This is a genomic window from Euryhalocaulis caribicus (assembly GCF_000412185.1).
Lineage (GTDB): Bacteria > Pseudomonadota > Alphaproteobacteria > Caulobacterales > Maricaulaceae > Euryhalocaulis > Euryhalocaulis caribicus.
This window is the reverse complement of sequence record NZ_ASJA01000003.1, coordinates 1-55897: the sequence shown is the minus strand read 5'-3', so window position 1 is coordinate 55897 and position 55897 is coordinate 1. Positions and strand designations below refer to the sequence as shown.

Sequence of the window (55897 nt, the reverse complement as noted above, 5' to 3'; positions counted from 1 at the left end):
TTATATTGCAAGCGTTAGCAACCTCAACGGATTGAGCGCGCTCCATCGCTATAACATATGTTGCTTTGGAGCTGGTTCGATTAAACAACCTATACGCGATTTATTTTTCGAAACCGGGAAACAAGGGCGTCCTGACCGCCGAAATGGCCCCGCCACAGCCCGCGCATTGCTCAAACCCGCGCTTCGCGCTAGGTGAACCCTCGCGTGAGGAAACGCCCATAATTCAAAAAGAGGGCGCGGCGCGGATGACAACGCGCGGCGCCCCATAGCAACAATGGACGCGCATGCGCCGAACAAACGCACCCTTCCACGTGCCCGCCCCCGTGGCGCGGCCCGGTGAAACGCCTGACTTCTCCCATCTGAAGTTCCCCGAGCCGGGGGCGCACAAGCGCCCCGCCCCGGATGTGAACGCCACCGAGACGATGGAACTGGCCTTCGGCCTGATCCGCGTGCTGGACGACGATCACAAGGCGGTCGGCGAATGGGATCCGAAGCTGGACGCCGAGACCCTGCGCACGGGCCTCAAGCACATGCTGATGACCCGGGCCTATGACGACCGGCTTCTGAAGATGCAGCGCACCAAGCGCCTTTCCTTCTACATGAAGTCGCTGGGCGAGGAGGCGGTGGCCGTCGCCGCGGCCATGGCGCTGCGGTTTGAGGACATGGTGTTCCCGTCCTACCGCCAGCAGGGCATCCTGTTCACGCGCGGCCGGGACATGGTGGACATGATGTGCCACTGCATCTCCAACGCCCGCGACAATCTGAAGGGCCGCCAGCTGCCGGTTCACTATACGTGGCGGGAGGGGAATTTCTTTTCCATCTCCGGCAACCTGACCACGCAATTCCCGCAGGCGGTCGGCTGGGGCATGGCGGAGGCCTATAAGGGCTCGGACAATATCGCCGCCTCCTGGATCGGCGACGGATCGACGGCCGAGGGCGACTTTCATTCCGCCCTGACGCTGGCCGGTGTCTACAAGGCGCCGGTCGTCCTGAATGTCGTGAACAATCAGTGGGCGATCTCGATGACGCAGTCGCTGTCGGGCGGCGAGCGCACGACATTCGCCTCCAAGGCCATCGGCTACGCCATGCCGGGGCTGCGCGTTGACGGCAATGACTTCCTGGCCGTTTACGCCGCCACGCAATGGGCCGCCGAGCGCGCCCGCGCCGGCCATGGCGCGACGCTGCTGGAAATCTACACCTACCGGGCCGAGGCGCACTCCACCTCCGACGATCCCTCCAAGTATCGCCCGAAGGAGGAATGGAATGACTGGCCGCTGGGCGATCCGGTGGAGCGGTTGAAGAACCATCTCATCGCGCTGGGCGAGTGGTCACAGGACCAGCATGACGCCTATTGGGACGAGTGCGTGGAGAAGGTCGCCGCGGCATGGAAAGAGTCCGTCGGACACGGCACGCTGGAAGAGGGACCGCTTTCCCCCACCCAGACGATTTTCGAGGATGTCTATGAACAGCCTGACTGGCGCCAGCGGCGCCAGCGGCAGGATCTGGGGGTCTAGAGATGGCGGACATGACCCGCAGCGACACTGAAACCAAACCCATGAGCATGATCGCCGCGCTCAACTCGGCGATCGACACGCTTCTGGAAAAAGACGAACGCGTCGTGCATTTCGGCGAGGACGCCGGCTATTTCGGCGGCGTGTTCGGCGTGACCGCGAAACTGCAGGAAAAATACGGCCTGCACCGCGTGTTCGACGCGCCGATCAATGAAGGCGCCATCATGGGCATGGCCATCGGCATGGCGACGAACGGCCTGAAGCCGATCGCGGAGATCCAGTTCGCCGACTATATCTTCCCCGGCTTCGACCAGATCATCTCCGAGATGTCGCGCATCCGCTATCGCTCGGCGAACCAGTACACCGCGCCGGTCGTGGTGCGCAGCCCGTGCGGCGGCGGCATCTATGGCGGCCAGACCCACTCGATGAGCCCGGAAGCCTTCTTCACCCATATTCCGGGCATCAAGATCTGCATGCCGTCCAACCCGTATGACGCGAAAGGCATGCTGATCGCGGCCAGCGAGGGCGAGGATCCGGTGATCTTCTTCGAGCCCAAGCGCCTTTATAACGGCCCGTTCGACGGCGACCCCAACAAGCCGCTGACGCCTTGGACCAAGCATGAGCGCGGCCAGGTGCCGACCGGTCATTACCGGGTGGAGCTGGGCAAGGCGGAAATCCGCCGCGAAGGCGCGGACGTCACCGTGCTGGGTTACGGCACCATGGTTCATGTCGGTCTCGCCGCCGCGGAAGCGGCCGGAGTCGACGCCGAGGTGATCGACCTGAAAACCCTGACTCCGTACGACATCGAGACCATCGCGGCCTCGGTGAACAAGACGGGCCGCTGCGTGATCCTGCACGAAGCGCCGCGAACCTCCGGCTTCGGCGCGGAGCTGTCGGCGCAGATCCAGGAAGAATGTTTCTATGCGCTAGAAGCGCCCATCAAACGCGTCACGGGTTGGGATACGCCCTACCCGCACGCGCATGAATGGGCCTATTTCCCGGGACAGAAACGGGTTGTCCGGGCGCTGAAAGAGGTAATGGAAGAATAATGGGCGTTTTCAAGTTCAAGCTTCCCGATGTCGGCGAGGGCGTGACCGAGGCCGAGATCGTCGAATGGCGCATCAAGGCCGGCGACGATATCGCCGAAGACGACAACATGGTCGACGTGATGACCGACAAGGCCACCGTCGAACTGCCCTCTCCGGTTTCCGGCAAGGTAAAGGCCCTGAATGGCGAGCCCGGCGACATCATCGCCACCGGCACCGTGATCGTGGAGATCGAGGTCGAGGGCGACGTTCCCAACCAGGAAGAAGAAGCCGCGCCCGAGCCCGAGCCGAAACAGCCCGAGAAGGTGGCCGAGGAAGCCAAGGCCAGCGAAGCGCCGAAAGAGGAACCGGAAGAAAAGTCGGAACCCAAACCCGAACCCGCGCCCAAGCCGGCCGCCTCCGCGCCGAAAGCCGCCGCGCGCGAAGACGGCGAGCGGCCGCTGGCCAGCCCCGCCGTGCGCAAGCGCGCGCTGGACAGCGATATCGATCTGGGCGCCGTTCCGGGCACCGGCCCGGCGGGCCGCATCACGCACCAAGACATGGATGATTTCATCGCCAGCGGCGGCCGCCTGGCCGCGGCGGCGGGCGGCGGGAGCTCCCGCGGGCTCGCCAAGCGCACCGGCGAGGAGACCTCCAAGATCATCGGCCTGCGCCGCAAGATCGCGGAGAACATGGCGAAGTCGAAGCGGACCATCCCGCATTTTGCCTATGTCGAGGAAATCGACGTCACGGACCTTGAGTCCCTGCGCCAGCACCTGAACGCGACCCGCAAGGACGGCCAGCCCAAGCTGACCATCCTGCCTTTCCTGATGACCGCGCTCTGCCGCGCCCTTCCCGATTTCCCGGCGGCCAACGCCAATTACGACGAAGAGTCTAATGAGCTGACGCGGTTCGAGCCGGTTCATTGCGGCATCGCCACGGCCACCCAGAACGGCCTGATGGTGCCGGTGGTGCGCCATGCCGAGGCGCTCTCCATCTGGGACCAGGCCGCCGAAATCTCGCGCCTGGCCGAGGCCGCGCGCACCGGCAAGGCGACGAAGGACGAGCTGACCGGCTCCACCATCACCATCACCTCGCTGGGCGCAATGGGGGGCGTCGCCTCCACCCCGGTCATCAATGCGCCGGAGACGGCCATCATCGGCGTCAACAAGATGCAGGAACTGCCGCGCTACGACGCAAAGGGCCGTGTCGCGCCGCGCCTGATGATGAACCTCTCCTCCAGCTTCGACCACCGCATGGTCGACGGCTACGACGCCGCCTCCCTGATCCAGGCCCTTAAGGCCATGCTGGAGAACCCGGCGACGATCTTCATGGAGTGAGCGGACGCCTGGACCTCCGCGCGCTTGACGAGTCGCAGTTCGACGAGCTCGAGCGCTGGTTCAGCTCGGAGCGGGACATCCTCGTCTGGGCAGGTCCTGGAGGCGTACATGGTGTCCGCCATTGCCTGCAGGCCACTCTGGACGGAACGCAGTCGGACCCAGCGCAGTTTTGCGGATGGTCGTTGTTTGACGGCGATGCGCTGGCGGCCCATTTCCAGCTGCGGCTTGACCGGCTGACAGACACGATCCGGCTGGGGCGCATCGCAGTTGCGCCGGCGCGGCGCGGCGAAGGGCTTGGCGCTGAAGTGACGCGGGCCGCGATCGAGACCGCCTTCGCGTTCAACTGGGCGTATCGGCTGGAACTGAATGTCTATGCCTTTAATGACGCGGCCATCGCGTTATACCGGCGGGCAGGATTTGAGATTGAAGGCGTAAACCGGGCCGCGGCGAAGTGCGGCGAGGAGCGCTGGGATAATGTGATGATGAGCCTGCTGCGCCCTGACTGGCGGCAGGGGCGCACAGGGCAGGATCGAAGGACCAGAGCAGTATGAAAACCCGCAAATGCAAAGTTCTCGTCGTAGGCGGCGGACCCGGTGGTTATCCGGCCGCGATCCGCGCCGGCCAGCTGGGCCTGGACACGGTCATTGTCGAGGGCGACCGGCTGGGCGGGACCTGCCTGATCCGGGGCTGCATCCCCTCCAAGGCCGTGATCCACGCCGCGACCGAGTTCAAGCACGCCAAGGATTACGCCGCCAACCAGACCATGGGCATTTCGGTGAAAGATCCCGAGATCGACATGGAGAAGATGATCGGCTGGAAGTCCAAGATCGTCGACCGGCTCTCCGGCGGGGTGCAGATGCTGCTCAAGAAGGCGGGCGTCGAGGCGGTCGCCGGCTGGGCGACGTTCGAGGACGCCAAGACCTGCGTGGTCGAGCGCGAGGGCGAGGAGAAGCTGAAGATCACCGCCGAGCACGTGATCCTGGCCAATGGCTCCACCGAGACCGAGCTGCCCTTCATGCCGTTCGACGGCGACATCGTGATCAGCTCCACCCACGCGCTGGAGCTGAAAGAGGTGCCCAAACATCTCGTCGTGATCGGCGCGGGCTATATCGGGCTGGAGCTTGGCATCGCCTACGCCAAGCTCGGCTCCAAGGTGACCTTCGTCGAGGCGCTGGACCGCATCATGCCGCTGTTCGACGCCGAAATGACCAAGCCGGTCATGCAATGGCTGAAGAAGCACGACGTTGATGTGCGTCTGTCCTGCAAGGCCAAGGGCCTGACCGAGAAAGACGGCAAGACGCATCTGGAATTCGAGACCGCCGAAGGCGAGACGGATTCGGTGCGCGCCAGCAAGGTTCTGGTGGCGGTCGGCCGCAAGCCCTGCACGCAAAACTGGGGTCTGGAGAATATGGGCGTCGACATGGACGGCGCCTTCGTGAAGGCGGACCAGCAATGCCGCACCGCCATGCGCGATGTCTGGGCCATCGGCGACCTGATCGGCGAGCCGATGCTGGCCCACAAGGCGACCGCCCAGGGCGAGATGGTGGCCGAGATCATCGCCGGCCATCGCCGCGTGCATGACCCCGTCTCCATCGCCGCGGTCTGCTTTACCGAACCGGAAGTCGTCGGCGTCGGCCTGACGCCGGACGAGGCGAAAGAGGCCGGGCACGAGACGGTCATCGGCCGCTTCCCGCTTTCCGCGTCGGGCCGGGCGCTGGCGGTGAACGCCGGGGATTCAGGCTTTGTCCGCGTGACTGCGCGCAAGTCCGATCATGTCATTCTGGGCATCCACGCCGTGGGCGCGCATATCGCCGAGATGTCGGGCGAGTTCGCGCTGGCGGTCGAGATGGGCGCCCGGCTGGAGGACATCGCCGGCACGATTCACGTCCACCCGACCATGACCGAAGCCTTCGCCGAGTCGGCCTTGGCGGCGCTCGGCCACCCGATCCATATTCCGGCGTAGAAGGGCTGGCGCGGCGCGTCAGTCCTTGAAGGGGAACAGCAGCTTGGCGGCCTTCTCCACGCGCGCCCACTGGACCTCGTCCTTGCCGTGGCGGACGCTGCGCAGCGCGTCATTGAAGACGGCGACCAGCACCGAAATGCGGTCATGCACGTCGGGATCGTACTTGCCGATATCCAGCGCCGCGCCGTCTTCCAGAAGGTCGAGATAGATTTTCAGCGTCCGCACCTGGCGCTTGTGATACTCGCTCTCATCTTCCCGGTCCCAGACCCATGAATAGGAGAAATAGGCCTGGATCAGGCGATGCTGGGCGCTGTCATAATCCCAGTGTGCGCGCAGCGCCTCCAGGAAAAGCTCGGAACGCGACAGCCCCTTCTTGCGGCCTTTCTTGACCACCTTGCGGATAATTTCGATGCGCTCGCAGAGAATGCTTTCGAGAATTCCCGTGATCAGCCCGACCTTGGAGCCATACTCGGAGAATACCGTCCCGTGGGCCACGCCCGCCGCCTTGGCGATGTCGCTGGCGCGGGTTCCGAAGAATCCCTTTTCAGAGAACAGTTCGCGCGCCGCGTTAATGACGCGCGCCTGGGTCTTTTCTTTCTGCTCGGCGCGGGTAATGGACCGCCGCCTCGGGGCCTGCTTGATTTGCATTTTAAGTACTCCCCGCCCGCCTGACGGGCCCTTGGCCGCATCATTCAAAAATTCCGCCGCGTGTCCAGCTGACTACGCCCAGTGACTGTGGTCATCACTCATTGACTTCAGTCAGTGAGTGTGCTTTACCCCAGTTCTCGGAGCTGCACCCATGAAAAAACTGAATGATGAAACGCGCCTTTCGCTGGCGCTTGAGCTTTGGCGTGATCTCATGTCCGGGACGGACCAGGCGGATATTCTCTCGGCGCTCGTATCCCGTCTCAACGGCGCCCGGCCCGGCATTCTCGCCCATATCTTTTTCGGTTGCCGCGAAGATGGCGCGGCGCGTTTCACCTTCATAGGGACAGACGCGGCCGAAGCGCTGAAGGTGGATAACCGGCATGGCGAGACGGCGCTGGGCCATCATCTGGATATTCTGGACAGCGTTATTCTGGAATCACACCGCCGGTGCAACGCAGCCTGCCTTCGCGGGCAAGGCGATAATGGCGGCCTTTCCATCCTGATCCTTCCCACCGGTCCCGACACGAGCGGCGCGCCCGGCTTTCTGGGCGTATGCGCGCCGGGTGCGCCCGCCTCCGCAGGCGGGACCGCGCGGGCCGAATATTTCGCGCCGTCCATCGGCGGCCAGACGTGCGAAAATGGCAATGTGAAGCCGCTTCGCGCCGCCAGCTGACGCCGCCGCCCGAAATAATCGCACATGTCTGTTATAGCGTAGCAAGACAAACCGCGTTCGAGTCGTCTATGCACTGGGACCGACATGGGACACGGCCACGCACATCACCATCACGCGCATAACGAGGCGCGCACGCTGATCGCCGCCGGGCTGACCGGCTCTTTCATGCTGGCCGAAGTGGTGGGCGGCGTGCTGTTCGGCAGCCTGGCCCTGCTGGCCGATGCCGGTCACATGCTGACCGATTTTGTTTCCCTGAGCCTTGCCTTCTTCGCCTTCCGCCTGTCGCGCCGCCCGGCCGACTGGAAGCGCACTTACGGTTATGACCGGTTCCAGGTGCTGGCCGCCTTCGTCAATGGCGTCGCCCTGCTTGTTATCGTCGCCTGGATTGTGGTGGAGGCCATTCGCCGCTTTGCCGAGCCTGTGGAAGTTGCGGGGCTGGGCCTGATGGCCGTGGCCGGGCTGGGCCTGCTGGTCAATATCGCCGCCTTCCTGGCGCTGCACGGGGCGGACCGGGATAATCTGAACATCCGCGGCGCCACCCTGCATGTTCTGGGCGATCTTCTGGGCTCGGTCGCCGCGCTGATCGCGGGAATGGTCATCTGGATGACCGGCTGGACGCCGATCGACCCCCTGCTCTCGCTTCTGGTCGCCGTGCTGATCCTGCGTTCGGCCTGGGGCCTGACGAAGGATTCCGCCCGCATCCTGCTGGAGGCCGCGCCCAAGGATCTGGACGTGCGCCATATCGCGCCGGACCTGATGGAAGCGATCCCGGAAGTCGAAGACGTGCATCACGTCCATGCCTGGTCGATCACGGAAGGCAAGGCGATGATCACCCTGCACGCCCGCGTTCCGGTCGGATCGATGCCGGACCCCATCGCGGCGGCGATCAAGGCGCGGCTGGCCGAACGCTTCCACATCACCCACGCGACGGTGGAAATCGAATGTGAAGGCTGCGCCGACTCCTGAGCGCGCAAAGAAAAAGCGGGCGTCCGCAATGCGGAGCCCGCTTTCTCCCTGAAATCAGATACGGCCCTTCAGGGCCGCATGATTACGACCAGAACGGACGGCGCGCCGGGGCGTCCTCTTCTTCGTCGCTGTCGTCGTCATTGGCGCTGGACGCCGCGCCATTGGACGCAGCCGGGCGCTCGATGGCGAACTCTTCGAGATCGTCACCGCCGTCCTGGCCCTCATCCATGCCGGCCTGCGGCGCTTGCGGGGCCAGTTCCGGCTCTTCCGCCTCGGCCTGCTGGACCGGGGCCGCCGCGGTTTCGGTCTGAACCGGAGTCGCCGCCGGGGCGGACGCTCCGCCGGACGCCTTGTCGTCCAGCATCGTCAGTATCTTGTCGAACGCCGCTTCGGCGGAGCCGGCGGAGCGGCGCGCCAGGCGCCAGACCTTGTCGCACAGCTCGGCATAGTTGCGTCCGTCGCCGGCGGTGTGCGTTTCCAGCTCGGCGCGCTCGACCGCTTCCAGCTCCTCGCCGTTCTGGTCGAAGATCGCCAGCTGCGGATCATTGTCCTTGGAAACGGTGATGGCGTAGCTGCCAATGCTCAAGATATAGGACTTGCCCGGCCCCTCGCGCCATTCCACGCCGGCCTTCTCGGAGGCGGCGCGGAGTTTCTCCACGAGTTGCTGAATGCGCTGTTCCATATTCGACGTGGCCATGTTGGTCCTCCAAAAATCCTTTTGAGCGCCCTGCCTGCAATCGTACCAAAGCAGTCCGCTTATCCCTGCTCCAGAAAGCTCTGCACCCTCTCCAGCAAGTTCGGCGCCGGAATTTCGCACTCCCATATGACAAGTCTTTTCCAGCCAAGCGAATCAAAAGCAGCAGCAACCTTTTTGTCGCGTTCTACATTGCGGCCGATCTTGGCTTTCCAGTAATCGGAATTGCTCTTGGGGGCGCGGGCGCCGCGGGGGCAGTCATGACCGTGCCAGAAACAGCCATGAACGAAGATCGCCTTCTTCCGGCCCGCAAAGACAAGGTCCGGCTTTCCCGGCAATTCGGCGCGGTGCAGGCGGTAACGGTATCCGGCGGCGTGCAGCATCCGGCGCACCGCCATTTCAGGTTTCGTGTCCTTGCTCTTCACCGCCCGCATGACGGCGGAGCGTTTTTCGGGGCTGAAGACATCGCCGCCTGACATCGGAACCTTTTAATCCTTGATTTCCATTAACCGTTTTACCCGCCGTTAACCCTAGAGCGCCTTAGGTGTTAACGGAATTGCGTCCTCTGTGATTCGCGAGTGAATTCTCAACATCTGGTGTGGGTTGCTCGCGTTTACACAAAAGGCGCCGGGGCGTAGCGTCCTGTTAACGGTTTGGTGAGGTGATTCGCATGGCTGCCGGGGGGCCGTGGAGCGTTAAGGGGATCGATCCCAAGGCCAGGGAAACCGCCCGCGAGGCGGCCCGGCGCGAGGGCAAGACGCTCGGCGAATGGTTAAACGCGATAATCCTGGAGGGGGATGACGAGCCGGGCGCATCGGATGCGCCGCGCCGGCCCGAACGCTTCTCCACGGATGGTCCGCCCGAACCCGATTTCGGCGCCTTCGCCGATGAGCTGGACGAAGATGACAGCCTGAACCAGAAGCTGCGGGCGCTGGCCAAACGCATCGAGTCCGCCGAGCACCGCTCGACGCTGGCCATCACCGGAATGGACCAGTCGATTCTGGGCCTGATCTCCCGCCTCGACAAAGCCGAAGACAATTATGACGACGCCGCCCACCGCGCCGATGACGCGACGGGCGAACTGCGCGAGGCGCACCAGTCCCTGGCCCAGCGCCTTAAAACACTGGAAGAGGACGACCGCCCGGCCGAAAGCGTCAAAGCGGTGCAGGGGCTGGAAGACGCCGTCGCCACCGTGGCCGGACATGTCCATCAACGGGACAAGAAGGCCGGACAGCGTTTCGGCGAGGTCGAGGACCGGCTCGAGGCGCTGGCCGGCAAGCTGGAAAAGTCCGGCGAGGAACTGGCCAAGCGCATCGACGCCACGTCCGACCACGCCGCCATGCAGGCGCGGCGTGAGACCGAGTCCCTGCGCCAGGCGTTCGAGACGCATCGCGACGCCAGCGAATCCACGCTTGAAGAGCTGAAATCCTCCGTCGACCGCATAAATGAGCGGCTGGGCAAGGCCGAGCGCCTGACCGACAACGCGGTGCGCGCGCTGGAAGCCAGCTTCGCCAATCTGGACGACCGGCTGCGCGGGGCTGAAACCTCGATCAAGGAAAATTCCGAGACCGGCGTCGGCGACCGGCTGGAAAAACGCTTCACCGATCTCTCCGGCGATCTGCGCTCGATGATCGAGGCCTCACGCGCCGACATGGCCAACCAGCTGGAGAAGGCGGCTTCCGCCCCGCGCCTGCAACGGCTGGAACAGTCCCTGTCGCAGAGCGAGCAGCGCCATTCCGACACGCTGGCGAAAATCGGCGAACAGATTTCCCTGCTCGGCCAGACCGTCGAAAAGCGCATGGATTCGGCCGAGCGCCGCATGCGGGACGAGGCCAATCAGGAGCGCGGACTGGAAACGCGCCTGCGCGAAGTCGAGACCAACTCCACCAACGCCATCCGCCGCATCGGCGACGAGGTGGCGCAGATTTCCGAGCGCCTGTCAGAGCGTCTCGAAGCGTCCGAAGCGCGCAATGCTGAATCGATTTCCGCGCTCGGCGACCGGCTGGAGCGGCTGCGCGAGGAAGAAGACGAGACGGGCGGCGGCACGCTGGAAGATCGCCTGCGGGACAGCGAAAAGCGCACCCAGCAGATGATCCGCGAAGCGATGGCCGGCGTCGGCGCCAAGCTGGACGCGGTGCGGGACGAAAGCGAGGACGCGCTGTCCCCCGTGCAATCGGCGCTGGCCGATCTGGCGCGGCGTCTGGATTCCATCGAGGGCACGGAACGCGACACCTTCACCGAGGATTACGGCTCCGCGAAGCCCCGGCGCGCCGATGAGGCGGCAGAGGCCGCCGCCATGCCGCGCGCCGAGGACGCCCTGGCCGAGGAAGACGAGGAAGACGCCTTCTTCGTGGACGAGCCCGCCGCGCCGGCCGCGGAAGAGAAAGAGGCGCGTCCCAACCCTTTCGCTTCGCTGGCTCCGGAAACGGACTCGGAGTCGGTCTACGCTGAGACGGACCGCGCCGAAGACGAAGAAACCCTGGATTTCGATTCGGACTTCGACCCGGAAGACGATCTTCTGTTCGTGGACGAACCGGCGCAGGCCGACGCTGCGGCCAAGAAACCGGACCAGCCTGAAAAGGAATCCGTCAAGGCCCCGCCGCGCCCCGCGCCGCTGGGCGCCACGGCCGATCCCGGCTTCCTGAGCGCGGCGCGCAACGCCATGCGCCAGAGCGAGAGCGGCAATGCCCGCGACCGCGGATCGCCGATACTGGGCCGCCGCGAGGAGCCGTCGAAAGGCCGCACGGCCCGCGTCATCCTTATGGGCGCCGGCGCGCTGGCCACCCTGACCCTGATCGGCGCGGCCGCGATGCTGTTCCTTACCGGCAATGAGCAGGATGGCGGCGCGCGCGTGGCCGATCCGCTGACCGGCCCCACGGTCGGCGACGTGCTGAACGGCGAAAGCGATGACGCCGCCCCGGATTCGGCGCAAACCGCCGCCAATGACGGCGTCCCCGCTTCCATGGACGAGCTGTCCTCCCTGCTTGAAGAACCGGCCGACGCGCCCGCGGATGCGGCCGCGGATACAGAGACCGCCAGCGCTGAAGACACGCCGGATGTACCGGCGCAGGCCGATGCCGGGCCGCAGCCCGCCGACCCTGAACCCGCGCCCGAAACGCAGACCGCAGAGGCCGAAGCCCGGCCCGCCGAGGCGGGCGGCGAGGACCCGGTCGGCGCGGCGATTTCCGCCCTGCCCGCCTCCGACCAGTTCCAGCTGGGCATGGCCGAGCTGCAGAATGGCGAGCAGGACGCCGGGGTTCGTCTGGTTCGCGCGGCCGCCGATAGCGGATACGCCCCGGCGCAATACCGCCTCGGCAAGCTGTTCGAGACCGGGCTTGGCGTGCCGCAGGACCCGCTGCGCGCCCGCCAGTGGACCGAGCGCGCGGCCAATAACGGCAACCGCAAGGCGATGCACAATCTGGGCGTGATGTACGCCGAGGGGCGCGGCGCCTCGCAGGACATGAACGCCGCCGCGCAATGGTTTGAACGCGCCGCCCTGCTGGGCGCCCCGGACTCACAGTTCAACTTGGCAGTCCTTTATGAGCAGGGCCGCGGCCGGCCGCGCAGCCTGCCCGACGCCTATGCCTGGTACACGATCGCCGCGCAGAGCGGCGACGAGGAAGCCGGATCCCGCGCTGCCCGGATCGCCGGCGAACTTCCGGAAGAAGCCGCCGCCGAGGCGCGCCAGATGACGCAGTCTTTCGAGCCGCGCCCGCTGGACGTCGCCGCCAACAGCGCCGCCGAAGACGGCGCGGCGGCGCTGACCGGCCCGGCTGCTGTCGCCCGCGCCCAGACCATCCTGGCCGAGCTGGGCTATGATATCGGTCAGGCGGACGGCAATTCGGGCCCCCAGACACAAGCTGCGATTATCCTGTATCAGCGCGAAAACGGCCTGGCCCAGACGGGCGAAGTGTCGCCCCGCTTGCTGGAACGGCTGGAAGTCTCGCGCAGGCGCTAGTATGCCAGTGACGACGGCGCGTTTGCGCGCCGCCGGACGGCTTCAAAGACGAGCCAGCGGAAGGCGCGGGTGCAGATCTACCTCCCCATCGCCGAGATTTCGGTCAATGTCCTGCTTCTGCTGGGGCTGGGTGCCGGAGTCGGTTTCCTGTCCGGCATGTTCGGGGTGGGCGGCGGCTTCCTGATGACGCCGCTGCTGATTTTTATCGGCGTGCCGCCCGCGGTCGCCGTTTCCACACAGGCCAACCAGATTGCCGCGACCTCTGTCTCCGGCGCGCTGGCGCACTGGCGGCGCGGCGCGGTGGACGTGCGCATGGGGTTATATCTGCTGGCCGGCGGCATCGCGGGGTCGGTCGCGGGCGTGCAGCTGTTCGCCTGGCTGAAAAGCCTCGGCCAGATCGATATTGCGATTGCGCTGTCCTATGTCGTGTTCCTGGGAGGCATCGGCGCCCTGATGGCGTTCGAGAGCATCCAGGCGCTGCGACGCGACCGCCGGGGAGGCCAAGTGGCCCGGCCCCGCCGGCGGCGGCCGCGCCCGCTGGCCCAGCGCCTGCCCATGCGCGCCCGGTTTCCGCGCTCTCACCTCTATGTCAGCATCATTCCCCCGATTGTCATTGGCGCGGTGGTGGGCGTTCTGGTCGCCATCATGGGCGTGGGCGGCGGATTCATCATGGTGCCGGCGATGATCTATCTGCTGCGCATGCCGACCAATGTCGTGGTCGGCACATCGCTGTTCCAGATCATCTTCGTGACCGCGCTGGTGACCGTGCTGCAGGCGACGCAGAACCACACGGTCGATATCATTCTGGCGCTGCTGCTGATCCTTGGCGGGGTCATCGGCGCCCAGATCGGGGTGCGCGCGGCGATGAAGGTGAAGGCGGAGGCGCTGCGCGCCCTGCTGGCGGGGCTGGTGCTGGCCGTCTGCCTGAAACTGGCCTGGGACCTGATTGCCACGCCGTCCGAAATGTACACGCTGATCCCGGGAGGGCTGTGAGCGGTGATCGCCCTTGTTTCCGCGCTCTTCCTGCTGGCCGCGCAAAACCCGCCCGGCCCGTCCGGGGATACGGTCCCGGCCGGTCCGCCGGATGTGGCGATCGCCCTGACCGACGAGGAAGTGCGCGTGACGTCCGGTTTCACCGGCGCGCGGCTGCTGATCTATGGCGTCGCGCCCGGCTATCGGGAGGGCGACGACCTGGTGGTTATCCTGCGCGGCCCGTCCCAGCCCCTGACCGTGATGCGCAAGGAACGCATCGCCGGATTGTGGCTGAACACCGAGCCGGCCTCGTTTGCCGGGGCGCCGTCCTATTACGCCGCGGCCAGCACCCGGCCGCTGCACGAGATCGCCCCGCCCGACGTGCTGCGGCGGCTGGGCGCCAGCGCTGAGTATGTGCCGCTGCGCACGGCGGGGGTGCAGTCCTCCGACGCCGCGCCGATGATCAGCGATTACCGGCGCGCCATTATCCGCCTGAAGGCCGACAAGGGGCTTTACCGGAACGAGGCGGGCGAGGTGACGTTGCAGGAGGCCAATCTGTTCCGCGCCGAAGTCCGCCTGCCCGCCCAGGCGCCGGTGGGCGATTACGAGGCGCAAGTCATCCTGTTCCGCGACGGCGGGGCCGCGGCCCAGACCGCCACGACCCTGACCGTGCACAAGGCGGGGCTTGGCGAGGCGGTCTATAATCTCGCCCAGAACCAGCCCTTCCTGTACGGCCTGCTGGCTGTGGCGGCCGCATTGCTGGCCGGATGGCTCGCGGCTGCTATATTCGCCAGACGATGACCGATACACAGACGCCTCCTCCTCCGCCGCCCGAACCGCAGCGCGAACCCGCCGGCCACCGGCCCGAATCCTGGTTCCAGCGGCCGTTTTCCGGCGCGCCGAAACCGGCGATGTTCCTGACGCTGGCGGGCATCCTGCCCTTCCTGATCACCGCGCTGGTGGTGATCGTCACCCCGGAAGGCAAGCTGTTCAACGCCACCGCCTATAACGCCCTGCTGACCTATGCCGCCGTCATTCTCGGCTTTCTGGGCGGCACGCGATGGGGGGTGGAAATGGTGGAGCGGCCCGAAACGACGCGCTGGGCCGTGCTGGTGCTGGCGATCATCCCCCCGCTTCTGGCCTGGGCCGTGATCCTGATCGGGCTTCAGCCGCGGGCGACCATGGCGATCTTCATCGCCGGCTTCCTCGCCATGCTGTTCTGGGATCTGTGGTCGATCACGCGGGGAACCCTGCCTGGCTGGTACGCCTCGCTGCGCATGATCGCCTCGTCCGGGGCGATCCTGTCGCTGCTGCTGGTGTTCTGGACGCGTGACGTGCCGGTCACCCAGGCGCCGCCCGCCTAGTCGCCGCAGAGCTTGCCCGCGGTTACGGGCCAGACGCGCGACTCCCCCATGATCCACGCATCGGGCCGTCCGCCGAAAACGCGGGCGAACGCCGCATCACAGACATTCAGCCCGCCCGCATATGCGCCGAAGGCCGGCAGAACGGCGTGATCGCCATTGGTCGCGAAACACCGCCGCCGCATGGCCCGGCCCCGCGCCCGCACCCTGGCGACAGGGTGGAGATGGCCCGCCAGCTCCCCCGGCGCGCCGCCCTCTGTCGGGATGTGACGAAGCACCAGCGGCCCGAGCGCCAACTCCGCCACCGTGCGTCCGCCCAGCTCCACAGGCGGGGCAGGGTCATGATTGCCCTCCACCCAGATCCAGTCATCCACCGCGCCGGTGAGGCGGCCGATCTCCGCCCGGTCGGCGTCATCGAGGCGCAGCGCCGCCTGACCGTCATGGAAGGAATCGCCAAGGCAGGCGACGGCGCGCGGGGCGTAGCGGCGGATCAGCCGGTCCAGCCGCGCCAGCGTTTCCCGCGTGTCGAAGGGGGGCAACATGCGCGCCCGCTGGGCGAAGGCCGAACCCTTCTCCAGATGCAGGTCGGCGACGATCAGCATCTGCGCGGCCTCATGGAACAGCGCGCCCGCCGGATCGGCCAGCATATCGACGCCCGCCACGTTGAGCGCGACGTCTTGCGATGACTCTGTCCGGGCCGGGGCCTGCATGCGATATTCCTTGGCTGCGGAGGAAAGGTTAGACCGGTTCGCCGCAAAGAGAAGCGCCGGTGTTCAGAAGGTTCTGCAGATGAGCGACGCGATCACAGCCGAACAGCCCGCCGCCCCCGCGCCGTTCGCGGACGCGCCGGGCGCGGTGACGTTCAAGAAGCTGCGCAAGCGGCTGGCGCGGCTGGCGCGCGAGGCGGTGGAAACCTACGCCATGCTGCCCGAAGGCGCGGAGGCGAACCCGCCGCGCTGGCTGGTGTGCCTGTCCGGCGGCAAGGACAGCTACACGCTGCTGGCCGTGCTGATGGATCTGCAGCGCCAGGGCCATCTGCCGGTGGAGCTGGTGGCGTGCAATCTGGACCAGGGCCAGCCGGGCTTTCCGAAACATGTCCTGCCCGATTATCTGGCCGCGCTGGGCGTTGAGCACCGTATCGTCACCGAGGACACCTATTCCATCGTCACCGACAAGGTGCCGGCGGGGCGCACCTATTGTTCGCTCTGTTCGCGTCTGCGGAGGGGCATTCTCTACCGCGTGGCGCGGGAGGAGAACTGTCAGGCGATCGTGCTGGGCCATCACGCCGACGACGCGGTGGAGACGTTCTTCCTGAACATGATCCATGGCGGCAAGCTGGCCGCCATGCCGCCCAAGCTGCTGAACGACGAGGGCGACCTTCTGGTCCTGCGCCCGCTGATCCTGTCGGCCGAGGCCGATATCGGGAAATTCGCGCGATACATGGATTTCCCCATCATTCCCTGCACGCTCTGCGGATCGCAGGAAGGTCTGCAGCGCGGCGCGATCAAGGCGATGCTGGCCGGCTGGGAGGAAAGACGCCCCGGCCAGCGCGCGATTCTCGCCAACGCCATGCGCAACGTGAACGCCTCGCACATGGCCGATGCGGCGTTGTTCGATTTCAAGGCGCTGTTTCCTTCCTCCTGAGAAGGGATGGTTTCCCCCTCTCGGGGGCGAGGGGACTTTTCTTTTTACCCTTTTCTTTTTCGGCTCCCGGAATCCGCGTCAGCGGATGTCCGGGATCCAGTCTGCGACGGTCGCGCCGTTTCTGGACCCCGGATATTGGCTACGCCAATTCCGGGGACTCTCGGGAGAGGATGCGCCGAAAGCTCCGCAGGTCCTGTGACCTCGGAGGGTTGGATAGGTGAGGGAAGCGGCGCGCGTTTCGGACGCTGGCCGTATGTACTTATTGAGTGCTTTGCGAACCGAAGCTGCGCGCCGCTGACGTTTGAACCTGCCTGAAGTTGGCCTTGCGACCGTTTTTCCTTCGCAGTCCCTTCCGACAGGCCGGAGCGGTCATCGGGCAAGGTCTCCTCCCGCGACACCTCCGGCGCCGTTCCCCACCCCATGCGACCCGAGCTCATGGTCCCTCGCGGCAGCGAACAGGGAGGAGTATCGCTCAAGCGGGGACCCGGTCTGATATTTCTGTTTTTGTCCCTGCTTTCCGGCCCTTCGAGACGCCGCGCCCTTGGCGCGGCTCCTCAGGGTGAGGGTGATAGGAAGGGGGTGGAGAAACAACCGTTTCATACCCCAAGCCTTAGCCTGAGGAGCCCGCAAGGGCGTCTCGAAGGCGGGGTCTAGAAGACGCGAATTTCCTCCGGAAACTCCGCTCAAAGTCCCGCTTTTTTCGCGGCTTCGCCGGGGGTGAGGACGACCGCACCGATGACGCCGCGGACATCGAGGAGGTCGGAGTCGCTGGAGACGACGGGGACATCGGCTGCGGCGGAGAGGGCGGCGAATTTCCGGTCTTCGGGATCGGGGACGGCCTGCATGGCGGCAAGGTCCAGCGGGCCGTCGAAGCGGCCCGCCTCCGTGAAGAGGGGGGCGGCGGCGGGCCAGTCCAGCGGAGGGATTTTTTCAAGGATGCGCCGTGTCTCCGCGCGGGTTTGCTCCGCCCAGACAAGGATCAGCCCGCCCTCTCGCGCGGCGGCGATCAGGCGGGCCGAGGCGGAGCGGGGATTGAATCCCGCCCCGACAAAGACATTGGTATCAAGGATTAGCCGGACGCTCAGGATTCCTCGACCGCGACGCAGGCATCGCCCTGGAAGGAGAACGTTTCGACATATCCATCCGGCGCGATCACGAAACGGGTCTCACACTGGGTGAAATGATCGACGGGCGGATTATAGACGCTCTCATAGACCGTTTCCTTGCGCTTGATATGCTCGCCGTCCTCGTCGACGGTCTCGACCCAGCGCTCATGCGGGACCTGAGTGTAGTTCCCGCCGGTGGTGTAGGATTCCTCGACGAAATAGGTCCACATCTCGCGGCCCTCCGACATGCCGGCCTTGTCGACAGGCGGCCCCCAGTCCAGCAGGAGCTGGTCGGCGTGGACCCCGACCCATTGCGAGGTTTTCTGGCGATACCCTTCGGCGGTGGCGCAGGCGGCCAGCGCAAAAAGGGAAAAGATAACAAGCAGGCGGCTCATAACTCTGTCTCCCCACAGACGTTGATAAACGTCATCTTAACCCTTGCGGACCGGGTTGGGGAGGGTGAAACCGGGACAGGCGCAAAATTCACAATCGCCGCGCGCCGCCCCATATCAGGCAGAACGCCCTTTTAGCGAGACGGACGCCGCCATGCTGAGCCCTGAAGAACTGGAGCGCTATGCCCGGCACATCGTGCTGAAGGAGATTGGCGGGCCGGGCCAGCAGGCGCTGAAGCGGGCGCGGGTGCTGATCGTCGGCGCGGGGGGTCTGGGCTCCCCCGCCGCGCTTTACCTGGCGGCGGCGGGCGCGGGCGCGATCATCCTGGCCGATGACGACGCCGTGTCGCTCAATAATCTCCAGCGCCAAATTCTCTTCACGACCGACGAGGCGGGCGCGCCCAAGGCGGAAACCGGCGCGGCGCGGCTGGGCGCGCTGAACCCGCATGTCGCCGTGGAAACGATCACGGAGCGGCTGGACGCGGCGGGCGCGGCGGAAGCCGTGGCGCGGGCCGATATCGTGCTGGACGGGTCCGACAATTACGAGACGCGGTTCGCGGTGAACGCGGCCTGCCATGCGGCGGGCAAGCCGCTGGTCTCCGGCGCGGTGGAACGGTTTTCCGGGCAGGTGGCCGTGTTCCGATCAGGCCTTACGAAAGAAGCGGAGGCGCGGCCGCCCTGCTATCGCTGCCTGGTCCCGGACATTCCCCCCGACGCGGAAACCTGCGCGCAGATCGGCGTCGCGGGACCGGCGGCCGGGGTGATCGGAAGCTGGATGGCGCTGGAGGCGATCAAGCTGATCACCGGGGCGGGCAAGCCGCTGGACGGGCGCCTCGCCATATTCGACGGGCTGGCCGGAACCGCGCGAACCATCGCCCTGCCCCCCGACCCCGCCTGCCCGGTTTGCGGGGGCGACGCATAAAAGAAGCGCGGCGGAGACCGCCGCGCTTCCTGTTGCGTCTGCCTTGATGAACCTATTTCCGGCCGGCGCCCGGCTTGTTCGCCGGCTTGTCCTTTTTGGCGTCCGGCGTCTTCGCCGGCTGGCCGGATTGGGGTTTGTTCTTGTTCTTATTGTCAGGCATGGGTTTCGTCCTGAAAGTGCGGGGTTAAGCGGCCCGCGGTCGGTCCGGTCGGAATGGCCGGATCAGACGCTATAACGCCGGACCCGGCCCGCCGGTTTCCGCGCGCGCTGCGCAAGGCGCGAACCGCGCCGCCCCGCCGCCTAGTTCTGCGCGGAGAGGCCTTCGGTGAGGTCCGGGTAGAGGATGTTCACCAGCGTCTCGCTGTCCATGAAGCCGGCATAGTCCTCGTCCAGGTCCGCCAGCGGGTTGTCGGCGAGGGTTTCTTCCAGGGTCAGGCCCTCATCGATGCTGGCCTGCACGCGGTCGCGCAGCATCACGGCGAGGTCATGGGCGGCCTGCAGGTCGGCGCGCGTGGCGAGCGGGCCGTGGCCCGGCATGATGGTGGTGTCCTCGCCCGCGATCTCCAGCCCGCGCGCGAGTCCGGCGATGAAGCCGTCGATGGAGCCGCCGGAGGACGTGTCGATGAAGGGGAAGGACTGGTTGAAGAAGATGTCGCCCATGTGCAGCACGTCGGCCTCGGTGAAATAGATCACCGCGTCGCCATCGGTATGGGCGTTGGGGATGTGTTCGACATGTGCGGTCTGGCCGTTCAGGTGCAGCGTGACGTCGCGCGTGAAAGTGACCACGGGCCAGGCTTCTTCCGGGCTGGCCGGAGTGGAGCGGTCGAAGATTTCCGATTCCTGATCGGTGGACAGGCGCTGGCGCACGTTTTCGTGGGCGATGATGGTGGCCTGGTCCCCGAACGAAGCGTTGCCGCCTGTATGGTCGCCGTGCCAGTGCGTGTTGACGACATAGCCCACCGCATTGCCCTCCACCGACTGGATGGCGGCGCGGATCTGCTCTGCGTTGTCGGCGAACTTGTCGTCGATGATGAAGGTGCGGTCATCGCCCGTCAGCACGCCGACATTGCCGCCGCGCCCTTCCAGCATGAACAGGTTCGGGGCGATGTTCACGACCTCGAACGGCCAGTCCTGGCCAGCCTGTTTTTCGTGCGCGTCATGAGCGGCGGCGGGGGCGGCGGCGAGCATCGCGGCGGCGGCGAGCGTGCGGAGCATGGCGGGTTTCCTTCGCTTTAGTGGGCGCAAATCTGCATGTCGGCTATGAAAATGGAGCGCGGATGAGGCTTTGACAACTTATCCGCAATAAGCGATGCGCTCGGGTCATGGACTTTATGGCGATGATCCCCTTCTTCGCGGCGCTGGTCGCGGTCACCAACCCGATGGGGTCGGCGGCGATCTTCCTGTCGATGACATCGGACTCCACGCGGGCCGAACGGGCGCGGACGGCCAATACGGCCGCCATCGCCTCCACCATCGCCCTGCTGGTGACCGCGGTGGCCGGGAAATACATCCTCGGCTTCTTCTCCATCTCTCTGGACAGTTTCCGGGCCGCGGGCGGGGTGATCCTGTTCCTGATGGCGCTGTCCATGCTGCGGGCGCGGCCCTCGCGCATGCATTCGGTGGACGAGGAGCGGCTGGAGGGCGAGGAGAAGGACGATCCGGGCGTGTTCCCGCTGGCCATTCCGCTGATCGCCGGTCCCGGCGCGTTCGCTGCGGTGATCGTCTATGGCGAGGGCGTGACCGGGCTTCTGGGCTGGGCCGCGATGTCCGGCGTGATCCTGGCCTCCGGCCTGGTGATCTTCGCGATCCTGCGCGCGGCCACGCCGATGTCCAACCTGCTGGGCGTGACCGGCATGAACGTGCTGATGCGGGTGATGGGCCTGATCCTGGCGGCGATCGCGATGGAAATGATCGCGGTCGGCTTTAGCGGGCTGCTACCCGGCCTCGCCGCCTGAATCTTCGCCGCCTTTGGGGGCAAACGCCTTGCGCGACAGCCAGGCGAGCGCGGCGACGAACAGAATACCCAGAATCCCGATCACGATTCCGGTGAACAGAACGCCCAGCGCCGCGCCCAGTAGAAGCGCGGCGAGGAAGACGGCGAGGCCCAGAAGGCCAAAAAGAATATATCTCAGCATGACAGTGAAACGTGGCTGGAGGTCTATGGTTCTGCGAGGAACTGCGCGTCAGCCCTCGTAAAGCACGCGGTCCGGCGGCCGGTGGCCATCGGTGAACACGCGGATATTGACGATCACCTTCTCGCCCATCGCCGTTCGGCTCTCGATGGTCGCCGAGCCCATGTGCGGGACGAGGACGGCGTTTTCCAGCTCCAGCAGGGTCGGGTGGATGTCCGGTTCGTTCTCATAGACGTCCAGCGCGGCGCCGGCGAGACGGCCGTCCTTCAGGCGCCCGGCCAGCGCGGCCTCGTCGATGACGTCGCCGCGGGAAGTGTTGACCAGCAGCGCCTCCGGCCGCAGGCGGTCCAGACGCTTCGCGTTCAGCAAGTGCCGCGTTTCGCGCGTGGAGGGGCAGTTGACGCTGACCACGTCGACATGGGCCAGCATGTCGTCCAGCTCCGGCCAGTAGGTGGCTTCCAGCGCCTTTTCGATGGCCGGGCTGACCGGATTGCGGTTGTGGTAGTGGACATGCATGTCGAAGGCGCGGGCGCGGCGCGCCACGGCCTGTCCGATGCGGCCCAGACCGATGACGCCCAGACGCTTGCCGCGCAGGCTGCGGCCCATCATCCAGGTCGGAGCCCAGCCGCTGAAGCCGCCGGCGCGCAGGACGCGCTCGCCCTCCGACAGGCGGCGGGCGCAGGCCAGGATCATGGTCATCGCCATGTCGGCCGTGTCCTCTGTCAGGACGCCGGGCGTGTTGGTGACGACAATGCCCTGATCGTGCGCGGCGCGGCGGTCGATATGGTCCACCCCGGCGCCGAAATTGGCGATCATCTTCAGGGAGTCGCCGCCGGCGGCGATGATTTCGGCGTCGATCTCGTCCGAAACGGTGGGGACCAGAATCTCGGCGCGGGCGGCGGCGGCCTTCAGCTCGTCATGGGTGAGGCCGCGGTCTTCCAGATTGAACTCGGCGTCGAACAGCTCTCGCATCCGGGTCTGGACCGGATCGGGCAGTCTGCGGGTGACCACGACAACGGGCTTGCTCGGCACTTGGACACGTCCCTTTCGTTTCGCGCGGATGGCGGAATGAAGCGGCATAGCAGAGCGCGGCGCGCGCAGCCAATGGCGCAGCCGCCTTTACGTCTTTTTCATCATGACGGGGCGATGATTCATACTTCCCGACTGGCCCGACCTTAAGAGAGCGGCGAACCGTCATGCGCGCCCTGCGATGCCTGATCCTGATAGCGGCCTTCCTGCCGGCCGCCGCGCACGCCATGGCGCCCACGCCCTCCGGCCTGCCGGTGCCGCGTTTCGTGACGCTGAAATTTACCGAGGTGAACGGCCGCGCCGGCCCCAGCCCCAACCATCCCGTGCGCTGGACCTATCAGCGTCAGGGCCTGCCCGTGCAGGTGGTGGCGGAAACGGAAAACTGGCGCCGCGTGATGGATCCTGAAGGGGATCTGGTGTGGATGCACAAGCGCACGCTGGACGGCGCGCGCGCGGTTATCCCCATGCGCGACACGGCCCTGCGCAGCGATCCGGCGCGCGACAGCGATATAGAGGCGGTGGCCGAGGCCGGGGCGGTTCTGGTCCTGAAACGCTGTGACGCCGGCTGGTGCCGCACAGAGGCGCAGGGGTTCGAAGGGTGGATCAGCGCCGCCGATCTGTGGGGCCTGAACGCGGACGAACGCCCCGGCCCCTGACAGCGCGCGCAGCCGCTTTAAGGCGCCGCGCGCCCATTGCATCTGTCACGAAATGATAACAGTTTGGCGCGGGCTTTCCGCCGGTTTGCGATGATATGCGCATGGCGGACACTTTTCGCATGTTTCATTTGCGTGATTGACGGAATTTCATGGCGAACCAGAAAAACGCGTACAGCTACGAAGACCTTCTTGAGTGCGGCCACGGACGCCTGTTCGGACCGGGCAACGCCCAGCTGCCCCTGCCGCCCATGCTGATGTTCGACCGCATCAGCGAGATCACCGCCGATGGCGGCGCGTTTCAAAAGGGCAAGGCGGTGGCCGAACTGGACGTTTCCGAGGACAACTGGTTCTTCGGCTGCCATTTTGAGGGCGATCCGGTGATGCCGGGCTGCCTGGGGCTGGACGCCATGTGGCAACTGGTCGGCTTCTTCCTGGGCTGGACCGGCGCGGAGGGCAAAGGCCGCGCGCTGGGCGTCGGCGAAGTGAAGTTTACCGGCCAGGTCACCCCGGACATCAAGCATGTCCGCTATGAAATCGACATAAAGCGCCTGATCAATCGCCGCCTGGTCCTTGGGCTGGCGAATGGCGAAGTGCAGGCGGACGGCAAGACGATCTACAAGGCGGAAGACCTTCGCGTCGGGCTGTTCAAACCGGAAGAATTGTAAAAGGGAGGATGCGCTGATGCGACGCGTTGTCGTAACGGGAATGGGCATTGTCTCGCCGATCGGCTCGACGCTGGACGATGTTTCGAAATCGCTGCAGGACGGCCGCTCCGGCGTTGTCCGCGCGGAAGAATACGCCGAGATGGGGTTCCGCTGTCAGGTTCACGCCGATCCGGGCCTGGACCCGGCGGGCATCGTGGACAAGCGGGATCTGCGCTTCATGGGCGACGGCGCGGCATGGGCGTGGATCGCCGCGCGGGACGCCATCAAGGATGCGGGCCTTTCCGAGGATGAAGTCTCCAACCCGCGCACCGGCCTGATCGTCGGCACGGGCGGGCCGTCCACGGAGGCCATCGTGAAGGCCGCCGACGTGACGCGCGAGAAAGGCCCCAAGCGGGTCGGCCCGTTCGCGGTGCCCAAGGCGATGACGTCCACCGGCTCCGCGCCGCTGGCGACATCATTCAAGATCAAGGGCATGTCCTATTCCATCGCCTCGGCCTGCACGACGTCGCTGCACTGCATGGGCAACGCCGCCGAGCAGATCCAGTGGGGCAAGCAGGACATCATGATCGCGGGCGGCGGCGAGGAGCTGGACTGGACGCTGTCGGTCCTGTTCGACGCCATGGGCGCGATGTCCAGCAAATATAACGACACGCCCGAGCGCGCCAGCCGAGCCTTTGACGCCAACCGGGACGGTTTCGTGATCGCGGGCGGCGCGGGAATCGTGATCCTGGAAGAATATGAGCGCGCCAAGGCGCGCGGGGCGAACATCTACGCCGAAGTGACCGGCTATGGCGCGACCAGCGATGGCGCGGACATGGTGGCCCCGTCCGGCGAGGGCGCCGAGCGCGCCATGCGTCTGGCGCTGGAGACCGTGGATTCGAAGATCGACTATCTGAACCCGCACGCCACCTCCACGCCGGTCGGCGATATTGCCGAGGCGAAGGCCGTGGCGCGGGTGTTCGGCGATGACGGCCCGGCGATTTCCGGCACCAAGTCGATGACCGGCCACAGCCTGGGCGCGGCCGGGGCGCAGGAGGCGATCTATTCGCTGCTGATGATGCGCGACGGCTTTATCGCCCCCTCGATCAATGTCGAGGAAATGGACCCGGAGATCGCCGAGACGAAAATCGACGTGGCAACCGAGACGCGGCAGGCGAAGCTGGACACGGTGATGTCCAACAGCTTCGGCTTTGGCGGCACCAACGGGTCGCTGGTGATGCGCCGGGTCTAGGCTGAGACAAGAAAGAACAGACGAGGGAACGGGAAGAGATGTCCGACGACAATCCGATGCCGAAAGGCGAGCTGATGAAAGGCAAGAAGGGCCTTATCATGGGCGTCGCCAACAAGAACTCCATCGCCTGGGGCATTGCCCAGCAGATGGCCGCGCAGGGCGCCGAACTGGCCTTTTCCTATCAGGGCGAGCTGGAGAAGCGGGTGCGCCCGCTGGCCGAATCCCTCGGCTCCGACTTCCTGGTCTCGGCCGATGTCGCCTCTGACGAGGACATGGACAAGTGCTTTGCCGAGATTGAGAAGCGCTGGGGCAAGCTGGACTTCCTGGTCCACGCCATCGCGTTCGCCGGCAAGGACGAGCTGCAGGGCAGCTTCACGGAGAACACCACGCGCGAGGGCTTCAAGCGCGCCATGGAAATCTCCGCCTTCTCTTTCGTGGACGCGGCCAAGCGCGCCTCTCACCTGATGGCGGACGGCGGGTCGATGGTGACCATGACCTATCTGGGCGCCGAACGCGTTGTGCCGAGCTATAACGTGATGGGCGTCGCCAAGGCGGCGCTGGAGGCCTCCACCCGCTATATCGCGCGCGATCTGGGGCCGCAGGGCATAAGGGTGAACGCGATCAGCGCCGGCCCGATGCGGACGCTGGCCATGGCCGGGATTTCAGGCGGGCGCTCCCTGATGAAGACGGGCAAGGACTGGTCGCTTCTGAAGGAAGACACCAAGATGGAAGGCGTCGCGGGCGCGGCGCTTTACCTGCTCTCCGACCTCGGCACGTCCTGCACGGGCGAAGTGCTGCACGTGGACGCCGGCTTCCACATCGTCGGCGTGCCGGACCCGGGCGAGGACGAGGAATAGAGAATAAAAAAGGCCCCGGAGATTTCCGGGGCCTTTTTCTTTCCCTGGTTGTCGGCTGTCCCTAGTCGTCGCGGCTGGCCGTGACGGAGGGGCCGTAGAGGGTGTAGACGGTGTCGCCGCCGCGAGCGGAAACGTCCAGATAGGCGGTCTCGCCGGTCAGGGCGACGCCCGAGAGGCGCGAATTGATGCTGACGCCCAGCTCGTCCCCGGCGGCGTTCTCAAGCCGCACGGTTTCCATGGCGAAGGAGTTGTCCGCAAAATCGGGACGGACATTGTCCAGCCGGGAAACGCGGGCCGGCATCGGGTCGCGAAGCTCGCCATCGACGCGGGCGAAGACCTCGACCGCGTAGAGACGGCCGCCGGCTTCCGCGACGCCAACGCCCATATGCGTGAATTCCTCACGCTGGATATTGGCGGCATTGACCGGATCGGCGGCGATTTTCGCATCGACCTGACTGGCGTCGGCCTGTCTCACCACGGCGACATTTCCGCCCATCGCCCCGAACAGGGCGGTGCGGTCTATGGCGCGGGCGCGTTGCAGATGGCCGCGGCCTTCCGGGTCCTCATGCGCGGCGTAACCGCGCGCGGCCATATCCACCGCGTGCAGGCGGGCCGCGTTATAGAGGCCATAGCGCAGGCGCAGCGGATCCTCGCCCGCCGCGGCGCGGCGTTCATTGATCTGACGGACCAGCTCGGCCTCGACATCATTGCGGAGGGTGACCCCTTCCGGCGGTTGCGCGACACAGTGCGACGCCTCGTCGAGGTAGGCCTCCAGTTGAGTGGACAGGCCCGCTTCGGCGACGCGACACGCATTGTCACCAGCCGCCAGGGCGGGCCCGGCGAAAGCAGCGCTGGCGCTAGCCAGGACTGCGACAGTTTGACACAGTTTATGTAACATGAGTGTCATGCTCCGCCGTGTGACAGAGTTGGGTCAAGCGGAGTTTTGTGAAATTTTCAGCGGAATCCGGAAGCGAGCTTATTAATCAAGCCCTTGATTCCTATGAGGATAGAGACGGACGCCGGCTGAAAGCGCCAAATGAAAAGGCCGGCCCGGGCAACCGGACCGGCCTCTTGTTTGTGACACTAATGTCAAAAACGGGTGACGAAAGCGGGGCCTATTCGGCCGGGTCGGCGCTGCCGTCCGCCTGCTGTTCGGCGATCCATTTATCGACTTCAGCTTCCATGACGGTCAGCGGCAGGCCGCCTTCCACCAGCAGCTTGTCGTGGAATTGCCGGATATCGAAATCCTCGCCCAGCGCCTCGCGCGCCTTCTCGCGCAGCTCCAGGATCTTGATCATGCCCATCTTGTAGCCCAGCGCCTGGCCCGGCCAGACGACATAGCGCTCGATCTCCACGATGGCGTCGGAGCGGTCGGTCACCGCGCCGGAATCGACCATGAAGTCGATGGCTTCCTCGCGGCTCCAGCCCTTGGCGTGCATGCCGGTGTCGACCACCAGGCGCGCGGCGCGGAACAGTTCGGACTGCAGGCGGCCGATATCGCCGCGCGGGTCGCCCTCATACAGGCCCATCTCCTTGGCCAGACGCTCCGAATACAGGCCCCAGCCCTCCGAAAAGGCGTTGGTGGAGGCCGTCAGCTTGCGCAGCAGGGGCGTATCCTGATTGTCCAGATTGATGGCCAGCTGGAAGTGATGGCCGGGAATGCCTTCGTGATAGGTCAGGGTCTTCAGCGCCCATTTCGGCCAGATCGCCGTGGTGCGCAGATTGATCCAGTAGATGCCCGGACGCGACCCGTCCAGCGAGGGCAGGTCATAATAACCGCCCGGCGCGGATTCCTCGGAGAAGCTCGGGACCCGGCGGATTTCCAGCGCCTGCGGGGGGACTGTGCCGAAATACTCGTCCAGAAGCGGGCGGATTTCCTCGACCTGATCGTTCAGGTCGGCGATCACCTGCTCCTTCCCCTCCGGCGTATCGTCATAGAGATATTCCGGATTGGTGGAGAGCTCCGTGATGCGCTCGCCAATCGTGCCTTCGGTCATGCCGATCTCGGCGAACAGGGCGTCCATTTCCTCATGGATGCGGTCCACCTCGTCCAGGCCGATCTGGTGAATGTCGTCGCCGGTCAGGTCCGGCTCGTCCGCATTGATGCGGATCAGCGCGTTATAAAGCGCCGCGCCGTCGGGCAGGCGCGAGACCGAGGCCTCGTGCACCGCATCCTCGCTGAGCGTGGTCAGGGTATCGGCCAGACGGCCATAGGCGGGATAGACAATGTCGGTGATCGTGGTTTCCGCGCGGGAGAGATAATCGTCCGCGCCCTCGATCTCCGCATCCGACAGCTTCTTGTCGAAAGCGGTGTAGAGGATGCTGTCGGTCGGGGCGTCGGCGATGAATCGCTCGATCACGGCCAGCGTTTTCTCCAGCACGAAGTCCGGCGGAACCACGCCCTGTTCGGCGTCGCGCTCCATGATGGCGATGGATTCATCCAGCACCCGCGCCATGTCGGCAAGGCGGGCGAGATAGTCTTCCGCGCCCTGCGCATCCTGCACCGGCTGCTGCGCCTGCAGGAGATTGGGCATGTCGATGTGCGGGCCGGACAGCTGGGTGACCGGATAGACGGTGAAGCCCGCCGGGCTGCCGACGCCATAATCGGCGACGTTCATCGCGGCGATGCCGGCGTCGATCTGGTCCTTGAGAAGGCGCAGCGTCAGGCGGCGGTTATGGTCCAGCGGCTCCGGATCGACCGCGTCCAGGCGGGACTGGAAGTCGCGCGCCATGGCGCGGGCGGCCTCATCGCCCTCCGGCCCGTAATCGCCCCAGTGGTGGTTGTAGGGGCCGCCCATCATTTCCTGCGGCAGGCCCAGATAGGTGGCGAATTCCGGGCTCTCGCGGAACAGCTCGACGGTGACCTGCTGGATCGCGGCGTCGAATTCGGCGCGGGCTTCCTGCTGGGCCTCGGTAACAACCGGACTTTCGCCTGCAGCCGTATCGGTTTCAGGGGCCGCGTTTTCGGCGGTTTCGGCCGGGGCCGCGCCTTCGGTTTCAGCATTATCGGCGGCGGGATCGCCACAGGCGGTCAGGGCCAGCGCGGCGGCGCCGAGCAGCAGCATTGTTTTCAGGCTCATGTGATTTGTCTCTCCCCTTTGCGGACCCATGGGCTGCGGGTTCGCGGCGTTGCTTGGATTGCCGCGCATCTTGATCGGCGCCGACCCGCGCGGCAAGGCGGCGCTGCAAAGAAAAAGGCCGCCGCCCCTTCCGGGACGGCGGCCTTTCATCGCTGGCGGGACGCGGCGCTAGAAACGCGCGGTTACGCCCAGTATGCCAACCTGCGACTGCACCGAGGAGATGGACACGTCCTGAATGCCGACGAAAGGCTGGAACCCTTCGTTGAAAACAATCTCCGCCCCCAGATCGAGATACGGATTGATGTGGATTTCTGCGCCCAGCACGTGCTGGTAAACATCATCGAACTCGGTGTCTTCGGGGCCGAGTATGGACTGTGACCAGACGGCGCTGAAATCGGTTCGGAAGCCTGCGATCTCGGTCTTGTACCGGCCCATGATGGAGAGCGCGTCGAGATCGCGCGCGCCGTCGTATTTCTCGCCCGTATCAGTGTTGAAGGAGGTCGCCGGCCAGATATCGGTCGAGCGGGTATATTCCACCGCCAGATCAAAACGCGGCGAAAGATATTCCGCGCCGAGATCCCAGGCGCCGTTTTCATAGGCGATATAGACATTCGGCGGGAGCGGCGCGTTCGGCGGGCCGGGCCGGTCGATCGAGGCCAGCGTATGGGCCGTGAAATTATTGTTGTAGATCGTGCCGTCGAGATAGGAGGCCGAGACGCGGAGAGAGCGATCACCCTCCAGCAGGAAGCTCTTCTCCGCTTTCAGCGCGAAGTTCGTCCCTAGGCCGCCATCTCGGTCCGTCGACATGCCCACGCGGAGCATGCGCTCGCCCTCTGCCAGTGTACCGGAGACCCGCCATGTATCGCCGACATAGCCCAGTTCAAGAACCGGCTCGTCCGCCAGGGTCCAGAAAAAATGCTGATTGATGGAGTGGGTGAACGGGTTGTAGCCAAACTGCTCGCCGAAATCGACGGTTTTGCGGCCATAGGCCAGATAGCCGCCGAACACGTCCAGATTGCCAAGGACCGCGTAATATTCGCGCAGTTGCACCTCGTCCTGGTCACGCGCGAAATTGATCTCTGAATATTCCATCTGAGCATAGGCCGTGATCCAGTCGGTCAGCGTGCCGGTCAGAGAGACCGCCGCGACATTGATCACGAATTCGGAATTGTCTTTTCCCGTGCCGTGCTGGTTCGGGAAACGGCTCAGGATCGGGTATTTCCCGGCCGTATCCGTTTGCTCGTAATAATAACCGGCCTTGAAAAGGCCGCTGACGGTCAGGGAATTGGACGGCAGGCGGCCGTCTTTGCGCATCCGCAGCAGGTATGAAGCGTCTTGCGTCAGGTGTTCCTGTGTATCGGTCAGGGCTTCAGTCAAGCCGGTGTCGATGCCCACGGGGCCGCCGATGCGACCCTGCTGCGCCCTCACAGGCGTACTCACGGCGGCGGCGGCAAACACCGCTCCGGCGATCAGATATTCGGTTTTCACGTGTCCCCCAAAGGATAGGTCTGCGATCCGGCGCTGGCGGCTGGGTCACAGGTATTTTTGGCAAAGAGGGGCTACTACACGTGTTCGTATTTGAAGGCAAAAGAAAACCCCCGCCAAACTGACGGGGGTTCGCTTTTTTATCCAGGGCCGCGAAGACGCTGCCTATTCGGCGTTGTCTTCGGAGATTTCCTCGCCGCTTTCCTGATCCACGACCTTCATGGACAGGCGGACCTTGCCGCGGTCGTCGAAGCCCAGAAGCTTCACATAGACCTCGTCGCCCTCGGCAACCACGTCGGACGGATGGCCCACGCGCTCCTGCTTCATCTGGGAAACATGCACCAGGCCGTCCTTCGGGCCGAAGAAGTTCACAAAGGCGCCGAAGTCCATGACTTTCACGACCTTGCCCTTGTAGATCTCGCCTTCTTCCGGCTCGGCCGTGAGGCCCTTGATCCAGTTCACGGCCTGCTCGATGGAGGCCTTGTCGCTGGAGGCGACCTTGATCACGCCGTCGTCATTGACGTCGACCTTGGCGCCGGTCGTCTCGACGATTTCACGGATGACCTTGCCGCCCGTGCCGATAACGTCACGGATCTTGTCGGTCGGGATGGTCAGCGTCTCGATCTGCGGCGCGTATTCGCCCACCGAGCCACGGGACTCGGTCAGGGCCTTGTTCATTTCACCGAGAATGTGGAGACGGCCGCCTTTGGCCTGCTCCAGCGCGGTTTCCATGATGTCCCGGGTGATGCCGGCGATCTTGATGTCCATCTGCAGGGACGTCACGCCTTCGGACGTGCCGGCCACCTTGAAGTCCATGTCGCCCAGATGGTCCTCATCGCCCAGGATGTCGGACAGGACCGCAACGCCGTCCTCGTCCTTGATCAGGCCCATCGCGATGCCGGAGACCGGGCGCTTGATCGGCACGCCCGCATCCATCATCGCCAGCGCGCCGCCGCAGACGGTCGCCATGGAGGAGGAACCGTTGGATTCCAGGATCTCCGAGACCAGACGGATCGTGTAGGGGAATTCCTCGGCGTCGGGCATGACCGCTTTGAGAGCGCGCCAGGCCAGCTTGCCGTGGCCGATTTCGCGGCGGCCCGGAGCCAGACGGAAGCTGGTTTCGCCGACGGAAAACGGCGGGAAATTATAATGGAGCATGAATGTCTCCTTATAAGTCCCCGTCAGGGAGTCGACATATTGCTCGTCTTCGCCGGTTCCCAGCGTCGCGACGCAGAGGGCCTGCGTTTCGCCGCGGGTGAACAGCGAGGAGCCATGCGCGCGCGGCAGCGTGGCGACTTCCGCCATGATCGGGCGGACTTCGTCCAGCGCGCGGCCGTCGATGCGCTTCTTGGTCTTGATGATGTCGCCGCGGACGATGGAGGCTTCCACCGACTTGAAGACATCATTGAAGACCTGGCTGGTCATGCCGTCCGGGTTTTCCTCGGTCGCGACCAGCTTCTCGACAGCCTTTTCCTTGGCGGCGTCGATGGCGGCGCGGCGTTCGGTCTTGTCGGACAGCTTGTAGGCGTCGCGCAGCTCTTTCTCGACCAGCTTGGAAAGCTGGGCCTTCTGCTCCGAGCGGTCTTCCGGCTGGAAGTCCCACGGCTCTTTCGCCGCCTTCTCGGCCAGGTTGATGATCGCGTCGATCACCGGCTGGAACGATTCATGGCCGGCCATGACCGCGCCCAGCATCTTCTCTTCCGAAAGCTCTTTCGCTTCGGATTCGACCATCATCACCGCATCGCCCGTGCCGGCGACGACCAGGTCGAGGTCGGAGTCTTCCAGCTCGTCCACGGAGGGGTTGATGACGTATTCGCCGTCGATCACGCCCACGCGCGCCGCCCCGATCGGGCCCATGAAAGGCACGCCGGAAATGGTCAACGCGGCGGAGGCCGCAACCAGGGAGACGATGTCCGGGTCATTTTCCAGATCGTGGCTGAGCACGTGGATCATCACCTGGGTGTCGTTCTTGAACCCCTTGGCGAACAGCGGCCGGATCGGCCGGTCGATCAGGCGCGAGGTGAGGGTTTCCTTTTCGGTCGGACGCCCTTCGCGCTTGAAATAACCGCCGGGAATCTTCCCGGCGGCGTAGGTTTTCTCGATGTAGTTAACGGTCAGGGGGAAGAAATCAAATCCCTCTTTCGCCTTGGGTTCGGCGACGACCGTCGCCAGAACCTTGGTGTCGCCATAGGTCGCGACAACCGCGCCCGTGGCCTGGCGGGCCATGCGGCCCGTTTCGAGCGTGAGCTCGCGCCCCGCCCATTCAATCGTTTCGGTCTTTATATCGAACATACGTCTTTCATCTTCCGGCCGCGTCTAACGGTAATTGCGGTCTGCCGCGTCCTAGCGGCGAATGCCCAGCTTCCCGATCAGCGCCTTGTAACGAGCTTCGTCCTTGCGCTTGAGATAGTCGAGAAGGCGGCGGCGCTGGGACACCATTTTCAGGAGCCCGCGGCGGGAATGATTGTCCTTCTTGTGCGTCTTGAAGTGCTCTGTGAGGTTGGCGATCCGTTCTGTGAGGATCGAGACCTGAACCTCCGGCGACCCCGTGTCACCGTCGTTCTGAGCGTTTTCCTTGATCAATTCGGCTTTGCGATCTGCCGTAACCGACATCGTATTCTCCTAAACTCTAGGTCAAATTAAACACGCGCACCGGCGTCATCCGTCCGGCGCGCGCATCGCCAATGGCGACGGCCGTTCCATCCACGTGCGCCAAAGCCCAACGAGAGGCGTCCTTACCATCAATGGTGCGGGGACTGGCCTTTTCGCGAAGCTCTGTAGCTATCCGCGGAAGCAGAACGATCTCGCGCCCCTGCTTCAGACTGAAGGCGTCTCCCTCGGTCACGGCCACCGCCGGGATGTCGTCCAGCGAGGTCTGTACCGGGCTCAATACCTCAGTCAGGCGGGCCTTATGCGCCAAATCGCTCAATTCGTCCAGCGTATGGCACTGTTCCGCGGCGAACGGCCCGACACGGGTCCGCCGAAGCACCGTGACATGGCCTTCCGCGCCCAGCGCGGCGGCGATGTCGCGCGCCAGCGCACGGACATAGACGCCCTTGCCGCAATCGGCCTCGAACACCGCGGTATCGGCGTCCGGCGTCTCCGCGAGGCGCAGATCGTCAACGCGAACCTTGCGCGCCTTCATCTCCACGGTCTCGCCCTTGCGGGCCTTCTTGTAGGCGCGCTCTCCATCCACCTTGATGGCGGAAAATTGCGGGGGAACCTGATCGATTTCGCCGATAAAGGCGGGCAGCGCGGTCTCTATCGCCGCGCGGTCGGGCCGCACGTCGCTGGTGGCCGTGACCGCGCCCTCCGCATCGCAGCTATCGGTGCTTTCGCCCCATTTCACGGTGAAGCGGTAGGATTTGCCCGATCCCATCATGAAAGAGACCGTCTTGGTGGCCTCTCCAAAGGCCAGGGGGAGAACGCCGCTGGCCATCGGGTCCAGCGTTCCGGCGTGACCGGCCTTTTTGGCGTCCAGCAGGCGCTGAACCTCGTTCAGGGCCTTGGCCGAACTCATGCCTGTCGGCTTGTCCAGGGCCACCCAGCCATGGACATTCCTGCCCGTCCGCCGTTTGGCCATGCCTAGTCGTCCAGATCCTGCGCGACTTCGGGACGGCGCATCAGCGCGTCCATGTCGCTGGCCGCCTGGAAGGATTCGTCATGAACGAATTTCAGGGACGGCGTGAACTTGGTCTCGATCTCGTCGCCCAGACGGTGGCGCAGGAAGCCCGCCGCGCGGTTGAGGCCGGCCAGCACTTCTTCATGGTTCTGGTCGGCCAGCGGCGCGCAGAAGACGGTCGCGTGCTTGAGGTCGGGCGAGACCCGCACTTCCGAGATCGTCACCGAGACGCCTTCCAGCGCGGGATCGTGCATCGCTTCCTTGATCAGGATTTCAGCGATGGCGTGACGGATCAGTTCGCCGGCGCGGAGCTGGCGCTGCGTCGGCCCCTTCTTGGAATTGCCTCTTGATTTCATGCCCTCACAGAAGGGTCCGCGCGAGGGGGAAGTCAAGACGCGGCGCAGGGGCCGGCGCAGCGATCAACCGCTATTTCGCGAAACGCCGGGCGTGCTCCATTTCCAGCGGCACCTCCGGCAGACGGAAGCCGCGAACCTGGCCGTTGGGGCGGCTGATGGCCCAGATCACGCGCGGATCTTCGGGATCGAAGGAAAAGGCCTGCCCTTCCGCATCCACCGCGATCGTGGCGACATGCAGCAGGGTCGGCCCCATGTCCGGTTTGGCCAGCACGTAAAGCTCCGGCTTGTCGTGGCCGAAGATATAAAGAAGCCCGTCCTCGCCCAGCGCCCCGCCGGAAGCCGCCTGCGGCGCCATTTCGGCGATCAGGTGCGGCGGCAGGCGCCAGCCGCCCGTGCGGCGCCATTCCTTGTCGAACGTATGCACCCCGGCATAGGCGTTGGATTTGAAGGGCTCGCCCGTCTCGTCATTATAATGGGCGAAACCGACGATCCAGCCCGCGCCCAGATGGTCGAACCAGGTCAGCGACCCCTCGTCCATCAGGCCAAGGCTCCTGGTTCCGGCATGCTCCATCGTTTCGGTGTCGAAAATCTCTACCGAGCTGGCCATCGGCACTTCCGGGTGGTTGGAATTGGCGCAGAGCAGCTGCCCGCCCTCGGCAAAGCAGCTGTTGAGGTGGCCGATCAGGCCGCCGCGCGGCCCTTCCCATGCGGCCACGCGCTCGCCCGTTTCACGGTCATATTTGCCAATGGCGAAATTGACGATGGCGTAGACGTGGTCCGCGTCCGCGGCCGCGCCCTGCCGCGCCTCGGGCACTTCGATGCGGGCGATTTCTGCGGCCTGAAGCTGTAGAGGCTCCGGCCGTTCATAGGTCGGCCAGTCGGCCCAGCGGCTTTGCGCAAACGCCTGCGCGGAGGCAACGAGGGCAAAGATGGCGAGCAACAGGATCCGCTTGATCATCATGGCGAAAGCTCCGGGAGAATCTCACAGGAAAGGGAAAGGATGCGCCCGGCGACGGTAGGAAGGCCCGCCGCCGGGCGCCAATGAAGTTCTTGCGACGCCAGCCCCCTAGAGCGCCGCAGAGACCCCCAGCCAGAAGGTGCGGCCGAAATCGGCATCCTCCTGCAGATATTCCGCGCCGGGGCCGGTCAGCTCCGTGCGGCCCTGATCGGTCAGGTTCTGCACCTCGCCGATCAGGGTGATGCGGTCGGTGACGTTAAAGCGGCCCTGCAGGTCCACCTGGTATCGGTCCTCCCAATACTCGTCGAGATTGGCGTTCCCCGCGTTCACGGTGTCCAGGAACGTGTCCGTATAGTTGTAGGAGGCCCGCAGCTCGAACGCTTCCGTGGCGTAGAAGGCGGTCAGGTTGGCCGTCATGTCCGGCTGCTGGAAGAAGCCGGTTTCACGCGTGCCGCCGGCCGGGACCGGGACCACGAATTCGGTGTCCAGCAGGGTGATATTGGCCGAGACGCCAAACCCGTCGAACGGCGCGGGCAGGAAGGAATAGGTCTGCTGATACTGCGCCTCGAAGCCGCGGATTTCGGCGTTTGTGGCGTTTTCCGGCTGGGTCAGGGCGCTGTAGGCGACGCCGTCCACTTCGACCGGGCCTTGCGTGGTCTGGACGAAGATCTCGTCCTTCACGTCCTTGTAGAACACGCCCGCGGCGAGGATGCCCTGCGGGATGTACCATTCCAGAGAAACGTCGAAATTGCTGGAAAGACGCGGTTTCAGGTCCGGATTGGAGCGGGAGATCGTGTTGTCGGTGAGATTGATGTTCTCGCCGCGGGTCAGCTGGTTGAGGTCCGGCCGCCCGAGGGTCTGCGAGGCCGCGCCGCGCAGCACCAGATCCCCGGTCAGGTTATAGCGCACGTTCACCGAGGGCAGGACATCGGTGTAGTCGCCGCTGACCAGCGCCCCGCCCAGCGGCGCGCCCTCCCATTCGGTGTTCTCCACGCGCACGCCGCCAACCACCATCAGCGGACCGGTTTCATAACGGCCCATGACATAGCCGGCGGTGACTTTCTCCTCGGCGTCGGAGCCGCTTTCCGAGGTCGCGGTCAGGGCGAAGGCGTTGGACTGGAAATAGGCGTCAGAGGCGTCCAGCCCGATGCGGTTCTCGAAACGATAGCCGCCCTGCCAGTCCACGCCGGCCAGCGCCGGGTCGGCCACATCGGCCAGCGTGTAGCCGAGCGCCGGATCGGCGACATAGCGGTTGAAGGTGAAGCCTTCGGACTTCTCGGCGTTGCGGATCAGGCCGCCCGCCTTGAATTCCAGCCCCTGAACCGGAACCGAATCCCAGGTGACGTCCAGCGTCGCCTCATAGATGTCGTCCTCGGCGAAGCGGTCCAGCGTGCCGCGATTGGTGTGCGCCCAGTTGGTCAGGTCGCCGAACGCGGCCGGGTCCAGCGGATCGGTGAAGGGGAAGAAGCCGGACGTGTCATAGCGCGCGCCGAAACTGGTATCGGTCTGGAAGCCCTCGGTGACTTCCGGGTTGGTCAGCTCCGCCGTAGAGATCGCGCCGCCCGCCTCGACCAGCCAGCCCTCGGCCGGGATCCATTCGCCTGAGGCGCGCAGGCTGGTGATTTCGCGGTCCAGCACGAAGCGGCCGATGCCGATGAAGCCATAGCCGGTGTCGCTGACGCCGGTGGTGGCGGTCTGGTTGCGGATCGTGGCCGGCTGGCTGGAAGCGCCGCTGGTTCCCAGCTCGTAGGTTTCCTCGTCGCGGCGCTCTGAGTCGTTGTACTCGTTATAGGAACCGGCGATTTCGAAGCGGAACTGGCTGTTCGGGCGCCACTCGCCCTTCACCACCGCGCCAATACGCTCGCGGACATTATTATAGAAGAAGATGCGGTTATTGGTCGGCACGACGAAGCCGTTGCCATTGCCAAGACCGACATTGTTCCCGGCCGAGTCGAACTCGGTGTAATCGGCGTCATCCACCTCGACCTGCGGGATATTGAAATTGCGGATCGAGTAGTCGAAGCCCGCGACCAGGCCGAACTGGCCGTCCGGGCCGAAGCGGCGGCCGGCGGCGAAATTGGCGCGCCGGGGCTGCACCTCGTCGCCCTCGTCCAGCGTCGTGCCGTCGCCGGAATTTTCATGATGGCCGATGAAGGCGGAGCCGAGCAGGAACGGCTCGTCGCTGTCCAGCGCGGACCGGGTGACCAGGTTGATGGAGCCGCCGATGGCGTTGTGGTCACGATCCGGCGTGATGGTTTTCTGCACCTCGATCCGCTCCACCAGCGAGGCGGGGATCAGGTCCAGCGGCACCGCGCGGCCAAGGCCGCCGCGCTCCGGCGAGGCGACGATATAGCCGTCGATCGTGGTGCGGTTATAGGTGGCGTTCAGGCCGCGCAGAATGGGGAAGCGGGCCTCGCCCTGGTCGTTCTGCACCGCCACGCCCGGCAGGCGCAGCACGGCCTGGGCGGTGTTGAGGTCCGGCAGACGGCCGATATCGTCCTGCGCCGTCGCCTCGATGATGGAGTCGGATTCGCGCTTGGCCTCGATCGCGCGCTGGATGGACAGCGCCTGTCCATAGACGACGATATTATCGACGCCGTCCTCGGTCCGGGCTTCATCCTGGGCGTAGGCTGCGCCGGAAAGCGCGATCATCGAAACGGCGCCAGCCAGCGCGGCGCGGCGGAAGGTCGGTGTCATCGGATTTTCCCCTCAAAGGCACACACGCCGGGACCGGCGTGAAACCGGGGGAAAATCGCGGGAAGGCGTGACCGTTCGGAAACGGTACGATGAACTCGCCGTCAAGCTTTATTGACGCCGCCGCAACGGATTGAAGACACTTTCATAAAGAAACTCGATAGCGTTCCGGTTTCTAGCCGCGCACCACCAGCAGCGCGCCCAGAACAAGGAAACCGGCGCCCGCCACGCGCATCAGCGTCGCCGGGCGGACCTCCATGCCGATCATGCCGAAATGATCCAGCGCGATGGCCGCGATCAGCTGGGCGGCGATCAAGGTGGCGAAAAAAGCCCCGACGCCAATGCGGGGCGCCGTCCAGGCGGAGGTGGCGACGAAGAACGCGCCCAGCGTCCCGCCGATGAACCACAGATGCAGCGGCACGCGCGCCAGCTCCTTGCCCGTCGGCAGGCCCGTTTTGAAGGCCAGCGCGGCGCTGAGGCAGAACAAAACGACCACCCCGGCCGAGAAACTGACCAGCGCTGCCCGGACCGGCGAGCCGAGGAGCTGCGCAAGCTGGCCGTTGAAGGCCGGCTGCATGGCGACCGCCGCGCCGGCGACGGCGACCAGGGCGAGGGGAAGAAGGAGCGCGGGGTTCATTTGCGAAACTGACTTTCACTGGAGCCAAAAGAAAACGGGGCGGCCATTCCTAGCCGCCCCGTCATCCTGTTTCCAACCGAATGCGCGCCTTACAGCGTGCGTTCGTGCTCGGTGACCTCGAAACACTCGATCTGGTCGCCCTTCTGGATGTCGTGATAATTCTCGAAGCCCATGCCGCATTCCTGACCGGACTTCACTTCCGTCACTTCGTCCTTGAAGCGCTTCAGCGTCGACAGCTTGCCTTCGTGTATCACCGTGTCGTCGCGCAGCAGGCGGACGCCTGAACCGCGGCGCACGATGCCGTCGGTGATGCGGCAACCGGCGACCTTGCCCAGCTTGGAGATGTTGAACACCTCCAGAACTTCGGCGTAGCCGAGGAATTCCTCGCGCTTCTCCGGCGCCAGCATGCCTTCCAGCACGGCTTTGATATCGTCCAGAAGGTCGTAGATGATCGAGTAGTAGCGGATCTCCACGCCTTCGCGTTCGGCCAGTTCGCGCGCCTGTTTGTTGGCGCGGACATTGAACGCCAGGATCGGCGCGCCGGACGACTTGGCCAGCGACACGTCGGATTCGCTGATGCCGCCGACGCCCTGATGGATGATGCGGGCGCGCACTTCGTCATTGCCGATCTTGTTGAGCGATCCGGCGATGGCTTCCGCGGAGCCCTGAACGTCAGCCTTGATGAGCAGCGGGAACTCGGAAATTTCCTTGTCCTTCACGCGGGTCATCATCTGTTCCAGCGACGCGGCCGCGCTGGGGCCGCCGCCGGTCTGGCTGTCGCGCACCATGCGGACGCGATATTCGGTCAGGTCGCGGGCGCGGGCTTCGGTCTCGACCACGGCGAAGGGCTCGCCGGGCTCCGGCGCGCCGTCCAGACCCATGATTTCCACGGGAAGCGCCGGACCGGCCTGTTTCACCTGCTGGCCGCGCTCGTTCATCAAGGCGCGGACCTTGCCCCACTGGGTGCCCGCCACGACGATGTCGCCGCGCTTGAGCGAGCCGCGATTGACCAGCAGCGTCGCAACGGCGCCGCGGCCCTGTTCCAGCTTGGATTCGATGACGATGCCATCGGCCAGACGGTCCGGATTGGCCGTCAGCTCCAGAACCTCGGCCTGAAGCGCGATGGCTTCGGTGAGTTCGTCCAGACCTTTTTTCTGAAGCGCGGAGACTTCGACGACCTGCGTGTCGCCGCCCATCGATTCCACGACGATCTCGTGCTGCAGCAGGTCCTGAAGGACTTTCTGCGGATCGGCGCCCTGCTTGTCGATCTTGTTGACCGCCACGATGATCGGCGTTTCCGCCGCCTTGGCGTGATTGATGGCCTCGACCGTCTGCGGCATGACGCCGTCATCGGCCGCCACCACCAGGATGACGATGTCGGTGACGTTCGCGCCCCGCGCCCGCATGGCGGAGAACGCGGCGTGGCCCGGCGTATCCAGGAAGGTGATCTTGTCGCCCGAGGCGATCTGAACCTGATAGGCGCCGATATGCTGGGTAATGCCGCCGGCCTCGCCCGCCACCACGTCGGTGGAGCGCATGGCGTCCAGCAGGGACGTCTTGCCGTGGTCGACATGGCCCATGACGGTCACGATCGGCGGACGCGGCTTTTTCTTCTCTTCCGGATCGTCGTCCTCGATAAAGCCGGTTTCGACATCGGATTCGGCGACGCGTTTGATGCGGTGGCCAAAGTCCTCGACGATCAGCTCCGCCATGTCGGCGTCGATGACCTCGTTGGCGCGCAGCATCTGACCTTCTTTCATCAGATACTTGACGACGTCGGCCGTACGCTCGGCCATGCGGTTGGCCAGTTCCTGCACCGTGATGGTTTCCGGAACCACGACATCGCGCGCCTGCTTGTCAGAGCCGGCGCCGCCCTGTTCGCGGCGTTCCTTCTCGCGCTCCCGGGCGCGGCGGACCGAGGCCAGCGAACGCTGGCGGTCCTCGTCGTCCTCGAACACGTTCTGAATGGTCAGCTTGCCGCGGCGCTTGGGCGACTCGGCGCGCTTCTTGGGCGAGGCTTTCGGCGCGGCGGGGCCGCCCGATTTCTTGGACTTGACCCGTCCGCCCGCGCGTTCGACCGCGCCGGCGAGCCCTTCCTCTTCCGGGGCTTCCTTCTGGGCGGGCTTTTTGTCGGCCGGCTTTTCGCGGCTTTCCTCGACCCTGGCCTCCGCCTCGGCGGCCTCGGATTCGGCCTTGGCGCGGGCCTGTTCGGCTTCGCGCTGGCGGGCTTCTTCCTCTTCGCGCTTGCGCGCTTCCTCGAGGCGCTGGCGGTCCTCGGCGGCGCGGCGTTCGCGCTCTTCCTCTTCGGCGCGCTGGCGCTCGCGGCGCTCTTCCTCTTCGGCGCGCGCCTTCTCGATCGCGCGCTGGCGCGACTGCATTTCCTCTTCAGAGAGACCACGGTCCGACTTGGGCGGGGCCTTCTTGGCCTCTTCCCGCGTCCGGGTCGGCGCGCCGCCGCTCTGCGGGCCGAGTACGCGCTTGCGCTTCTTCTCGACCACGACGGACTTCGTCTTTCCGCGCGCAAAGCTCTGGTTCACAGTGCCTGCGCCCGTGGTCCGCTTGAGGGTCAGCGGTTTGCGGCCTCCCGGCTTATCGGTATCTTTGGCGTCGCTCATTCAAATCCGTTTCTGCCCGGCAGTCATTCATTCAAGGCAAAGCGGCGGCCCAGGCCTGCCGTTCGCCCGATCCGCAGCCGCTTCATCGCCTGAAGGCGCGCTAAACTAAACGCCTGCCAAGCTTATTCAACCATTCTCCGCTGCGCCGGCCAAATCGGCGGCGTCAGCGCGAAATCCTCTGAGACGGGCGACATCCGCTTTCATCCGCCCCGCCAGGCCGCCATCGGCCAGGCAAAGATGAACCGCGCTGTCCCGCCCGATCGTCCGGCCCAGCTCCGCCGCGGTGAACAGCGAAACCATTTCCGGCTCGCCCCACGCGGCCCGATGAAGCGCGACCAGCTTGCCGCGCCCGTCATCCGCGCCGTCCGACGCCTCGATCATGAGGGCCGGCCGCCGGGCCTTGATCTCCGCGCGCACCTGATCGAACCCGGAGGTCAGATCGCCCGCGCGCCTTGCCAGAGAGATAAGCGACAAAACCGAACGCGCAAGCGCGGTTTCGATTTCCGCCGCCAGATCCGGCCCCGGATCCACCGCCTGACCGGCCGAACGCGCAAACGCCTTTTTCTTCAGCGCCTTGGCGATCGCGGCCCGGTCCGCCGCCACCCAGACGCCGCGCCCGGGCAATTTTGCCGCAAGGTCCGGGACCAGACGCCCTTCCGGCGAAATGGCCAGCCGGACGAGGTCCGTCTCCGGACGGACCTCGCCGCTGGCCGTATCGCGGCGTTCGCGGAGCTTCGTCTTACTCAGACGGCGTCCCCTCTTCATTCGCGGCCTCTGGAAGTTCCTCTTCCTCGGCCTCTTCCTCTTCGGCGACGCCGACCGCTTCCTTGTAGTCGTCCTCGGTGATCCAGCCGGCGTCCAGACGCGCCCGCATGATCAGCTCTTCGGCGTCCTCGGCCGACAGACGATACTCGTCCAGCAGGCCCGGATGGCGAACGCGTTCGCCGTCCTGGCTCTCATACCAGCCGCGCAGATCGTCCGGCGTCAGGCCGGCAAAGTCCTCGACGCTCTTCACGTCGTCGCCGGCCAGCTTGATCGAGGTTTTCAGCGTGTCGATGGATTCGCCGCCCAGGAAGGCGATCAGATTGTCCTGAACGCCCAGTTCCTGACGCTTGGAATCCAGGTCACTGGTCAGGCGCTGCAGATGTTCGCGGGCGCGATCCTGAAGCTCCTGCGCGGTTTCCTCGTCGAAGCCCTCGATATGCTCGATCTCGCCAAGCTCGACAAAGGCCACTTCCTCGACCGACTCGAAACCTTCGGAGACCAGAAGCTGGGCGATGACTTCGTCGACGTCCAGCGCCTCCTGGAACAGCTCCGTGCGCTCGGTGAACTCCTTGTTCCGGCGCTCGGACTCTTCTTCCTCGGTCAGGATGTCGATGGACCAGCCGGTGAGCTGCGAGGCCAGACGCACATTCTGGCCGCGGCGGCCGATGGCCAGGCTAAGCTGCTCTTCCGGCACAACGACCTCGACGCGGTTATCCTCTTCGTCGAGGACCACCTTGGCCACTTCGGCGGGCTGCAGGGCGTTGACGATGAAGGTGGCCGCATCGGGCGACCACGGGATGATGTCGATCTTCTCGCCCGCCAGCTCGTTCACCACCGCCTGCACGCGGGAGCCGCGCATGCCGACGCAGGCGCCGACCGGGTCGATGGAGGAGTCATTGGTCAGAACCGCGATCTTGGCGCGGGAGCCGGGGTCGCGGGCGACCGCCGGAATCTCGATCACGCCTTCATAGACTTCCGGCACTTCCTGCGCGAACAGGGCGGCCATGAAGTCCGGATGGGCGCGGGACAGGAAAATCTGCGGGCCGCGCGTCTCGCGGCGGACATCGTAGATATAGGCGCGCACGCGCTCATTCACCTGCAGGTTTTCGCGCGGCAGCCCGTCATTGCGGCGGACAATCGCCTCGGCGCGGCCCAGGTCGATAATCACATTCCCGTATTCCACGCGCTTGACGATGCCGTTGACGATCTCGCCGACGCGATCCTTGTATTCCTCGAACTGGCGCTCGCGCTCGGCTTCGCGCAGGCGCTGCATGACCACCTGCTTGCCGGTCTGCGACATGACCCGGCCGAAATCGAACATCGGCAGGTCTTCCTCGAAATAGGCGCCGACATCGGCGGTCTTGTCGCGTTTCTTGGCGTCGGTCAGCGGGATCTGGGCGGATTCGTTCTCCACCTCGCCGTCCTCGACCACCGTGATGCGGTGTTTCAGAGAAATATCGCCGGAGACCGGGTTGATCTTGGCGCGGATGTCCAGCTCCGCCCCGTAACGCGAACGGGCGGCCTTCTGGATCGCTTCCTCGATCGCTTCGAGGACCAGCCCCTCATCGATCGTTTTTTCCGCCGCGACCGCCTTGGCGATCTGCAGCAGCTCCAGCCGGTTGGCGCTGACGCCTGACGTGGTCATTGCCCGGTATCTCCCTGATTGTCGCCCGCGTCCTCCGTCTTGGAGCGGCGCAGGCTTTCCTTGATCAAATCCTCGCTCATCATGAGCTTGGCGTCCTCAATCCAGTCGAAGGGGATGAGGGCGGTTTCGTCCTCGCCTTCGATATCCAGAAGCACGTTTCCATCCTCGACGCCGGCCAGCACGCCGCGGAAGCGGCGCTGGCCCTCGACCAGCCGGTCGAGCTGGATCTTCGCGTCATAGCCTTCCCAGCGCTCAAAGTGCCGGACCTCCGTCAGAGGCCGGTCGATGCCGGGGGAGGAAACCTCCAGCGACCATTCGCCGGAAAACGGGTCTTCGACGTCGAACACCGCCGACAGGGCGCGCGAAAGATCCGTGCAGGCCTCGACATTCATCGTGCCGTCGGGGCGTTCGGCCATCAGTTGCAGCGTCTTGGCGTTGGAGCCCTGGATGCGCACGCGCACCACTTCCAGACCCAGATCGGCCGCGACCGGGTCGGCGATTTCCAGAAGACGCTTTTCCTGTGGGGTTCTGGCCCGCAAGGTTTTGCTCCCTCGAAAGCAACAAAAAAGCGGCCCCGGTTCCCCGAGCGCCGCTCGAGCGTTCATCGACGCTCAAGTGCCAATTACAAGAACAGCTATATACGCGCCTCGTCATCCTCCCGCAAGCCGTCCGGCTGCGGCGCGGCGCCGTCCGCCCGCGCGGCGCCGGCGCGGATATTCATGCGGCGGATCGCGGCGCGCAGGGCATCCCCGGCGCGGACGCCATGGCCGTTCGCCTCGCGCTGCAGCTGGTCGATGGCGTTATCCACGGCGCGCTTCATGGAGGCCGCCGTGCCACCCTTCTCGTACTCGCGGACGATCACCCCCTCCAGCCGCGCCACGATGGCGTCGACCGAATATTCCTTGCGCAGCGTTTCATCGTCCGGATCGGTCTCGCAAACCGCGCCATAGACATTGATGATCTCTTCGCTCTGACGGCCCCAGTTCAGCACCTTGTAGAAGCGCTGCCCCTCCGTCTCGCCCTTGAAGACAATGTCCAGCCCGGCGGCCACGAGGGAGGCCGGCATCAGGACGAGGTCGCGCATGTTATCCAGCGCCATCTTGCCCTGGAACACCGCCACGTCGCGCAGGAAGCTCCAGCGCGTATCGGCGTTGGACGGGGCCGCGTCATCGCGCGGCGCGTCCTCCGGATTGGCGGTTTCATGTTCCACGCGCACAAAATAGGCGCGGCGGCGCGGCGATGGAAGGGCGTCAGTCGGTTCGGCGGAAATCGAAAAAGACCGGCGCGGCGTCCCCCAGCCGCTTTTCCTCATAGCGCGTGGTGACATGATCGGCCGGCGCGTCGCGCCAGTCGGCGGCGCGTTCGGCCAGCCAGTCGAAGCGGCCGTCTTTCAGGAAACGCTCCAGCGCCCAGTCCTGATAGGAGGCGACATCGGTGGCGAAGCGCAAGCGCCCGCCGGGCTTCAGAACGCGCGCCAGCTCGGCCAAGAAGCCCTCGCTGACGATGCGGCGCTTCCAGTGGCGTTTCTTGGGCCAGGGGTCCGGGAACAGGATCAGGACGCGGTCCAGCGCGGCGTCCGACATGCGCTCGACCAGATCGCGGGCGTCGCCGCGATGCAGGCGGACATTCTTCAGATCGTGGTCCTCGACCCCGGCCAGCGCCTTGGCGACGCCGTCCAGGAACGGCTCAACGCCCAGAATGCCCGTATCGGGCCGCCGCCGCGCCTGTTCGATCAGGTGCTCGGCCCCGCCGAACCCGATTTCCAGCCACGCCTCGCCGGCATCCGGAAACATCCCGCGCGGATCGAACGCGCCCCCGGGCGGCTCCAGCGCGGGCAGCAGATCATCGATCAGCCTCTGGCGGCGGGCGCTGAGCGGCTTGCCCTGCGCGCGGCCATAGAGGCGGCGGTTTTTCGGATGGGGAGAGTCATCGGTCACGGCGGGAAGAGGCTTTAGACAACGAAAAAGGGCGGCGCAAATGCGCGCCGCCCTTCCCGATACGGTTTTTGCAGCGAACCCTTACGCGGCGAGATCTTTCAGATCGTCCACCAGGTCCGTCTTCTCCCAGGAGAAGCCGCCATCGCTGTCCGGCGTGCGGCCGAAATGGCCGTAGGCCGCGGAGCGGGCATAGATCGGACGCTGCAGTTGCAGGTGCTTGCGGATGCCGCCCGGCGACAGGTTCATCACCTCGTTCAGGCGCTTGGCCAGCTTGTCCTCGTCGCAGCGGCCGGTGCCGTGCAGGTCGATGAAGATGGACAGCGGCTTGGACACGCCGATCGCGTAGGCGACCTGAAGCGTGCATTTATCCGCCAGACCCGCCGCGACGACGTTCTTGGCCAGATAGCGCGTGGCGTAGGCCGCCGAACGGTCCACCTTGGACGGATCCTTGCCGGAGAACGCGCCGCCGCCATGCGGGGCCGCGCCGCCATAGGTGTCCACGATGATCTTGCGGCCCGTCAGGCCGGCGTCGCCGTCCGGTCCGCCGATCACGAACTTGCCGGTCGGGTTCACGTACAGCTCTTCATCCGGGCACATCCAGCCATCGGGCAGGACCTGCTCGATATAGGGCTTCACGATTTCGCGGACCGCATCCTGGTCGAGGTCTTCGGTGTGCTGGGTGGACAGCACGATGGAGGTCGTGCGCTGCGGCTTGCCGTCGCCGTTATAGGCCAGCGAAACCTGGCTCTTCATGTCCGGCAGCAGCTTGGGCTCCTTGCCCGATTTGCGCGCGTCGGCCAGCACTTTCAGGATATTGTGCGAGAACTGGATCGGGGCCGGCATCAGCTCTTCGGTCTCGTTGCAGGCGAAACCGAACATGATGCCCTGGTCGCCCGCGCCCAGCTCCTTGTCGCCGGACTCGTCAACGCCCTGTGCGATCTCGGCGGACTGTTCGTGCAGGTAATTCGAGAATTCGGCGGTCTTCCAGTGGAAGCCGTCCTGTTCGTAACCGATGTCCTTCACGGCGGCGCGTACGGCGTCTTCCAGCTGGTTGTCGGAAAACACCGGGCCGCGCGTTTCGCCGGCCAGGACGATGCGGTTGGTGGTGGTCAGGCACTCACAGGCGACACGGCAATTGGGATCTTCGGCCAGGAACATGTCCACGACCGTGTCCGAAATGCGGTCGCACACCTTGTCAGGGTGCCCTTCGGATACGCTCTCACTCGTAAAAAGATAGGCGGATCGGCTCATTGCGGCGGAACTCCGTCTGCGGGTGATATAAAGGAATCTTTATATGATGCAGCTGGAAGTAAGCCGATAAGGGGGCTGTTTTCAAGGCGCGCCCTGAATCTTTCCGTTAAATTGCGCGAATTTCCGCCGGATCAGGCGTCGCCGGACTCGTCGTCCTCGTCGCTCAGCGCGCGGATCAGCTCGATCACGCGGCGGCGCACCTTGGGATCCTGGATTTTGGAAAAGGCGCTGGCCAGCGCCACGCCATCGGTGGACTGGATGAAGTCGTACATCAGCGGCTGCTGTTCGCCTTCCGCCATGCCCGTCACGGCGTCCGGCGCTTCCAGCCCTTCAAAGAAGAAACCGACCGGAACTTCCAGCACGTGCGAGACGGCATAGAGCCGTGAGGCGCCGATCCGGTTGACCCCGCGCTCGTATTTCTGAACTTGCTGAAAAGTAACGCCGAGAGCTTCGCCCAGCGATTCCTGACTCATGTTCATGATCTTGCGGCGAAGGCGCACGCGAGAACCGACATGCTTGTCTACCGGGTTGGGCCCCTTGGTTTTGGTCACGGGCGGCGAAGTCCTTTTAGTATGAAGTTTTTTTGTTATCGACGCGGGTTTTCGCTGGCGTCAAGCCGCTTCGCGCCAAAAGCGCAAGCGCCCCAAGCGCAACTAGGACAAGGGCCAGAACACCCAAAAAACCAAAGCGGGAGTATAATGTAGCATAACCAGGGTCCGGAATCTGGATATCGAGGTAATCGGAAGAATATGGAGGCATTGCGGCAACCTGCCGGCCCCGCGCATCGATCGCTCCCGATACGCCGCCCGACGCCGCCCGGATCACCGGCAAGCCCTCCTCGATCGCGCGGAAGCGCGCCTGGGCCAGATGTTGCCAGGGTCCGGGCGTGGGGCCGAACCATGCGTCGTTGGAGACATTCAGGATCCATGAGGGCCTGTTTTCGCCGTCCGGCGTGAAGCCCGGGAAGATGATCTCGTAACAGATCAGCGGCGCGAACGGCGGCACGCCGGCGACGTCCAGCGTCACCGGGCCGGGGCCGGGCGTCATGCCGCTGGCGATGGCCGAGGGCAGACGGAATCCCAGCCGGTTCAACACCGCCGCCCCGGGCGTGAATTCCCCGAACGGCACCAGAAGGCGCTTGTCGTACAGCGCCGCGAGCTGCGCCTGATCGCCCGAAAAACCCAGTACGGCGAAGGAGTTATAATATTCCGTTCCGCCGTCGGGCGTGGGGGAGCGGCGATACAGGCCCGTGCCCAGCCATGTCTCCCCGCCCAGCGCCCCGCCGAGCTGCGCCAGCGCGGCGCCGTCTTCCAGAAGCGGCAGGGGGAGCGCCGCCTCCGGCCAGATCACCATGTCGACAGAATCCAGATCGCCGGCGCCGGAAAGCGCCGCATACCGGTCGATCACCGCCTGCCGTCCCGCCGGGTCCCACTTGTCGCGCTGGCCGAAACCGGCCTCCACCACGCGCACGGTAACGGTTTGCGCGTCATCAGAGACCGGCCGCGCCAGACGGCCCAGCCCCATCCCGAACAGGATCGCGAACACCGCGAAACTGACCGCCAGAGGCGCGGAGCGAAGCCGGGGCGAGGCGTCCGGACCGGCCATCGCCGCGGGCGCGGCGAACCCGGTCAGGGTCAGGAAGCTGAGACCATAGACGCCGAACCAAGCCGCGCTCTGGGAGACCGGCCCGCCCGCCGGCCAGATCAGGCCGGGCAGATTCCAGGGGAAACCGCTGAACAGGTGGCCGCGGGCATATTCCGCGGCAAAGATCGCCAGGCCGAACACCAGGATGCGCCGCACATCCCGCGTCCAGAATCGCATGGCCAGCGCCCCGGCCAGCGCCCAGAACAGGGCCAGACCGGCCGGCAGAAGCGTGATCGCGAAGGGGATCATCGGGGCGAATTCGGGGCCGCGATTGATGAAGGCGTAAGCGACCCAGTAGAGGCCGAAGAAGAAATAACCGAAGGCGAACGCCCAGGCGCGCCATGCGGCGGAGCGGTATTTGCGTTCGCTCTCGAACGCGCCGTCCAGCAGCCAGACAAGGGCGGTCAGGGTGAAGATCATCATCGGCCAGAGGCCGAACGGCGCATGCGCCATGACCGAGACAGAGCCCAGCAGGAAAGCCAGACCGCCGGAGCGAAGAATGCCCGGCGTCATCAGGAAAGCGCGGAACCGCGACAGGGGCGCGGCCTGCGTCATTTCCCGCCCATCTCCGTTTCAGCGGGCGATACGTCCCGCGCGAGCAGGCGGTTGACGCGGCGCGGGTCCGCCTCGACCACCTCGAACTCGATGCCGGAGGGATGTTTCACCACCTCCCCGCGCTCGGGCACGCGGCCGGCGATGGTGAAGACCAGTCCGCCGAGCGTATCGACGTCCTCTTCCTCCTCATCGGTGGCGACCTCGCGGCCGATCAGCGCCTCGAAATCCTCGATGGAGGCGCGGGCGTCGGCCTCCCATATATTGGGGCCGCGGGCGCGCAGCTTGGGCGCGGCGGTCTCGTCGTGCTCATCCTCGATATCGCCGACGATCTGCTCGACCAGGTCCTCAAGCGTCAGCAGCCCGTCCGTGCCGCCATATTCATCGACCACCAGCGCCATGTGGATGCGCCGCGTCTGCATGCGCAGCAACAGGTCCACGGCCTTCATGGAGGGCGGCACGAACAATACGTTGCGCACCACGCCTTCCAGCGCCCGGCGGGAGAACAGGTCCGGCGGCAGGCCGCGCCCCTCGTCCGGGGCCAGCATGCCGATCACGTCCTTGATATGGACCATGCCCAGCGGGTCATCCAGCGTCTCGCGATAGACCGGCAAACGGGAATGGGAGGCCTCTGCGAACGCGCGCGCGGCCTCGCCCAGCGGCGTAGCGACATCAATCGCCACGATGTCGGCGCGCGGCACCATCACATCCTCGATGCGCAGCCCTTCGAACGCGGCCATCTTGTCCAGCATTTCCGCCGGCTCCAGGCGCGGCGCGTCATCGGTGGATTCCGCATCGGGCGGGGTGCGCCCGCCAAACAGGGAGGACAGGCGCGATAATATGTCGTCGCGGGAATCAGAGGGCATGGGCGGCCTCGCTGGCGTAAGGATCGTCAACGCCGAGCGTGGCGAGGATTTGCGTCTCCAGCGCCTCCATCGCCCCGGCCTCGTCATCGGTTTCATGGTCGAAGCCATGCAGATGCAGCAGGCCGTGCACGATCATGTGCAGCGCGTGGTCGCGGAACGTCTTGCCCTGTTCCGCCGCCTCGCGCGCCAGCGTGTCGCGCGAAACCGCGATATCGCCCAGCATCGGGCCCGGCGGGGCGGGGAAAGAGAGCACATTGGTTGGCTTGTCCTTGCCGCGCCATTGCGCGTTCAGCGCCTGCAGCGCCGCGTCATCGTCCAGAAGCAGGGCGATTTCGCCGCGGCGTTCGGGCTTCAGGGCGTCATTGACGGCGGACAGGGTCTTTTCGGCCAGGGACGGCCAGTCTTCCTCGTCCGCGTCCCATCGCGGGTCGCGGCTTAAAGTCTCTATGCTGTCGGGACTGGGGACATCGTTCATGAAGAGTCGCGCGCCTCGTTCTGGCGCGCCAGATCGGCCTCGTAGGCCTCCACGATCTCCGCGACGATGGGATGGCGCACCACGTCGCCCTTTTCAAAGCGCGTCACCTTCATGGTGCTGACATTGTGGAGAATATCGATGGCGTGCGCCAGCCCGCTGCGTTCGCGCGGCGGCAGGTCCACCTGTGACGGATCGCCGGTCACCACCATGCGCGCGCCCTCGCCGATGCGGGTCAGCACCATTTTCATCTGCGCGACGGTGGCGTTCTGTGCCTCGTCCACGATGACAAAGGCGTTGGAAAGGGTGCGCCCGCGCATGAAGGCCAGCGGCGCGACCTCGATCTCTCCCGCCGCGCGGCGCTTGTCCAGCGCCTCCCGGCCCAGCAGGTCCTGCAGCGCGTCCCAGATCGGCTGCAGATAGGGGTCCACCTTTTCCGCCAGATCGCCCGGCAGGAAGCCGAGGCGTTCGCCCGCCTCAACGGCAGGGCGGGTGACCACCAGACGCTTGACGCGCCCGGCCATCAGCTCCCCCGCGCCATAGGCGACGGCGAGAAAGGTCTTGCCGGTGCCGGCCGGACCGACGCCGAAATTCAGGTCATATTTGGCCAGCGCGTCGATATAGCCGGCCTGATTGGGCGTGCGGGGCGAGATCACCGTGCGGCGGCCCACACGGATCACGCCCTCGGTCGTCAGGCCCGGCTCTCCGTCATGGCGGGCGAAGCGGATCGCGGCCTTCACGTCCGGTTCGCCATCGAAATGGCCCGAAGAAATGCGGCCGTGCAGGTCCAGAATGGCGCGCTTGGCGGCTTCGCGCTCATCGGTGCCGCCGGTGATGGTCACCGCGCCGCCCGGGGCGGCCATCAGCACGTCGAAGGCGTCCTCGATCAGGGCCAGCCAGCGGTCATTGGGGCCCGAGAGCTGCTTGGCCAGCGCGCTGTCTTCAAAATGGATGGTTTCGGTGGCTTCCCGGCGGCGCTTGCCGCGGGCCTCGCCCTTGCGCGGCTGGGTCACGCGGCGGCCGCTCCTTCCCGGACGAGCGCGCCGGCGAGGCTGTTGCGAGAGGAGGATTCAATGCGCACCGGCGCGATCTGTCCGATCAGGTCTTGCGATCCCTGGACGTGCACGGCCTGCAGATAGGGCGAGCGGCCCTGAAGCTGGCCTTCATTGCGGCCCGGCTTTTCAAACAGGACCGGCAGTTCGCGGCCGACGCAGGACGCGTTGAAATCCACCTGCTGGCTTTCCAGCAGCGCCTGCAGGCGCGCCAGACGGTCCGATTTCTCGTCCTCGGCCACCTGTTTCATCATCGACGCGCCGGGCGTGCCGGGGCGGCGGGAATATTTGAAGCTGAAACACTGCGCGTAATTCACCTCGCGCACCGCCTCCATCGTCATCTCGAAATCCTCCGCGCTCTCACCCGGGAAACCGACAATGAAGTCCGAGGACATGGCGATATCGGGGCGCGCGGCGCGGATTTTCTCGATCAGCGTCAGATAGGATTCCAGCGTGTGACCGCGATTCATCGCCTTGAGGATCTTGTCCGACCCGGCCTGCAGCGGCAGGTGCAGGTAGGGCATCAGCTTTTCTTCCTCGGCGTGGGCGTGGATCAGCGCGTCGTCCATGTCGCGGGGATGGCTGGTCGTGTAGCGGATCCGCTCGATCCCGCCGATCTTCGCGATATGCCGCGCCAGCTGGCCAAGGCCCCAGTCGCCGTCTTCCTCGCGGCCCGCCGGGGGCTCGCCATGATAGGCGTTGACGTTCTGGCCCAGCAGGGTGACTTCGCGCACGCCCCGGGCCGCCAGCTCCCGCGCCTCGGCGGCGATCTGGTCCACGGGCCGGGAATATTCACCGCCGCGCGTATAGGGCACCACGCAGAAGGTGCAGAACTTGTCGCAACCCTCCTGAATGGTCAGGAAGGCGGACGGGCCGTTGACGCTGCGCGCTTTGGGCAGGGCGTCGAATTTTTCCTCGACCGCGAAATCGGCGGCCAGCGCCTCGCCCGACTTGCGGTGCAGTTTCGCGATCATTTCGGGCAGCTGGTGATAGGTCTGCGGGCCCATGACCATGTCGACCATCGGCGCGCGGCGTTTCATCTCCGCGCCCTCGGCCTGCGCCACGCAGCCCGCCACGGCGACCAGCATTTCCCCGCCGCCGGAGGCCTTCGCCTCTTTCAACGGGCGCAGGCGCCCCAGCTCCGAATAGACCTTCTCGGCCGCCTTCTCGCGGATATGGCAGGTATTGAGGACGACAAGGTCGGCCCCGTCCGGCGTGTCGGTCGTCTCATAGCCAAGCGGCGCCAGCACGTCGCTGATTCGCTCGGAATCATAGACGTTCATCTGGCAGCCATAGGTCTTGATATGGACGCGCTTGTTCTCGGCCATCACTCTTCACGCCGCGCACGTTTCAGGGGCGCGGCTTTTTCCGCTTAAATCAAGGCAAGGACTTATGGGGAAGGCAAGGCGCGCACGCAAGAAGCGGCGCTGAATCGGCGCGGGCCTACTCGCCGTCCTTCAGCTTAACGCCGTACAGCTCCAGCCGGTGGTCGACCAGGCGATAGCCCAGCTTGCGCGCCACCTCTTTCTGGAGTTTTTCGATCTCCTCGTTCATGAACTCCACGACCTCGCCCGACTTCACGTCGATCAGGTGGTCGTGGTGGTCCTCCGGCGCTTCCTCGAAGCGGGAACGGCCGTCGCGGAAATCATGGCGTTCGATGATGCCCGCTTCCTCGAACAGGCGCACGGTGCGGTAGACCGTGGCGAGCGAGATATTCGGATCAATCTCGCTGGCCCTCTCATAGAGGGTTTCGGCGTCCGGGTGATCGTCGGCGACAGACAGCACGCGCGCGATGACGCGGCGCTGTTCGGTCATCCGCAGACCCTTTTCGACACAGAGATTTTCGATGCGGGTATCGGTCATATCGCGCCTCTTATAATCGCGCCGGCGCGCGAAGGTCTAGCGCAGTTGCTTATCGAGTATCAGCGCATCCGCCCCGTCGGCGTAATAAGCCTTGCGCCGGGCCGCCTCGCCATAGCCCGCCGCCGCATAGAGCGCGCGCGCCGCGGCGTTGGTTTCGGAAACGTCCAGCACCATGCGCGCCGAGCCGGCGGCGGCGCATTGCGTCTCCAGCGCCGCCAGCAGCGTCCGGCCCAGCCCGGCGCGGCGGCGGTCCGGGTCGACGGCCAGGCTGAGGATTTCCGACTCGCCCGCCACCACGCAGCCCAGCGCGAAACCACCGCCGCCAGCGTCGATCACGCCGGTTGCGCCCTTGCCAGAGAGCAGCGTGCGCATCTCCCCGGCGCTCCAGCCGCGCGGTAAGCTTTTCTCATGGATGGCGGCCATGGCTTCGGCGTCTCCCGGCCCGGCCGGGCGGATGCTCATAGCGGGGTGATCCCGCCGGGCAGCTTGGCGTCGGGCGGGCGCTGATAGATGGGCGATGGCGGGGCAAGGTCCTGAGCCTCGGCGGCCAGGCGCGCCGCCTGCTCGGGGTCCGGCGGCTCGGTCGCCGCCGCCTCAAGGCCGCCGCCAAGCGCCGCAGCCAGCTTCATCGCGCCGCTGCCCGCGAGGATGAAATCATCCATGCCGCGCGCCTGCCCGGCGACGGCTTCGACCGGGTCCAGACGCATTTCGCCTTTCGCCTCGCCGCGCTCATAAATCTGCCATGCCAGTTCGTCGCGGCGGGCGTCATGGGCGGCCAGAACGGTTTTCCCGCGCGCCGGGTCGGCGCTGCGCGCAGCGCAGGCCAGCGCGCTGACCCCGACCGCCGGAATGTCCAGCGTCAGGGCGAGACCGCGCGCAAACGCGACGCCGACGCGCACGCCGGTGAAGCTGCCCGGCCCGGCCACCACGCCGATGCGGTCCAGCCGCCCGGCCGTGACGCCGGTCTCTTCCATAAGCTCCCGCACCAGCGGCGCCAGACGCTCCGCATGGCCGCGGCCGATCTCCTCCACCCGCGCGCCGATCAGCCCGTCCCGGTCGATCAGCGCGGCGGAGCAGTTCGCCGCCGACGTATCAAGGCCGAGGACGATCAGAGGATCTTGCCCGCTTCTTCAAAGCTGAAGCGCGGCGAGCGTTCGAACAGCTTGGTGTCGTCGCCATAGCCCAGATTGCAGATGAAATTGACGCGCCAGTCCTTCATTTCCGGATCGTTCGCGAAGAACTCCTTGTTCACCGCGTCCTTGTCGAAGCCCGACATCGGGCCGCAGTCCAGCCCCATCATGCGCGCGGCGATGATCAGATAAGCGCCCTGCAGCGAGGAATTGCGGAAGCCGTTATCGAAGCGGGCATCCTCGTCCTCGAACCATTCTTTCGCTTCCGGATTATGCGGGAAGAGCTGGGGAATCTTCTCATGGAAGTTCCAGTCCCAGGCGACGATTACCGTCCAGGGCGCATCGACGGTCTTGTCCTGGTTGGGCTCGATCAGGTGCGGCTTCAGGCGCTCCTTTGCCTCTTTGGAGCGCAGCCACAGGAAACGCGCCGGGCACTGATTGGCGCTGGTCGGGCCCAGCTTCAGCAGGTCATAGGTCGCCCGGATCAGGGTTTCCGGCACGTCCTCGTCCAGCCAGCCATTGCGGGTGCGGGCGTCGCGGAACGTCTGGTTCAGACAGGAATCGGAAAGCGGCTTGTTCACAGGCATGGCGTCTCCTCGAGAATAATTCTTGTTCCGGACAAATGAATGTCCTAGCGCGGCGGGCGTTCACAATGAAATATGCTGCGCGTGCGAGGCGCTGAGCCGCGCGCCCTGGGCTTGAGGGCTGGATATGGCGGATACATCGCCCGAGACAAGACATGACGCCATGACGATACGCGGCGTGCGGGCGGACGACGCCCCGGCCATCGCGGAAATCTATCGCCCGATTGTCGAGACGACCGTGATCTCTTTCGAACTGGTCCCGCCCGACGCGGGCGAGATCGCCCGCCGCATAGAAGCGACGCTGGAGGCGGGATACCCCTATCTGGTCGCCGAGCGGGACGGCGCGGTGACCGGCTATGCCTATGCCGCGCGTTTCCGGGGCCGCGCGGCCTATGACGGCACGGCGGAAACCTCCATCTATGTGCGGCGGGACGTGAAGCGCGGCGGGGTGGGGCGCGCGCTGATGACGGCGCTGGAGGACCGCTTGCGAGAGGCCGGCTATCGCATGATGGTGGCGGGGATGAGCGGCGAGGACGCCGAACCTTCCGTCCGCTTCCACGCCGCGCTCGGCTTCACGCTCACGGGCGAAATCCCCGCAGCCGGCGTAAAATTCGGCGCCGAACACAAGCTGACCTTCATGTGGAAACGGCTCTAGCCTCTCCCCGATATGTCCAATTTCGTTGTCATTTCAGGCTGCTCCGGCGGCGGCAAATCAAGCTTGACCGGCGCGCTCGCCCGCAAGGGCTACGCAACCGTCTCCGAACCGGGCCGGCGGATCGTGCAGCTGGAAATGCACCAGAGCGGCAACGCCCTCCCATGGATCGATCCCGAAGGCTTCGCAGAACGCCTCGTTGAAACCTCGCTGGCCGATTACAAGGCTGCGCCGAGGGGAACGGACTGGGTTTTCTTCGATCGCGGCCTTGTCGACGCCGCCGCCTATCGCG

At 65.4% G+C, this 55897-nt stretch carries 56 protein-coding genes; 20 read left to right on the top strand and 36 right to left on the bottom strand.

The window, feature by feature from the left end; all coding sequences use genetic code 11:
* Positions 1-284 precede the first annotated feature (284 nt).
* The 5 genes from L338_RS03360 to lpdA are packed head-to-tail and all read left to right on the top strand — an operon-like array spanning position 285 to position 5839.
* The gene (locus tag L338_RS03360) at positions 285-1514 is read left to right on the top strand and encodes a thiamine pyrophosphate-dependent enzyme (protein ID WP_022696947.1); all 1230 of its coding nucleotides are present in this window, start codon (positions 285-287) and stop codon (positions 1512-1514) included.
* Between the two features lie 11 nt (positions 1515-1525).
* On the top strand, positions 1526-2560 hold the full coding sequence (locus L338_RS03355) for an alpha-ketoacid dehydrogenase subunit beta (protein ID WP_027068246.1): 1035 nt from the start codon (positions 1526-1528) through the stop codon (positions 2558-2560).
* Positions 2560-3876, top strand: coding sequence for a dihydrolipoamide acetyltransferase family protein (locus L338_RS03350; RefSeq protein WP_022696945.1), 1317 nt, complete (start codon positions 2560-2562; stop codon positions 3874-3876). Before L338_RS03355 ends, L338_RS03350 begins: the two co-directional genes overlap by 1 nt.
* Complete coding sequence (locus L338_RS03345; RefSeq protein WP_022696944.1) at positions 3873-4427, top strand: GNAT family N-acetyltransferase; 555 nt, start codon at positions 3873-3875, stop codon at positions 4425-4427. Before L338_RS03350 ends, L338_RS03345 begins: the two co-directional genes overlap by 4 nt.
* The gene (gene lpdA / locus L338_RS03340) at positions 4424-5839 is read left to right on the top strand and encodes a dihydrolipoyl dehydrogenase (RefSeq protein WP_022696943.1); all 1416 of its coding nucleotides are present in this window, start codon (positions 4424-4426) and stop codon (positions 5837-5839) included. Before L338_RS03345 ends, lpdA begins: the two co-directional genes overlap by 4 nt.
* Positions 5840-5857: 18 nt before the next feature.
* Here the strand turns inward: lpdA and L338_RS16270 are convergent, their stop codons facing one another.
* Positions 5858-6487 (bottom strand): TetR/AcrR family transcriptional regulator, encoded by a 630-nt coding sequence (locus L338_RS16270; RefSeq protein ID WP_022696942.1) that lies wholly within the window; start codon positions 6485-6487, stop codon positions 5858-5860.
* A 151-nt stretch (positions 6488-6638) separates the two neighbouring features.
* On the opposite strand from L338_RS16270, the gene L338_RS03330 reads away from it, so the two are divergent.
* Together L338_RS03330 and L338_RS03325 are read left to right on the top strand one after the other, a co-directional pair.
* Positions 6639-7160, top strand: coding sequence for a hypothetical protein (locus L338_RS03330; RefSeq protein ID WP_022696941.1), 522 nt, complete (start codon positions 6639-6641; stop codon positions 7158-7160).
* Between the two features lie 84 nt (positions 7161-7244).
* Entirely contained in the window at positions 7245-8126 is an 882-nt protein-coding gene (locus L338_RS03325; protein WP_022696940.1) for a cation diffusion facilitator family transporter, read from the top strand.
* Positions 8127-8208: 82 nt separating this feature from the next.
* On the opposite strand, the gene L338_RS03320 is transcribed toward L338_RS03325, so the two are convergent.
* Both L338_RS03320 and L338_RS03315 read right to left on the bottom strand, forming a co-directional pair.
* Complete coding sequence (locus tag L338_RS03320; RefSeq protein ID WP_022696939.1) at positions 8209-8823, bottom strand: hypothetical protein; 615 nt, start codon at positions 8821-8823, stop codon at positions 8209-8211.
* A gap of 59 nt (positions 8824-8882) precedes the next feature.
* The gene (locus L338_RS03315) at positions 8883-9299 is read right to left on the bottom strand and encodes a very short patch repair endonuclease (protein ID WP_022696938.1); all 417 of its coding nucleotides are present in this window, start codon (positions 9297-9299) and stop codon (positions 8883-8885) included.
* 191 nt (positions 9300-9490) lie between these two features.
* Here L338_RS03315 and L338_RS03310 point away from each other — a divergent pair, with 191 nt between their 5' ends.
* The 4 genes from L338_RS03310 to L338_RS03295 all read left to right on the top strand — a co-directional run bounded on the left by L338_RS03310 (position 9491) and on the right by L338_RS03295 (position 15114).
* The gene (locus L338_RS03310; RefSeq protein ID WP_152485802.1) at positions 9491-12778 is read left to right on the top strand and encodes a peptidoglycan-binding protein; all 3288 of its coding nucleotides are present in this window, start codon (positions 9491-9493) and stop codon (positions 12776-12778) included.
* 69 nt (positions 12779-12847) lie between these two features.
* Positions 12848-13771, top strand: coding sequence for a sulfite exporter TauE/SafE family protein (locus tag L338_RS03305; RefSeq protein WP_022696936.1), 924 nt, complete (start codon positions 12848-12850; stop codon positions 13769-13771).
* A gap of 3 nt (positions 13772-13774) precedes the next feature.
* Positions 13775-14551: a TIGR02186 family protein gene (locus L338_RS03300; protein WP_022696935.1), complete on the top strand. Its 777-nt coding sequence runs from the start codon at positions 13775-13777 to the stop codon at positions 14549-14551.
* Positions 14548-15114, top strand: a complete 567-nt coding sequence (locus tag L338_RS03295; RefSeq protein ID WP_022696934.1) for a DUF3429 domain-containing protein — start codon at positions 14548-14550, stop codon at positions 15112-15114. The genes L338_RS03300 and L338_RS03295 overlap by 4 nt, the downstream gene beginning before the upstream one ends.
* Here the strand turns inward: L338_RS03295 and pdeM are convergent.
* Positions 15111-15821 (bottom strand): ligase-associated DNA damage response endonuclease PdeM, encoded by a 711-nt coding sequence (pdeM, locus tag L338_RS03290; protein WP_022696933.1) that lies wholly within the window; start codon positions 15819-15821, stop codon positions 15111-15113. The genes L338_RS03295 and pdeM overlap by 4 nt on opposite strands.
* A gap of 79 nt (positions 15822-15900) precedes the next feature.
* Between pdeM and ttcA the strand changes: the two genes are divergently transcribed.
* A complete protein-coding gene (gene ttcA / locus L338_RS03285) occupies positions 15901-16755 on the top strand; it encodes a tRNA 2-thiocytidine(32) synthetase TtcA (RefSeq protein ID WP_022696932.1) in 855 nt (284 codons plus the stop codon).
* 683 nt (positions 16756-17438) lie between these two features.
* Here ttcA and L338_RS16905 read toward each other — a convergent pair.
* Both L338_RS16905 and L338_RS03275 read right to left on the bottom strand, forming a co-directional pair.
* A complete protein-coding gene (locus L338_RS16905) occupies positions 17439-17825 on the bottom strand; it encodes a PIN domain-containing protein (protein ID WP_241762229.1) in 387 nt (128 codons plus the stop codon).
* A gap of 11 nt (positions 17826-17836) precedes the next feature.
* Positions 17837-18256 (bottom strand): hypothetical protein, encoded by a 420-nt coding sequence (locus L338_RS03275; protein ID WP_022696929.1) that lies wholly within the window; start codon positions 18254-18256, stop codon positions 17837-17839.
* Between the two features lie 151 nt (positions 18257-18407).
* Between L338_RS03275 and L338_RS03270 the strand changes: the two genes are divergently transcribed.
* Entirely contained in the window at positions 18408-19175 is a 768-nt protein-coding gene (locus tag L338_RS03270; protein WP_022696928.1) for a HesA/MoeB/ThiF family protein, read from the top strand.
* 300 nt (positions 19176-19475) lie between these two features.
* Here the strand turns inward: L338_RS03270 and L338_RS03265 are convergent, their stop codons facing one another.
* Positions 19476-20390, bottom strand: a complete 915-nt coding sequence (locus tag L338_RS03265; protein WP_022696926.1) for an MBL fold metallo-hydrolase — start codon at positions 20388-20390, stop codon at positions 19476-19478.
* 107 nt (positions 20391-20497) lie between these two features.
* Between L338_RS03265 and L338_RS03260 the strand changes: the two genes are divergently transcribed.
* Entirely contained in the window at positions 20498-21130 is a 633-nt protein-coding gene (locus tag L338_RS03260; protein WP_022696925.1) for a MarC family protein, read from the top strand.
* Here L338_RS03260 and L338_RS03255 read toward each other — a convergent pair.
* Together L338_RS03255 and L338_RS03250 are read right to left on the bottom strand one after the other, a co-directional pair.
* A complete protein-coding gene (locus L338_RS03255; protein WP_022696924.1) occupies positions 21110-21310 on the bottom strand; it encodes a hypothetical protein in 201 nt (66 codons plus the stop codon). The two genes, L338_RS03260 and L338_RS03255, sit on opposite strands and share 21 nt — an antisense overlap.
* 48 nt (positions 21311-21358) lie before the next feature.
* A complete protein-coding gene (locus L338_RS03250) occupies positions 21359-22387 on the bottom strand; it encodes a 2-hydroxyacid dehydrogenase (RefSeq protein ID WP_022696923.1) in 1029 nt (342 codons plus the stop codon).
* A 116-nt stretch (positions 22388-22503) separates the two neighbouring features.
* On the opposite strand from L338_RS03250, the gene L338_RS03245 reads away from it, so the two are divergent.
* The 4 genes from L338_RS03245 to L338_RS03230 all read left to right on the top strand — a co-directional run bounded on the left by L338_RS03245 (position 22504) and on the right by L338_RS03230 (position 25745).
* Complete coding sequence (locus L338_RS03245; protein WP_022696922.1) at positions 22504-22992, top strand: SH3 domain-containing protein; 489 nt, start codon at positions 22504-22506, stop codon at positions 22990-22992.
* Positions 22993-23141: 149 nt separating this feature from the next.
* A complete protein-coding gene (fabA, locus tag L338_RS03240) occupies positions 23142-23657 on the top strand; it encodes a bifunctional 3-hydroxydecanoyl-ACP dehydratase/trans-2-decenoyl-ACP isomerase (protein ID WP_022696921.1) in 516 nt (171 codons plus the stop codon).
* A gap of 16 nt (positions 23658-23673) precedes the next feature.
* On the top strand, positions 23674-24888 hold the full coding sequence (gene fabB / locus L338_RS03235; RefSeq protein ID WP_022696920.1) for a beta-ketoacyl-ACP synthase I: 1215 nt from the start codon (positions 23674-23676) through the stop codon (positions 24886-24888).
* A gap of 38 nt (positions 24889-24926) precedes the next feature.
* Positions 24927-25745 carry an enoyl-ACP reductase FabI gene (locus tag L338_RS03230; protein WP_022696919.1) on the top strand — a complete coding sequence of 273 codons (819 nt, stop codon included), beginning with the start codon at positions 24927-24929 and terminating at the stop codon, positions 25743-25745.
* A 61-nt stretch (positions 25746-25806) separates the two neighbouring features.
* Here the strand turns inward: L338_RS03230 and L338_RS03225 are convergent, their stop codons facing one another.
* The 27 genes from L338_RS03225 to L338_RS03095 form a co-directional block, all read right to left on the bottom strand.
* Entirely contained in the window at positions 25807-26643 is an 837-nt protein-coding gene (locus L338_RS03225) for a CAP domain-containing protein (protein ID WP_022696918.1), read from the bottom strand.
* A gap of 217 nt (positions 26644-26860) precedes the next feature.
* Positions 26861-28825, bottom strand: a complete 1965-nt coding sequence (locus tag L338_RS03220; RefSeq protein ID WP_022696917.1) for a DUF885 domain-containing protein — start codon at positions 28823-28825, stop codon at positions 26861-26863.
* 168 nt (positions 28826-28993) lie between these two features.
* Complete coding sequence (locus L338_RS03215) at positions 28994-30313, bottom strand: hypothetical protein (RefSeq protein WP_022696915.1); 1320 nt, start codon at positions 30311-30313, stop codon at positions 28994-28996.
* 162 nt (positions 30314-30475) lie between these two features.
* Positions 30476-32602, bottom strand: coding sequence for a polyribonucleotide nucleotidyltransferase (gene pnp / locus L338_RS03210; RefSeq protein ID WP_022696914.1), 2127 nt, complete (start codon positions 32600-32602; stop codon positions 30476-30478).
* A gap of 51 nt (positions 32603-32653) precedes the next feature.
* Positions 32654-32923 (bottom strand): 30S ribosomal protein S15, encoded by a 270-nt coding sequence (gene rpsO, locus L338_RS03205; protein WP_022696913.1) that lies wholly within the window; start codon positions 32921-32923, stop codon positions 32654-32656.
* 16 nt (positions 32924-32939) lie between these two features.
* Positions 32940-33893, bottom strand: a complete 954-nt coding sequence (gene truB / locus L338_RS03200; protein ID WP_022696912.1) for a tRNA pseudouridine(55) synthase TruB — start codon at positions 33891-33893, stop codon at positions 32940-32942.
* A gap of 2 nt (positions 33894-33895) precedes the next feature.
* The gene (gene rbfA / locus L338_RS03195) at positions 33896-34288 is read right to left on the bottom strand and encodes a 30S ribosome-binding factor RbfA (protein ID WP_022696911.1); all 393 of its coding nucleotides are present in this window, start codon (positions 34286-34288) and stop codon (positions 33896-33898) included.
* Between the two features lie 70 nt (positions 34289-34358).
* On the bottom strand, positions 34359-35249 hold the full coding sequence (locus tag L338_RS03190; protein ID WP_022696910.1) for a hypothetical protein: 891 nt from the start codon (positions 35247-35249) through the stop codon (positions 34359-34361).
* Between the two features lie 105 nt (positions 35250-35354).
* The gene (locus L338_RS03185) at positions 35355-37943 is read right to left on the bottom strand and encodes a TonB-dependent receptor (protein ID WP_022696909.1); all 2589 of its coding nucleotides are present in this window, start codon (positions 37941-37943) and stop codon (positions 35355-35357) included.
* A gap of 172 nt (positions 37944-38115) precedes the next feature.
* Positions 38116-38577, bottom strand: a complete 462-nt coding sequence (locus tag L338_RS03180) for a DMT family transporter (RefSeq protein ID WP_022696908.1) — start codon at positions 38575-38577, stop codon at positions 38116-38118.
* An 89-nt stretch (positions 38578-38666) separates the two neighbouring features.
* Positions 38667-41192 (bottom strand): translation initiation factor IF-2, encoded by a 2526-nt coding sequence (gene infB, locus L338_RS03175; protein ID WP_022696907.1) that lies wholly within the window; start codon positions 41190-41192, stop codon positions 38667-38669.
* A 126-nt stretch (positions 41193-41318) separates the two neighbouring features.
* Complete coding sequence (locus tag L338_RS03170) at positions 41319-41957, bottom strand: RNA-binding protein (protein ID WP_022696906.1); 639 nt, start codon at positions 41955-41957, stop codon at positions 41319-41321.
* Positions 41932-43602, bottom strand: a complete 1671-nt coding sequence (gene nusA / locus L338_RS03165; protein WP_027068241.1) for a transcription termination factor NusA — start codon at positions 43600-43602, stop codon at positions 41932-41934. Before nusA ends, L338_RS03170 begins: the two co-directional genes overlap by 26 nt.
* Entirely contained in the window at positions 43599-44141 is a 543-nt protein-coding gene (gene rimP / locus L338_RS03160; RefSeq protein ID WP_022696903.1) for a ribosome maturation factor RimP, read from the bottom strand. Before rimP ends, nusA begins: the two co-directional genes overlap by 4 nt.
* 95 nt (positions 44142-44236) lie before the next feature.
* On the bottom strand, positions 44237-44812 hold the full coding sequence (locus L338_RS03155) for a hypothetical protein (RefSeq protein WP_152485801.1): 576 nt from the start codon (positions 44810-44812) through the stop codon (positions 44237-44239).
* 40 nt (positions 44813-44852) lie between these two features.
* Positions 44853-45539, bottom strand: coding sequence for a tRNA (guanosine(46)-N7)-methyltransferase TrmB (gene trmB, locus L338_RS03150; RefSeq protein WP_027068239.1), 687 nt, complete (start codon positions 45537-45539; stop codon positions 44853-44855).
* A gap of 81 nt (positions 45540-45620) precedes the next feature.
* The gene (gene metK, locus L338_RS03145) at positions 45621-46790 is read right to left on the bottom strand and encodes a methionine adenosyltransferase (RefSeq protein ID WP_022696902.1); all 1170 of its coding nucleotides are present in this window, start codon (positions 46788-46790) and stop codon (positions 45621-45623) included.
* Positions 46791-46921: 131 nt separating this feature from the next.
* Positions 46922-47341 (bottom strand): helix-turn-helix domain-containing protein, encoded by a 420-nt coding sequence (locus L338_RS03140; protein WP_022696901.1) that lies wholly within the window; start codon positions 47339-47341, stop codon positions 46922-46924.
* 16 nt (positions 47342-47357) lie between these two features.
* Positions 47358-48989, bottom strand: a complete 1632-nt coding sequence (gene lnt / locus L338_RS03135) for an apolipoprotein N-acyltransferase (RefSeq protein WP_022696900.1) — start codon at positions 48987-48989, stop codon at positions 47358-47360.
* Positions 48986-49852 (bottom strand): hemolysin family protein, encoded by an 867-nt coding sequence (locus tag L338_RS03130; protein WP_022696899.1) that lies wholly within the window; start codon positions 49850-49852, stop codon positions 48986-48988. The genes lnt and L338_RS03130 overlap by 4 nt, the downstream gene beginning before the upstream one ends.
* Positions 49842-50327 carry an rRNA maturation RNase YbeY gene (ybeY, locus tag L338_RS03125; protein ID WP_022696898.1) on the bottom strand — a complete coding sequence of 162 codons (486 nt, stop codon included), beginning with the start codon at positions 50325-50327 and terminating at the stop codon, positions 49842-49844. Before ybeY ends, L338_RS03130 begins: the two co-directional genes overlap by 11 nt.
* Positions 50324-51277: a PhoH family protein gene (locus L338_RS03120; RefSeq protein WP_027068238.1), complete on the bottom strand. Its 954-nt coding sequence runs from the start codon at positions 51275-51277 to the stop codon at positions 50324-50326. The genes ybeY and L338_RS03120 overlap by 4 nt, the downstream gene beginning before the upstream one ends.
* Before the next feature lie 56 nt (positions 51278-51333).
* Entirely contained in the window at positions 51334-52704 is a 1371-nt protein-coding gene (gene miaB / locus L338_RS03115; RefSeq protein ID WP_022696896.1) for a tRNA (N6-isopentenyl adenosine(37)-C2)-methylthiotransferase MiaB, read from the bottom strand.
* Between the two features lie 115 nt (positions 52705-52819).
* Positions 52820-53239, bottom strand: coding sequence for a Fur family transcriptional regulator (locus L338_RS03110; protein WP_022696895.1), 420 nt, complete (start codon positions 53237-53239; stop codon positions 52820-52822).
* A gap of 36 nt (positions 53240-53275) precedes the next feature.
* Positions 53276-53701, bottom strand: a complete 426-nt coding sequence (locus L338_RS03105; RefSeq protein ID WP_051122695.1) for a GNAT family N-acetyltransferase — start codon at positions 53699-53701, stop codon at positions 53276-53278.
* Positions 53698-54348, bottom strand: coding sequence for a tRNA (adenosine(37)-N6)-threonylcarbamoyltransferase complex dimerization subunit type 1 TsaB (gene tsaB, locus L338_RS16265; protein WP_277813413.1), 651 nt, complete (start codon positions 54346-54348; stop codon positions 53698-53700). Before tsaB ends, L338_RS03105 begins: the two co-directional genes overlap by 4 nt.
* Positions 54348-54956 (bottom strand): malonic semialdehyde reductase, encoded by a 609-nt coding sequence (locus L338_RS03095; RefSeq protein ID WP_022696894.1) that lies wholly within the window; start codon positions 54954-54956, stop codon positions 54348-54350. Before L338_RS03095 ends, tsaB begins: the two co-directional genes overlap by 1 nt.
* Before the next feature lie 124 nt (positions 54957-55080).
* Here L338_RS03095 and L338_RS03090 point away from each other — a divergent pair, with 124 nt between their 5' ends.
* The gene (locus L338_RS03090; RefSeq protein WP_022696893.1) at positions 55081-55608 is read left to right on the top strand and encodes a GNAT family N-acetyltransferase; all 528 of its coding nucleotides are present in this window, start codon (positions 55081-55083) and stop codon (positions 55606-55608) included.
* 63 nt (positions 55609-55671) lie between these two features.
* A partial coding sequence (locus L338_RS03085) for an AAA family ATPase (protein WP_206740781.1) occupies positions 55672-55897 on the top strand: 226 nt, incomplete at its 3' end.

What these genes read in the sequence shown, in the direction of transcription:
- miaB (WP_022696896.1), bottom strand. Translation starts at nt 52,704, where the DNA reads ATGGCCGAGAACAAGCGCGTCCATATCAAGACCTATGGCTGCCAGATG.
- L338_RS03320 (WP_022696939.1), bottom strand. Translation starts at nt 8,823, where the DNA reads ATGGCCACGTCGAATATGGAACAGCGCATTCAGCAACTCGTGGAGAAA.
- L338_RS03360 (WP_022696947.1), top strand. Translation starts at nt 285, where the DNA reads ATGCGCCGAACAAACGCACCCTTCCACGTGCCCGCCCCCGTGGCGCGG.
- L338_RS03270 (WP_022696928.1), top strand. Translation starts at nt 18,408, where the DNA reads ATGCTGAGCCCTGAAGAACTGGAGCGCTATGCCCGGCACATCGTGCTG.
- L338_RS03265 (WP_022696926.1), bottom strand. Translation starts at nt 20,390, where the DNA reads ATGCTCCGCACGCTCGCCGCCGCCGCGATGCTCGCCGCCGCCCCCGCC.
- lpdA (WP_022696943.1), top strand. Translation starts at nt 4,424, where the DNA reads ATGAAAACCCGCAAATGCAAAGTTCTCGTCGTAGGCGGCGGACCCGGT.
- L338_RS03180 (WP_022696908.1), bottom strand. Translation starts at nt 38,577, where the DNA reads ATGAACCCCGCGCTCCTTCTTCCCCTCGCCCTGGTCGCCGTCGCCGGC.
- pdeM (WP_022696933.1), bottom strand. Translation starts at nt 15,821, where the DNA reads ATGCAGGCCCCGGCCCGGACAGAGTCATCGCAAGACGTCGCGCTCAAC.
- nusA (WP_027068241.1), bottom strand. Translation starts at nt 43,602, where the DNA reads ATGACCACGTCAGGCGTCAGCGCCAACCGGCTGGAGCTGCTGCAGATC.
- L338_RS03190 (WP_022696910.1), bottom strand. Translation starts at nt 35,249, where the DNA reads ATGATGATCAAGCGGATCCTGTTGCTCGCCATCTTTGCCCTCGTTGCC.
- L338_RS03130 (WP_022696899.1), bottom strand. Translation starts at nt 49,852, where the DNA reads ATGCCCTCTGATTCCCGCGACGACATATTATCGCGCCTGTCCTCCCTG.
- L338_RS03245 (WP_022696922.1), top strand. Translation starts at nt 22,504, where the DNA reads ATGCGCGCCCTGCGATGCCTGATCCTGATAGCGGCCTTCCTGCCGGCC.
- rpsO (WP_022696913.1), bottom strand. Translation starts at nt 32,923, where the DNA reads ATGTCGGTTACGGCAGATCGCAAAGCCGAATTGATCAAGGAAAACGCT.
- L338_RS03310 (WP_152485802.1), top strand. Translation starts at nt 9,491, where the DNA reads ATGGCTGCCGGGGGGCCGTGGAGCGTTAAGGGGATCGATCCCAAGGCC.
- fabA (WP_022696921.1), top strand. Translation starts at nt 23,142, where the DNA reads ATGGCGAACCAGAAAAACGCGTACAGCTACGAAGACCTTCTTGAGTGC.
- L338_RS03355 (WP_027068246.1), top strand. Translation starts at nt 1,526, where the DNA reads ATGACCCGCAGCGACACTGAAACCAAACCCATGAGCATGATCGCCGCG.
- lnt (WP_022696900.1), bottom strand. Translation starts at nt 48,989, where the DNA reads ATGACGCAGGCCGCGCCCCTGTCGCGGTTCCGCGCTTTCCTGATGACG.
- L338_RS03255 (WP_022696924.1), bottom strand. Translation starts at nt 21,310, where the DNA reads ATGCTGAGATATATTCTTTTTGGCCTTCTGGGCCTCGCCGTCTTCCTC.
- L338_RS03185 (WP_022696909.1), bottom strand. Translation starts at nt 37,943, where the DNA reads ATGACACCGACCTTCCGCCGCGCCGCGCTGGCTGGCGCCGTTTCGATG.
- L338_RS16270 (WP_022696942.1), bottom strand. Translation starts at nt 6,487, where the DNA reads ATGCAAATCAAGCAGGCCCCGAGGCGGCGGTCCATTACCCGCGCCGAG.
- truB (WP_022696912.1), bottom strand. Translation starts at nt 33,893, where the DNA reads ATGGCCAAACGGCGGACGGGCAGGAATGTCCATGGCTGGGTGGCCCTG.
- pnp (WP_022696914.1), bottom strand. Translation starts at nt 32,602, where the DNA reads ATGTTCGATATAAAGACCGAAACGATTGAATGGGCGGGGCGCGAGCTC.
- ttcA (WP_022696932.1), top strand. Translation starts at nt 15,901, where the DNA reads ATGAGCGACGCGATCACAGCCGAACAGCCCGCCGCCCCCGCGCCGTTC.
- metK (WP_022696902.1), bottom strand. Translation starts at nt 46,790, where the DNA reads ATGAGCCGATCCGCCTATCTTTTTACGAGTGAGAGCGTATCCGAAGGG.
- L338_RS03295 (WP_022696934.1), top strand. Translation starts at nt 14,548, where the DNA reads ATGACCGATACACAGACGCCTCCTCCTCCGCCGCCCGAACCGCAGCGC.
- fabB (WP_022696920.1), top strand. Translation starts at nt 23,674, where the DNA reads ATGCGACGCGTTGTCGTAACGGGAATGGGCATTGTCTCGCCGATCGGC.
- L338_RS03220 (WP_022696917.1), bottom strand. Translation starts at nt 28,825, where the DNA reads ATGAGCCTGAAAACAATGCTGCTGCTCGGCGCCGCCGCGCTGGCCCTG.
- L338_RS03105 (WP_051122695.1), bottom strand. Translation starts at nt 53,701, where the DNA reads ATGAGCATCCGCCCGGCCGGGCCGGGAGACGCCGAAGCCATGGCCGCC.
- L338_RS03275 (WP_022696929.1), bottom strand. Translation starts at nt 18,256, where the DNA reads ATGAGCCGCCTGCTTGTTATCTTTTCCCTTTTTGCGCTGGCCGCCTGC.
- rbfA (WP_022696911.1), bottom strand. Translation starts at nt 34,288, where the DNA reads ATGAAATCAAGAGGCAATTCCAAGAAGGGGCCGACGCAGCGCCAGCTC.
- L338_RS03225 (WP_022696918.1), bottom strand. Translation starts at nt 26,643, where the DNA reads ATGTTACATAAACTGTGTCAAACTGTCGCAGTCCTGGCTAGCGCCAGC.
- infB (WP_022696907.1), bottom strand. Translation starts at nt 41,192, where the DNA reads ATGAGCGACGCCAAAGATACCGATAAGCCGGGAGGCCGCAAACCGCTG.
- L338_RS03250 (WP_022696923.1), bottom strand. Translation starts at nt 22,387, where the DNA reads ATGCCGCTTCATTCCGCCATCCGCGCGAAACGAAAGGGACGTGTCCAA.
- L338_RS03230 (WP_022696919.1), top strand. Translation starts at nt 24,927, where the DNA reads ATGTCCGACGACAATCCGATGCCGAAAGGCGAGCTGATGAAAGGCAAG.
- L338_RS03260 (WP_022696925.1), top strand. Translation starts at nt 20,498, where the DNA reads ATGGACTTTATGGCGATGATCCCCTTCTTCGCGGCGCTGGTCGCGGTC.
- L338_RS03330 (WP_022696941.1), top strand. Translation starts at nt 6,639, where the DNA reads ATGAAAAAACTGAATGATGAAACGCGCCTTTCGCTGGCGCTTGAGCTT.
- ybeY (WP_022696898.1), bottom strand. Translation starts at nt 50,327, where the DNA reads ATGAACGATGTCCCCAGTCCCGACAGCATAGAGACTTTAAGCCGCGAC.
- L338_RS03170 (WP_022696906.1), bottom strand. Translation starts at nt 41,957, where the DNA reads ATGAAGAGGGGACGCCGTCTGAGTAAGACGAAGCTCCGCGAACGCCGC.
- L338_RS03315 (WP_022696938.1), bottom strand. Translation starts at nt 9,299, where the DNA reads ATGTCAGGCGGCGATGTCTTCAGCCCCGAAAAACGCTCCGCCGTCATG.
- L338_RS03110 (WP_022696895.1), bottom strand. Translation starts at nt 53,239, where the DNA reads ATGACCGATACCCGCATCGAAAATCTCTGTGTCGAAAAGGGTCTGCGG.
- L338_RS03090 (WP_022696893.1), top strand. Translation starts at nt 55,081, where the DNA reads ATGGCGGATACATCGCCCGAGACAAGACATGACGCCATGACGATACGC.
- L338_RS03325 (WP_022696940.1), top strand. Translation starts at nt 7,245, where the DNA reads ATGGGACACGGCCACGCACATCACCATCACGCGCATAACGAGGCGCGC.
- L338_RS03095 (WP_022696894.1), bottom strand. Translation starts at nt 54,956, where the DNA reads ATGCCTGTGAACAAGCCGCTTTCCGATTCCTGTCTGAACCAGACGTTC.
- L338_RS03350 (WP_022696945.1), top strand. Translation starts at nt 2,560, where the DNA reads ATGGGCGTTTTCAAGTTCAAGCTTCCCGATGTCGGCGAGGGCGTGACC.